43 protein-coding genes and 1 other RNA gene are annotated in these 43,635 nt (G+C 66.9%); 24 read left to right on the top strand and 20 right to left on the bottom strand.

Annotation, left to right across the window (positions count from 1 at the left end; all coding sequences use genetic code 11):
• Positions 1–1,113: asparagine synthetase B family protein (locus QOC76_RS27880; protein ID WP_526362608.1), on the top strand; the 1,113-nt coding region annotated here is incomplete at its 5' end.
• 48 nt (positions 1,114–1,161) lie between these two features.
• Here QOC76_RS27880 and QOC76_RS27875 read toward each other — a convergent pair.
• The gene (locus QOC76_RS27875; protein ID WP_526362606.1) at positions 1,162–2,136 is read right to left on the bottom strand and encodes a carbohydrate kinase family protein; all 975 of its coding nucleotides are present in this window, start codon (positions 2,134–2,136) and stop codon (positions 1,162–1,164) included.
• A 95-nt stretch (positions 2,137–2,231) separates the two neighbouring features.
• Between QOC76_RS27875 and QOC76_RS27870 the strand changes: the two genes are divergently transcribed.
• Complete coding sequence (locus tag QOC76_RS27870) at positions 2,232–2,873, top strand: Rv0361 family membrane protein (protein ID WP_526362604.1); 642 nt, start codon at positions 2,232–2,234, stop codon at positions 2,871–2,873.
• 1 nt (position 2,874) lies between these two features.
• Here the strand turns inward: QOC76_RS27870 and QOC76_RS27865 are convergent, their stop codons facing one another.
• Positions 2,875–3,237 carry a HesB/IscA family protein gene (locus QOC76_RS27865; RefSeq protein WP_526362602.1) on the bottom strand — a complete coding sequence of 121 codons (363 nt, stop codon included), beginning with the start codon at positions 3,235–3,237 and terminating at the stop codon, positions 2,875–2,877.
• A 50-nt stretch (positions 3,238–3,287) separates the two neighbouring features.
• Entirely contained in the window at positions 3,288–4,433 is a 1,146-nt protein-coding gene (locus QOC76_RS27860) for a glycerate kinase (RefSeq protein WP_526362600.1), read from the bottom strand.
• Positions 4,434–4,456: 23 nt separating this feature from the next.
• Here QOC76_RS27860 and QOC76_RS27855 point away from each other — a divergent pair, with 23 nt between their 5' ends.
• From QOC76_RS27855 to QOC76_RS27840, 4 genes are read left to right on the top strand one after another with little or no spacing between them, the layout of a single operon-like run.
• Positions 4,457–5,137, top strand: coding sequence for a DUF3043 domain-containing protein (locus QOC76_RS27855; RefSeq protein ID WP_526362598.1), 681 nt, complete (start codon positions 4,457–4,459; stop codon positions 5,135–5,137).
• Positions 5,138–5,142: 5 nt separating this feature from the next.
• The gene (locus QOC76_RS27850; RefSeq protein WP_526362596.1) at positions 5,143–5,673 is read left to right on the top strand and encodes a bifunctional adenosylcobinamide kinase/adenosylcobinamide-phosphate guanylyltransferase; all 531 of its coding nucleotides are present in this window, start codon (positions 5,143–5,145) and stop codon (positions 5,671–5,673) included.
• Positions 5,670–6,710: a nicotinate-nucleotide--dimethylbenzimidazole phosphoribosyltransferase gene (cobT, locus tag QOC76_RS27845; protein ID WP_526362594.1), complete on the top strand. Its 1,041-nt coding sequence runs from the start codon at positions 5,670–5,672 to the stop codon at positions 6,708–6,710. Before QOC76_RS27850 ends, cobT begins: the two co-directional genes overlap by 4 nt.
• Entirely contained in the window at positions 6,707–7,432 is a 726-nt protein-coding gene (locus QOC76_RS27840; protein ID WP_526362592.1) for an adenosylcobinamide-GDP ribazoletransferase, read from the top strand. The genes cobT and QOC76_RS27840 overlap by 4 nt, the downstream gene beginning before the upstream one ends.
• A 15-nt stretch (positions 7,433–7,447) precedes the next feature.
• Here the strand turns inward: QOC76_RS27840 and QOC76_RS27835 are convergent, their stop codons facing one another.
• From QOC76_RS27835 to gcvT, 3 genes are all read right to left on the bottom strand, one after another.
• Positions 7,448–9,208 carry an autotransporter outer membrane beta-barrel domain-containing protein gene (locus QOC76_RS27835; RefSeq protein WP_526362590.1) on the bottom strand — a complete coding sequence of 587 codons (1,761 nt, stop codon included), beginning with the start codon at positions 9,206–9,208 and terminating at the stop codon, positions 7,448–7,450.
• 89 nt (positions 9,209–9,297) lie between these two features.
• Positions 9,298–10,401, bottom strand: coding sequence for a branched-chain amino acid aminotransferase (locus tag QOC76_RS27830; RefSeq protein WP_526362588.1), 1,104 nt, complete (start codon positions 10,399–10,401; stop codon positions 9,298–9,300).
• Between the two features lie 22 nt (positions 10,402–10,423).
• Positions 10,424–11,518: a glycine cleavage system aminomethyltransferase GcvT gene (gene gcvT, locus QOC76_RS27825; protein WP_526362586.1), complete on the bottom strand. Its 1,095-nt coding sequence runs from the start codon at positions 11,516–11,518 to the stop codon at positions 10,424–10,426.
• A 60-nt stretch (positions 11,519–11,578) separates the two neighbouring features.
• Between gcvT and QOC76_RS27820 the strand changes: the two genes are divergently transcribed.
• Together QOC76_RS27820 and QOC76_RS27815 are read left to right on the top strand one after the other, a co-directional pair.
• Entirely contained in the window at positions 11,579–12,664 is a 1,086-nt protein-coding gene (locus QOC76_RS27820) for an adenylate/guanylate cyclase domain-containing protein (protein WP_526362584.1), read from the top strand.
• 18 nt (positions 12,665–12,682) lie between these two features.
• On the top strand, positions 12,683–14,206 hold the full coding sequence (locus QOC76_RS27815; RefSeq protein WP_526362582.1) for a leucyl aminopeptidase: 1,524 nt from the start codon (positions 12,683–12,685) through the stop codon (positions 14,204–14,206).
• Between the two features lies 1 nt (position 14,207).
• Here the strand turns inward: QOC76_RS27815 and QOC76_RS27810 are convergent, their stop codons facing one another.
• Complete coding sequence (locus QOC76_RS27810; RefSeq protein ID WP_526362580.1) at positions 14,208–15,971, bottom strand: SDR family oxidoreductase; 1,764 nt, start codon at positions 15,969–15,971, stop codon at positions 14,208–14,210.
• A 10-nt stretch (positions 15,972–15,981) separates the two neighbouring features.
• On the bottom strand, positions 15,982–16,338 hold the full coding sequence (locus tag QOC76_RS27805) for an oxidoreductase (RefSeq protein WP_526362578.1): 357 nt from the start codon (positions 16,336–16,338) through the stop codon (positions 15,982–15,984).
• Between the two features lie 158 nt (positions 16,339–16,496).
• Between QOC76_RS27805 and sucB the strand changes: the two genes are divergently transcribed.
• The 5 genes from sucB to QOC76_RS27780 are packed head-to-tail and all read left to right on the top strand — an operon-like array spanning position 16,497 to position 21,568.
• Complete coding sequence (sucB, locus tag QOC76_RS27800; protein ID WP_526362576.1) at positions 16,497–18,266, top strand: 2-oxoglutarate dehydrogenase, E2 component, dihydrolipoamide succinyltransferase; 1,770 nt, start codon at positions 16,497–16,499, stop codon at positions 18,264–18,266.
• Positions 18,267–18,272: 6 nt separating this feature from the next.
• Positions 18,273–19,175, top strand: a complete 903-nt coding sequence (locus QOC76_RS27795) for a TIGR01777 family oxidoreductase (RefSeq protein ID WP_526362574.1) — start codon at positions 18,273–18,275, stop codon at positions 19,173–19,175.
• Entirely contained in the window at positions 19,169–19,843 is a 675-nt protein-coding gene (gene lipB, locus QOC76_RS27790; protein WP_526362612.1) for a lipoyl(octanoyl) transferase LipB, read from the top strand. The genes QOC76_RS27795 and lipB overlap by 7 nt, the downstream gene beginning before the upstream one ends.
• On the top strand, positions 19,840–20,811 hold the full coding sequence (gene lipA / locus QOC76_RS27785; protein ID WP_526362572.1) for a lipoyl synthase: 972 nt from the start codon (positions 19,840–19,842) through the stop codon (positions 20,809–20,811). Before lipB ends, lipA begins: the two co-directional genes overlap by 4 nt.
• A 4-nt stretch (positions 20,812–20,815) precedes the next feature.
• Positions 20,816–21,568: a DUF4191 family protein gene (locus QOC76_RS27780; RefSeq protein ID WP_526362570.1), complete on the top strand. Its 753-nt coding sequence runs from the start codon at positions 20,816–20,818 to the stop codon at positions 21,566–21,568.
• Positions 21,569–21,640: 72 nt separating this feature from the next.
• Here the strand turns inward: QOC76_RS27780 and QOC76_RS27775 are convergent, their stop codons facing one another.
• The gene (locus QOC76_RS27775) at positions 21,641–22,117 is read right to left on the bottom strand and encodes an RDD family protein (RefSeq protein ID WP_526362568.1); all 477 of its coding nucleotides are present in this window, start codon (positions 22,115–22,117) and stop codon (positions 21,641–21,643) included.
• 118 nt (positions 22,118–22,235) lie between these two features.
• Here QOC76_RS27775 and glnA (QOC76_RS27770) point away from each other — a divergent pair, with 118 nt between their 5' ends.
• Positions 22,236–23,672 (top strand): type I glutamate--ammonia ligase, encoded by a 1,437-nt coding sequence (gene glnA, locus QOC76_RS27770; RefSeq protein ID WP_526362566.1) that lies wholly within the window; start codon positions 22,236–22,238, stop codon positions 23,670–23,672.
• 63 nt (positions 23,673–23,735) lie between these two features.
• Positions 23,736–24,257: a DoxX family protein gene (locus tag QOC76_RS27765; RefSeq protein WP_526362564.1), complete on the top strand. Its 522-nt coding sequence runs from the start codon at positions 23,736–23,738 to the stop codon at positions 24,255–24,257.
• A 28-nt stretch (positions 24,258–24,285) separates the two neighbouring features.
• On the opposite strand, the gene QOC76_RS27760 is transcribed toward QOC76_RS27765, so the two are convergent.
• The 7 genes from QOC76_RS27760 to QOC76_RS27730 all read right to left on the bottom strand — a co-directional run bounded on the left by QOC76_RS27760 (position 24,286) and on the right by QOC76_RS27730 (position 34,830).
• Positions 24,286–25,146 carry a TIGR03619 family F420-dependent LLM class oxidoreductase gene (locus tag QOC76_RS27760; RefSeq protein WP_526362610.1) on the bottom strand — a complete coding sequence of 287 codons (861 nt, stop codon included), beginning with the start codon at positions 25,144–25,146 and terminating at the stop codon, positions 24,286–24,288.
• A complete protein-coding gene (locus tag QOC76_RS27755; protein WP_526362562.1) occupies positions 25,143–25,778 on the bottom strand; it encodes a PaaI family thioesterase in 636 nt (211 codons plus the stop codon). Before QOC76_RS27755 ends, QOC76_RS27760 begins: the two co-directional genes overlap by 4 nt.
• Entirely contained in the window at positions 25,771–28,725 is a 2,955-nt protein-coding gene (locus tag QOC76_RS27750; protein WP_526362560.1) for a bifunctional [glutamine synthetase] adenylyltransferase/[glutamine synthetase]-adenylyl-L-tyrosine phosphorylase, read from the bottom strand. The genes QOC76_RS27755 and QOC76_RS27750 overlap by 8 nt, the downstream gene beginning before the upstream one ends.
• A 45-nt stretch (positions 28,726–28,770) precedes the next feature.
• On the bottom strand, positions 28,771–30,111 hold the full coding sequence (gene glnA / locus QOC76_RS27745) for a type I glutamate--ammonia ligase (protein WP_526362558.1): 1,341 nt from the start codon (positions 30,109–30,111) through the stop codon (positions 28,771–28,773).
• A 63-nt stretch (positions 30,112–30,174) separates the two neighbouring features.
• The gene (locus tag QOC76_RS27740; RefSeq protein WP_526362556.1) at positions 30,175–31,704 is read right to left on the bottom strand and encodes an alpha/beta fold hydrolase; all 1,530 of its coding nucleotides are present in this window, start codon (positions 31,702–31,704) and stop codon (positions 30,175–30,177) included.
• Between the two features lie 89 nt (positions 31,705–31,793).
• On the bottom strand, positions 31,794–33,380 hold the full coding sequence (locus tag QOC76_RS27735) for an alpha/beta fold hydrolase (RefSeq protein ID WP_526362554.1): 1,587 nt from the start codon (positions 33,378–33,380) through the stop codon (positions 31,794–31,796).
• Positions 33,381–33,438: 58 nt separating this feature from the next.
• The gene (locus tag QOC76_RS27730; RefSeq protein WP_526362552.1) at positions 33,439–34,830 is read right to left on the bottom strand and encodes a WS/DGAT/MGAT family O-acyltransferase; all 1,392 of its coding nucleotides are present in this window, start codon (positions 34,828–34,830) and stop codon (positions 33,439–33,441) included.
• 141 nt (positions 34,831–34,971) lie between these two features.
• Here QOC76_RS27730 and panB point away from each other — a divergent pair, with 141 nt between their 5' ends.
• The gene (panB, locus tag QOC76_RS27725) at positions 34,972–35,808 is read left to right on the top strand and encodes a 3-methyl-2-oxobutanoate hydroxymethyltransferase (protein WP_526362550.1); all 837 of its coding nucleotides are present in this window, start codon (positions 34,972–34,974) and stop codon (positions 35,806–35,808) included.
• 3 nt (positions 35,809–35,811) lie between these two features.
• On the opposite strand, the gene QOC76_RS27720 is transcribed toward panB, so the two are convergent.
• The gene (locus QOC76_RS27720; RefSeq protein WP_526362548.1) at positions 35,812–36,591 is read right to left on the bottom strand and encodes an enoyl-CoA hydratase/isomerase family protein; all 780 of its coding nucleotides are present in this window, start codon (positions 36,589–36,591) and stop codon (positions 35,812–35,814) included.
• Positions 36,592–36,678: 87 nt separating this feature from the next.
• Between QOC76_RS27720 and QOC76_RS27715 the strand changes: the two genes are divergently transcribed.
• Entirely contained in the window at positions 36,679–38,169 is a 1,491-nt protein-coding gene (locus QOC76_RS27715) for a CYTH and CHAD domain-containing protein (protein WP_526362546.1), read from the top strand.
• A gap of 6 nt (positions 38,170–38,175) precedes the next feature.
• Here QOC76_RS27715 and rnpB read toward each other — a convergent pair.
• Positions 38,176–38,572, bottom strand: an RNA gene (gene rnpB, locus QOC76_RS27710) — RNase P RNA component class A.
• A gap of 22 nt (positions 38,573–38,594) precedes the next feature.
• Between rnpB and QOC76_RS27705 the strand changes: the two genes are divergently transcribed.
• From QOC76_RS27705 to QOC76_RS27680, 6 genes are all read left to right on the top strand, one after another.
• Positions 38,595–39,047 carry a helix-turn-helix domain-containing protein gene (locus QOC76_RS27705; protein ID WP_526362544.1) on the top strand — a complete coding sequence of 151 codons (453 nt, stop codon included), beginning with the start codon at positions 38,595–38,597 and terminating at the stop codon, positions 39,045–39,047.
• Positions 39,048–39,057: 10 nt separating this feature from the next.
• Positions 39,058–39,492 (top strand): VOC family protein, encoded by a 435-nt coding sequence (locus tag QOC76_RS27700; RefSeq protein ID WP_526362542.1) that lies wholly within the window; start codon positions 39,058–39,060, stop codon positions 39,490–39,492.
• Between the two features lie 3 nt (positions 39,493–39,495).
• Positions 39,496–39,999, top strand: coding sequence for a methyltransferase family protein (locus tag QOC76_RS27695; RefSeq protein ID WP_526362540.1), 504 nt, complete (start codon positions 39,496–39,498; stop codon positions 39,997–39,999).
• Between the two features lie 111 nt (positions 40,000–40,110).
• The gene (locus QOC76_RS27690) at positions 40,111–40,623 is read left to right on the top strand and encodes a methylated-DNA--[protein]-cysteine S-methyltransferase (protein ID WP_526362538.1); all 513 of its coding nucleotides are present in this window, start codon (positions 40,111–40,113) and stop codon (positions 40,621–40,623) included.
• Positions 40,623–41,345, top strand: a complete 723-nt coding sequence (locus QOC76_RS27685) for a 2OG-Fe(II) oxygenase (protein WP_526362536.1) — start codon at positions 40,623–40,625, stop codon at positions 41,343–41,345. Before QOC76_RS27690 ends, QOC76_RS27685 begins: the two co-directional genes overlap by 1 nt.
• Positions 41,342–41,584 (top strand): Ada metal-binding domain-containing protein, encoded by a 243-nt coding sequence (locus QOC76_RS27680; protein ID WP_526362534.1) that lies wholly within the window; start codon positions 41,342–41,344, stop codon positions 41,582–41,584. Before QOC76_RS27685 ends, QOC76_RS27680 begins: the two co-directional genes overlap by 4 nt.
• Here QOC76_RS27680 and QOC76_RS27675 read toward each other — a convergent pair.
• Positions 41,559–42,179, bottom strand: a complete 621-nt coding sequence (locus QOC76_RS27675) for an SAM-dependent methyltransferase (protein ID WP_526362532.1) — start codon at positions 42,177–42,179, stop codon at positions 41,559–41,561. The genes QOC76_RS27680 and QOC76_RS27675 overlap by 26 nt on opposite strands.
• Before the next feature lie 46 nt (positions 42,180–42,225).
• On the opposite strand from QOC76_RS27675, the gene relB reads away from it, so the two are divergent.
• Complete coding sequence (gene relB / locus QOC76_RS27670) at positions 42,226–42,807, top strand: type II toxin-antitoxin system RelB family anti-toxin (RefSeq protein WP_526362530.1); 582 nt, start codon at positions 42,226–42,228, stop codon at positions 42,805–42,807.
• Here relB and QOC76_RS27665 read toward each other — a convergent pair.
• A partial coding sequence (locus tag QOC76_RS27665) for a bifunctional RNase H/acid phosphatase (protein WP_526362528.1) occupies positions 42,808–43,635 on the bottom strand: 828 nt, incomplete at its 5' end.

Genomic DNA, 43,635 nt, shown 5'->3' with positions numbered 1-43,635 from the left:
TTCCTGTCCGGCGGCATCGACTCCACCGCCATCGCGGCGCTGGCGATGCGCCACAACCCTCGCCTGATCACCTTCACCACCGGCTTCGAACGGGAAGGTTTCTCGGAGGTCGACGTCGCGGTCGCGTCGGCCGAGGCGATCGGCGCGCGGCATGTGACGAAGGTGGTCAGCCAGGCCGAGTTCGTGTCCGCGCTGCCCGAAATCGTTTGGTATCTCGACGAACCCGTCGCCGACCCCGCGCTGGTGCCGCTTTTCTTCATCGCCCGCGAGGCACGCAAGCACGTCAAGGTGGTGCTGTCGGGCGAGGGCGCCGACGAGCTGTTCGGTGGATACACGATCTATCGGGAACCGTTGTCGCTGAAGCCCTTCAACTACCTCCCCCCGCCGCTGCGCCGGTCGATGGCCAAGGTTTCGGCGCCGCTGCCCGAGGGCATGCGTGGAAAAAGCCTGCTGCACAGGGGCAGCCAGACGCTCGAAGAGCGGTATTACGGCAACGCGCGCAGCTTCTCCGACGCGCAGTTGCAGGCCGTGCTGCCGGGATTCCGCTCTGATTGGACCCATACCGATGTGACGGCGCCGGTGTATGCCGAGTCGTTGGGCTGGGATCCGGTCGCGCGCATGCAGCACATCGACCTGTTCACCTGGCTGCGCGGCGACATCCTCGTCAAGGCGGACAAAATGACGATGGCCAACTCGCTCGAACTGCGGGTGCCGTTCCTCGACCCCGAGGTCTTCGCGGTGGCCTCCCGGCTGCCGTTGGACCAGAAGATCACCAGGGCCACCACGAAGTACGCGCTACGCCGAGCCCTCCAACCGGTGATCCCGTCGCACGTGCTGAACAGGCCCAAGCTGGGCTTCCCTGTGCCGATCCGGCATTGGTTGCGGGCCGGTGAGCTGCTGGACTGGGCTTACGCGATGGTGTCCTCGTCGGGCGCGGGCGAGCTGGTCGACCTCGCGGCGGTCCGGGCGATGCTCGACGAACATCGCAGCGGCGCAAGCGATCACAGCAGACGGCTGTGGACCGTGCTGATCTTCATGCTGTGGCACGCGATCTTCGTCGAGGGCAGCGTCACCCCGCAGATCAGCGAGCCGGCGTACCCGGTACAGCTTTAGGCCACCACGGCCGAGCCGTGAATCAGGGCACCACGGCCGAGCCGTGAATTAGGCGAGGGCCTTCGCGATCTCGTCGCCTGCGTCGGTGCCGTAGGCGTCGGAAAGCCGCTGCAGCGCCTCCGCCCGGTCCCAGGTCCACTCCTGCGGGCCAGGTGCCTCGAACACGAGGACGGCGACCAGGGACGCCAGTTGAGCCGACCGCTCCAGGCTCAAACCTGCGCTGCGACCGGTGAGGAAGCCGGCACGGAAGGCGTCGCCGATACCGGTGGGGTCGGCTTGGTGCTTCTCCGGGACGACGTCGACGTGTATGAACGTCCCCTCGGAGCTGACGAGGTCGACACCCTTGGGGCCGAGCGTGGTGACGCGCAACCCGATCTGGCTCATGACCTGCGCCTCGCTCCAGCCGGACTTCTGCAGAAGCAGATCCCACTCGTAGTCATTGGTGAACAGGTAGGTGGCCCCGTCGATCAGCTTGCGGATCTCATCTCCCGACAGTCGGGCGAGCTGCTGCGACGGGTCGGCCGCGAATGCGAGGCCGAGCTCGCGGCACTCCTCGGTGTGCAAGAACATCGCCTCGGGGTCGTTGGCCCCGACGATAACCAAATCCGGTGTGCCGACGCGCTTTACCACATCGGCGAGGGAGATGCCGCAGGCCTCCGACATGGCGCCTGGATAGAACGACGCCAGTTGCGCCATGTCCTGGTCGGTGGTGCAGACGAACCGCGCGGTGTACGCACTATCGGAGACGAGCACACTCTCGGTGTCGACGCCGACGGCTTCGAGCCAGCTGCGGTAGTCGTCGAAATCCTTTCCGACGGCCCCGACGAGCGCCACGTCCCCGCCCAGCACGCCGATCGCGAAGGCCATGTTGCCCGCGACCCCGCCCCGGTGGATCACCAGATCGTCGACCAGAAAGCTCAAAGACACCTTCTGCAGGTGGTCGGGCAGAAGCTGTTCGGAGAACTTGCCGGGGAACCGCATGAGATGGTCGGTCGCGATCGATCCGGTTACCGCGATGGTCACGAAGCGTCACCCTTCAATTCATTAACCTGTCTAGATAATTCTACCGAGCGCAACGATCGCGTCGCCAACCGGCCGCTTGCGCTAACCTGCCTACCATGGCTGGTCCGTATCCGCCCCAATACGGCCCTGGACCGGTCGGCGCTCCCGCCCCACATCCGGGGCCGCCGCAGCAGTATCCCGACAATCCCCTTGCGCCGCCAATCTATCCGAGCATGCTGCCGCCGCCGATTCCGTATCCGAAGCGCAGCCGCTGGCGCCCGATCCTCGCGATGCTGGTTGCGCTCGTTGCGGTGGCCGCCGCCGTCGCCGCAACCGTTCTCGTGATGCGCGCCGACGAGAACTCGACGCCTGAGAGGCTGACGACGGAATCGGCGCAAACAGCGATTCAGGATTACCTCAACGCACTGCAACGCGGCGACGTCGAGACGATCGCCCGGCACACGCTGTGCGGGTTGTTCGACGCCGTCAAGGAGAAGAAATCGGACCTCGCCCTGGCCGACCTGAGCAGTGACGCGTTCCGCAGGCAGTTCAGCGCCGCGGACGTGACGTCGGTCGACAAGATGGTGTTCTCGTCGCCCTATCAGGCGCAGGTGCTGTTCACCATGCGGGTGACGCCGGCGGGCAGCCGCACCCAGCCCCCACCGAAGGTGCAGGAACAGGCGGTTGCTCAGCTACTCGCCCAGGACGACCAGGTCCTGGTGTGCTCGTATCTGCTGCGCGCGGGCGCTCAGTACTAGATCAGTTGAACGAGTCCCCGCACGCGCACGAACCCGTCGCGTTGGGGTTGTCGATCGTGAAGCCCTGCTTCTCGATGGTGTCGACGAAGTCGATCGTCGCGCCCTGGATGTAGGGGGCGCTCATCCGGTCAACGGTCAAGTTGACGCCGCCGAACTCGGTGGTCAGATCGCCGTCAAGGGTTCGATCATCGAAGAAGAGGTTGTAGCGCAGGCCGGCGCATCCGCCCGGCTGAACGGCGATCCGCAGCGCAAGGTCGTCACGGCCCTCTTGGTCCAGCAGCGCCTTGGCCTTGCTGGCGGCGGCGTCAGTCAGGACCGCGCCGTGGGTGGCGGTGCTGGTCGCCGACTCGTCCTGAACAGTCATTGCGTCTCCTGTAATGGCTATTGTTGCGGGCCTACTTACAGCCCACTTGCTCAACGGTACCTTGTTGTGCCGCTATTCCCGAGTTCGTCGGCCGTGACCTCCGCCAACCCGGCGAGCTGGTTTGCGGCATCCGCCATCGCCAGCTGGACGGATCCGGCGTGGTCGGCGATGGAGTAGGCGCCGGCGATGCCCGCATCCCGCAGGGCGGCCTCATCCAGGGTGACCTGGCCGGCCAGCACCAGCACGGGTGTGCCGCGCGCCGCGCCCGCCAGTGCGCTGACGACTTTGCCGTGCAGGGACTGGTCGTCGAATCGGCCTTCACCGGTGATCACGAGTTCGGCCGCGGCGACATCGTCCAAGAGGTGGGTGTGCTCGGCGATCACCGTGGCCCCGGATTCGCGGCGGCCGCCGAGTGCCAGCAGCCCGGCGCCGAGGCCGCCGGCGGCGCCTGCGCCCGGCTGGTCGCGCACGGGTCGCCCCGCCGCGGCGTCGAGTACGACGGCCCACTCGGTCAACCGGCGCTCCAGCGCCTGCACGGCGTCCGGGTCCGCGCCCTTCTGCGGGCCGAACACCCGCGCGGCGCCCATCGGCCCGAGCAGCGGGTGCTCGACGTCTGTGGCGGCAATCAACTCGACGTCGGCCAGTAGCTCGCGCGCAGCGCCGACGCTGTTCTGGGTCGTGCTCCTCGCGTGCGCGGTGTTCGTTGTGCTCCTCGCGTGCGGGGCGAGAGCCTCGATCATCCCCCGACCGCCGTCGGTGCAGGAGCTGCCGCCCAGCCCGACGACGATGCGGCCTGCCCCGGCGGCCACCGCGGCCGCCATCAGCTGTCCCACGCCTCTGCTATGCGCCGCCAGCGCCGTCTCGACGGTCGGCGGACCGCCGAGCAGGGATAGGCCACACGCCCGCGCGCACTCGATGTAGGCCGTGCGCGGCTCGTCGCCGTCGAACACCCAGTCGGCGTCCACCTCGGCGGTGAGCGGGCCACTCACCCGCAGGCTGCGACGCTCGCCGACACGTCCCGCCAGCACGTCGACGAATCCCGGTCCGCCGTCGGACTGCGGGGCAAGCGTCAGCTCGTCGTGCGGACGGGCCCGGCGCCAGCCGTCGGCGATGGCCTGCGCGGCCTGCACCGCGGTGAGGCTGTCGCCGTAGCAGTCGGGAGCGATGAGCACGCGGAGGCCGTCCGAGCCGGTCATGCCAGCAGATTATGCTGGCGGGCGTGAAGCTGCTGGGCCGCAAGAAGGACAACCCGCCTCCCCAAGACGCCGGAGCCACTGAGTCCGTCGAGGCGACCGCGGACAGCGAAGCCGACGCCAAGGCGTCGAGTGCCACCGCCCCGAAGGGCAGGCCTACGCCGAAGCGGGACTCGTCTCGCCGACGCGGCCCCATCGCACCCGCCCCGATGACCACCGCGGAAGCCAGACGCAGGCGCAAGGAATTGCGGGGCCCGAAGCTGTCACGCGAGGAACGGCGCGAGGACAAGGTGGCACGGCGCGCGGCGCAGTCCGATCGCCGCGAACACATGATGGCAGGCGACGACGACTACCTGCTGCCCCGCGACAAGGGCCCGGTGCGCCGGTTCGCCCGTGACATCGTGGATTCGCGCCGCGTCAGCGTCCTCGGCCTCTTCATGCCCGCGGCGCTGGGGTTGATCTTCATCATGCTGGCGGTTCCGCAGGTGCAGTACTACATCTCACCGGCGATGCTGGTCCTGATGGCCATCATGATCGTCGACGGGCTATTGCTGGGCCGCAAGGTGAATCGGCTCGCCGACCAGAAGTACCCCGATCACACCGAAAGCGGTTGGAAGCTCGGGTTCTACGCAGCCAGCCGCGCCTCGCAACTGCGTCGGATGCGTGCGCCACGGCCGCAGGTCAACCGCGGCGACAAAATCGCCTGAGTCGGGTGCGCATTCTGGTGCTCGGCGGTATCCGGTCGGGCAAATCCGAGTTCGCCGAGTCCGTCATCGCCGATTGCGCGGGCGCCGAGGCCTCGGTCCGGTATATCGCCACCGGGCCCGTCGCCGCCGACGACGACTGGGCGGCGCGCGTGTCCGCTCACCGTGAGCGCCGCCCCCGACACTGGTCGACCGTCGAAAGTACCGATTTGGCAAAGCAATTACAGACAGACGATTCCTCGCCCACGCTCGTCGACGACGTCGCCGGCTGGTTGACCGCGGCGATGGACCGCGCGCAGTCGTGGACCGTCGGGTCGGTGCGCGTCGACACCGACGACCTCATCGGCGCCGTCGAAGCCCACGGCGCGGACCTGGTTCTCGTCAGCCCCGAGGTGGGCCTGACGGTCGTGCCGGAAACCGTTGCCGGACGGCGGTTCGCCGACGAACTCGGCGTGCTCAACCAACGGCTCGCGGCGCTGTGCGACCGGGTGGTGCTGGTCGTAGCCGGACAGCCGGTCATGCTGAAGGGGCCGTCATGATGGATGTCCCGCCGATCACGGCACCCGACGAAGGCATCGCGGCGCAGGCACGGGCCCGGCAGAACACGCTGACCAAACCGCCTGGCTCGCTGGGACGGCTCGAGGAGTTGTCGGTCTGGGTGGCGGCGTGCCAGGGCGTGTGCCCACCCAATCAGTTCGAGCGCGCGCGGGTGGTGGTGTTCGCAGGTGACCACGGCGTCACCGCGGCAGGGGTTTCTGCGTTCCCCGCAGAAGTCACCGCGCAGATGGTCGCGAACTTCGAAGCCGGTGGCGCCGCGATCAACGTGCTCGCCGAGGCCGCAGGCGCGACGGTGCGCGTGGCCGATATCGCGGTGGACACCGACGAACCACATACGGCGTCGATCGGCGCACACAAGGTCCGCAGGGGCAGCGGCAACATCGCCGTCGAGGACGCACTGTCGGCCGACGAGGCGCAGGCCGCGGTCGACGCAGGCCGCCGGATCGCCGACGAGGAAGTCGATGCGGGCGCCGACCTGCTGATCGCAGGCGACATGGGAATCGGTAACACGACTGCCGCAACGACTTTGATCGCCGCGCTGACCGGTGCGGAACCGGTCGTCGTTGTCGGCCGCGGCACCGGGATCGACGACGCGGGTTGGTCGCGCAAGGTCGCGGCGGTCCGCGACGCGCTGTACCGGGCCCGCGGCCTCGCGGCCGACCCGCTCGGGCTGCTGCGGGTGTGCGGCGGCGCGGACCTGGCGGCGATGGCCGGGTTCTGCGCGCAGGCGGCGGCACGCCGGACTCCGCTGTTGCTCGACGGGGTGGTGGTGACGGCTGCCGCGATGGTCGCCGACGTGCTGGCGCCGGGCGCCCGTGAGTGGTGGCGGGCGGGCCATCGGTCGACCGAGCCGGCGCACTCACTGGCGCTGGAGAGGCTGGAACTCGAACCGATCGTCGATCTGTCGATGCGACTCGGCGAGGGCACCGGAGCGGCGGTCGCTTTGCCGGTGCTGCGCGCTGCGATCGCCACACTGAGGTCGATGGCTACCTTCGACGAGGCCAGCGTCTCGTCGTGATCCGTTCGGTCGCAGGCGCGTTCGCGTTCGGCACGGTACTGCCATTGCGTGCGGGTTGCGGCGTCAGCCGCGGGGTGTTGACGGCGCTGCCGGTGGTCGGTGTGGCTCTGGGGGCGCTGGCCGCCGCGGTGTTGTGGGCGGCATCGCAGGCGTTCGGGGCGGGTAACCCGCTGGCCGGCGTGCTGGCGGTGGCGGCGCTGCTGATCGCGACAAGGGGCCTGCACATCGACGGACTGGCCGACACCGTCGACGGCCTCGGCTGTTACGGCCCCCCGCAGCGGGCCCTGCAGGTGATGCGGGACGGCTCTGCGGGCCCGTTCGGGGTGGCCGCTGTCGTGATCGTCATCGTGGTGCAGGGGCTGGCCTTCGCCGAACTGAGCGCCGTCGCGGTGATCGCCGCGGTGACGGCGGGCCGGGTCGCCGCCGTCGCGGCATGCCGCCGCTCGGTGACCGCGGCCGAGGGCAGCACCCTGGGCGCGATGGTGGCGGGCAGCCAGCCGGTCTGGGTGGTCGGCGCCTGGGTGGTCGTCGTCGCGGCGGCAGCAGCGCCTGCCTGCCCGCGGCCATGGCAGGGACCGGTGGCCGTGCTTGTGGCGCTGGCATGTAGCGCCGTGCTGGTGGCGCACTGTGTCCGCCGGTTCGGCGGGATCACGGGTGATGTGCTCGGCGCTGCGATCGAGGTGACGACGACGATCGCCGCGGTCGGCCTGGCCATCCGCTAACCGACGGAGCAAGCGCTATCGCTTGGGGCGCATGCCCTCCACCATCCGCTCGACCTCCCGCCACTGCTCCTCGAGTCCCGCTAGTCCGGACGACGAACGTTCCCGCAGCCTATTTCTGGCAGCCTCCGCCTGCCGGCCCCCGCGTTCCTCGAACTGCACGCGACTGGCCTCGGCCCGGTCACGCAGCAGTCGCCGGGCCTTGTCCAGGCTTCTGGCCAATCCCGCGCCCGCTCGGTCCAAGTCGTCACCCAATCCGTCCGCCCACTCACGCAGCTCCTCGGGAACGACCTCCGCCCACCGGACCGGCGGGGCAGGGTGCAGGCCAACCGCTTTCGCGCCGAACAGCTCGGGATGCAGATACTTGCCGCGCTCTTGCCTGGGCTTCTTCTGTTCGGCTTGTATGCGGTTGGCCTGGGCCCACGCATCCTGCCGGACCCCCGTCACCTGCCAGCTGACCTTCACGCGGCCTCTGTCGGTGCGGATGGTGAAAGCGCCCTCGCTGACCTCCTCGGCGATAACGGCCTGGGCGAAGTCGCCGATCACGGTCAACTGGTAGCGAAAGTCAGAGTTAATTGTCTCGAAGTACGCTGGAAGCCGGACTCGCGCGGTGCCGTCCCTGTTGGTGGTGACGGTGCCGCTGTAGACATTGAGCATGTCCGGCGATTCGACGAATGAGTGCGAAAGGTATTGGTTCTCCGGGTCATTGGGGTGGTCGATGGTGAATCCACCACCGGCCTTGCTCAAGCTCCCGGTGACTCTCACCGGGCCGACGAACAACCCCGCGAAGCCGTTGGAACTCTGCCCGCGAACTGCTGCCGCATCGGGATTCTGGCGCTTGTTGGCGAACGTCAGACCTTCGACGCCATTGCCGAGCACGCTGATCCCGGACACCCCGGCGCCGGGTGTCGTCGAAAACTGCACTCCTGATACACCACTTGCGCCACCGGTGGTCAGGCCGGCGGTGCCGTTGTTATCAATGCTCACCCCACGCACTCCGACGTTGGCATTGCTGCTGCCGTAGACCCCTGCCTCGGCGCCATTGCCAAGTGTTTCGCCGAACACGCCAGGCCCCGCTCCGGCTCCTTGGCTCTGGCCATGAACCCCGGTGCCCCAGTAGGTGAACCCCAACACTCCGCCGCTGGGCTTACCGCCGCCGCCGTACGCGTAGGCCGCGTAGGTGTCACCGTAGGTGTGGCCGCCGATGGCGTAATGCTCGTTGCTGCTGCCATATACGCCGACGGTGTGGTCGCTGTGCCCGTAGACGCCGGGACTGAAGCCGCCGTCCGAACCGTCGCTGTAGTTTTCGCCTACGACTCCGGCTTGACCGTTGCCCGTGGTGCCGCGCACGCCGGCACCACGGATGCTGCTGCCGACCACGCCGTCTGCATCACCCACGAAACCGGTGACCCCGTTGCCACCGGTGGTGCTCGAGCCGAACACGCCGTGTGAACTGTCGTCCGGGGCGAAAGTCACCCCGAGCAACCCGTATGACGCCACACTGCGCGCCAGAACCCCTGTCCCATCCTGGCTTTCACCGACGACACCGTTATCGGTGAGACTGCGGCCGACAACGCCCGGGCCCGCAGCGCCGTGTCCCTCCACCCCGGCGGGCGGATCGATGGGAATGGAGGCGCCTGATGGCAACGCCCCGCTGCTGCCGAAAACCCCGCCACCGGTGTCGGAATCACCCCACACTCCGACGGGAACCGGATTTCCGTCGACATCCTCGGGTTGTTGTCCGCTGGCCGCCGGGTCGAATCCGATTACTTGCGCCATGATCCCTCTCCCCACGCTCGAAAATGCTGGCGCTTCAAGATTGCGCCCGTTCGAACGCGTTGCGGAGAGAACGACAAAGAAAGCGGCAACTACGCCAGCCGCGCCATCCAGCCGTGGGTGTCGGCGAAGGTGCCGCGCTGAATGCCGGTCAGCGTGTCGCGAAGGGCCATGGTGATTTCGCCGGGCTCGCCGTCGGCGATGGTGAACTCGCCGTCGGTGTGTTTCACATGCGACACCGGGGTGATCACAGCGGCGGTGCCGCACGCGAACACCTCCGTGATCTCTCCTGCGGCCGCCTTCTTCTGCCACTCGTCGACGTCGATCTTGCGCTCCTCGACGGCGAAGCCGGCATCGGTGGCCAACTGCAGCAACGAATCTCGCGTGATACCTGGAAGCAGCGAACCGCTCAGCTCCGGCGTGACGAGGCGGGCCGAGCCCCCGCTGCCGAACACGAAGAACAGGTTCATGCCGCCCATCTCCTCGACGTAGCGGCGTTCGATGGCATCCAGCCACACCACTTGGTCGCACCCGTTGTCGGCGGCTTGGGCCTGCGCCAGCAGCGAGGCCGCGTAGTTGCCGCCGAACTTCGCCGCCCCTGTGCCGCCCGGCGAGGCGCGCACATACTCGTGCGACAACCACACGCTGACGGGTTTGATGCCGCGAGGGAAGTACGCCCCCGCCGGTGAGGCGATCACCATGTAGCGGTATTCGGAGGCGGGGCGCACCCCGAGTCCTGGTTCGGAGGCGAAGATGTAGGGCCGCAGATACAGCGACTCCTCGCCGCCAGCGGGTGGCACCCACTGCTCGTCGACCGCGATGAGCTGTCGCAGCGATTCGATGAACACCTCATCCGGCAGCTCGGGGATGGCCAGCCTGCGGGCCGACGAGCGCAGCCGTGCGGCGTTGGCATCGGCCCGGAACGACACGACGGAGCCGTCGGCCCATCGGTAGGCCTTCAGCCCCTCGAACACCTCCTGCGCGTAGTGCAGGACGATGGCCGACGGGTCGAGCTCGATGGGGCCGTACGGGATGACTCGCGCGTTGTGCCAACCCTTGCCCTCGACGTAATCGATGGACACCATGTGGTCGGTGTGAAACCGCCCGAACCCCGGATTCGACAAGATCTCGGCGCGTACCTCGTCGCTCGCCGGATTCGCATTGCGATCGACGGTGAACTCGAGGTGGTCAGTCATGGGGCGATTGTATAACTGCGCGCTACCGGGTTTTTGCGTCGACGAACGGCGGTTTGACGACCTCGCATTCGACAGCCCTGCCGCGCACGTCGACCGCGACGCGCTGGCCGTCGGTGATCTCGTTATCGGTATCGAGCAATGCGAGTGCGATGCCCACTTTCAAAGTGGGAGAGAAGGTTCCCGATGTCGTCACACCGATTGGGGTGGTGCCGTCGAGCACCGTCAGCTCCGGCCGCAGCACTCCCCTGCCCACGGCGCGAAGTCCGCGCAGCAATCGCGCCGGGCCCGCCTCCTTTTCGGCCAGCAGCGCTTCGCGGCCCCAGAATGCTTTCTTCTTCCAGCCGATCGCCCAGCCGCACCGGGCCTGAAGAGGCGAAATGTCGGTGTTCAGCTCGTGTCCGTGCAGCGGATAGCCCATTTCGGTGCGCAGAGTGTCGCGGGCGCCCAGCCCGGCCAGCTGACCGCCTGCCGCGGTGACCTCCTGCACGAGCGCATCGAACACCCGTGTGGCGTCGTCCCAGGCAGGCAGCAGTTCGTAGCCGTGTTCGCCGGTGTAGCCGGTGCGGCACACCCGCACCTCGACGCCGTTGAAGTCGGCGTCGGCGTAGCCCATGTAGTCCATATCGGTCGGCAACCCCAGCGAGCCGACCACCTCGCTTGATTTCGGGCCCTGTACGGCCAGCACAGCCCGCGACCGGTGGTCGTCGGTGATCGTCAGCCCGTCGGGCGCGTTCTCTTCAAGCGCGGCGACTACGGCGGCGGTGTTGGCGGCGTTGGGAACGAGGAAGATCTCTTCATCGGACACGTAGTAGGCGATGAGATCGTCGATGACGCCGCCGGATTGGTTGCAGCACAACGTGTATTGCGCCTTGCCGGGACCGATGCGGGCCAGGTCGTTGGTGAGCGCGGAGTTGACGTATTCGGCCGCGCCGGAACCTCGGACCGATGCCTTGCCGAGGTGGCTGACATCGAAGAGGCCGACGGCGCTACGCGTCGCGGTGTGCTCGCCGACGGTGCCCGCGTAGCTCACCGGCATCAGCCAACCGGAGAATTCGGCGAAGCTGGCGCCGAGCTCACGGTGCCGGTCTTCGAGGGGGCCATGCTGGATTTCGCTCACTTCATCGTCCTCACGGGATTCAACCCTAATCGGGCAACAGCTACTGGCAGACTCCGGTGGGTGGTCGATTTCGAGGCACTGGAGGCCGCAGGAATCGCCAATGCGCGCGAGCGTGCGCCGCTGATCGAATACCTGGACGGTCTCGGCTTCACCGCCAAGGAAATGGTGCAGGCCGAGCGCCGCGGCCGGCTGTTCGGGCTCGCCGGCGACGCTTTGCAGCGGTCCGGCCGGCCGATCTACAGCTTGCGGACGGCCGCCGATTTACTGGGCGCGCCTCCGGACGACATCGCATCGGCGTGGGCGGTGCTCGGCCTCACCGTCGCGAGCCCCGACGAGGTCGCCTTGAGCCAAGCCGATGTCGATGGCCTGGCGACCTGGGTGGCGATGAAGAACGTAATGACCGATGATGGCGCGTTCGGCTTTCTACGTGTCCTCGGCGCGGCGATGGCGCGCCTGGCGGAAGCCGAGTCGGCCGTTGTCCGCGCCCGCGCGCCGGATCTGGTAATGACACACAGTCACGACGAACTCGTCACCGCGCAGGCGTACCGACAGGTGGCGGGGTTCGTTCCCCGCATCGGAGCACTCATCGATGCTGTTCACCGCCACCACTTGATCAGCGCCAGGACTCACTTCGAGGGCGTCATCCGCGACACGTCCGAGACTGTTGTATGCGGTATCGGTTTCGCGGATCTGTCGGGCTTCACCGCCTTGACACAGCAGCTCACACCCGCGGAGTTGTCGAACTTGCTCAACGAATTCAGCGCCACCGTTAGCGATGTGGTCCACGCCGACGGCGGTCGAGTGGTGAAGTTCATCGGCGACGAGGTGATGTGGGTGAGTTCCACACCCGAACGATTGGCCAAGGCCGCGGCGGATCTAGTCGATCACCCGAAGGCGCGCGAGGCGCAGATGCAGGTCCGCGCCGGTCTTGACTACGGCACGGTCCTCGCCGTCGGGGGCGACTACTTCGGCAACTCGGTCAACCTGGCCGCCCGGCTCGTCGCGGCTGCCGAGCCAGGGCAGATCCTTGCCACGTCGGCCCTCCGTGACGAGCTGCCCAACTGGCCCGCCATTCCTCAGGAACCGTTGACGCTCAAAGGCTTCGATACCCCTGTCGCGGCCTTCGATCTGCACGTGCCGGGCTGACCGATAGGCTCAATACCCGTGAGCCCCGCAAATGCCGGTTACCTGGCCCCAGCCGTCACCCTCAGCTCGTCGCTGCCCAAACGCAAGGCCGGCAAGACGGTGCTGATCGTGCCGGTGGTCAGCGGCGGAGACGACGACGCGAAAGCGACCGTCGTCGCCAACCCGTTCCTCGACGCCGAGGCCGTCGGCGAGATCGAGGCCGCGCTCGAGTCACTCGGCGCCAAAGGCGGCAGCGACCAGGTCACGCGGGTGGTCGCGCCGTCGCTGCCGGTGGCTAGCGTGCTCGCGGTCGGCCTCGGCAAGGCCCGCGACGCCTGGCCGTCAGACCTGATCCGGCGCGCGGCGGGCGTGGCGGCCCGGTCACTGAACGGCACCGAGGCCGTGATCACCACGCTGTCGGATATCGACCTGGAGGCGGCCGTCGAGGGCCTGATCCTCGGCGCCTACCGGTTCAGCGACTTCCGCAGCGACAAAACCGCGCCGAAGGACAAGGGCCTGCGCGACATCACCGCGCTGACGGCCGACACGAAGGCGAAAACCAAGGCCGCGGCCGACCGAGCCACCGCCGTCGCCACCGCGGTCGCCACCGCGCGCGACCTGGTCAACACACCACCGTCGCACCTATACCCCGACGAATTCGCCAAGCGCGCACAGGCTTTGGGCGAAGCCGCCGGTCTCGAGGTCGAGGTACTCGACGACAAGGCACTCGCCAAGGCGGGTTACGGCGGCATCATCGGCGTCGGCAAGGGTTCCTCGCGGCCGCCGCGCCTGGTCCGGCTGGCACACCGAGGCGCGAAACGAAAAGGCAAGAAGGTCGCGCTGGTGGGCAAGGGCATCACGTTCGACACCGGAGGCATCTCGATCAAGCCCGCCGCCAACATGCACCATATGACGTCCGACATGGGTGGTGCCGCGGCCGTGATAGCGACGGTGGTACTCGCAGCCAAGCAGAACCTGCCCATCGACGTGATCGCCACCGTCCCGATGGCCGAGAACATGCCGTCGGCCACCGCGCAGCGGCCCGGCGACGTGCTTACCCAGTACGGCGGGACCACGGTGGAGGTGCTCAACACCGACGCCGAGGGACGACTGATCCTCGCCGATGCGATCGTGCGCGCGTGCAAGGACGATCCCGACTACCTCATCGAGACGTCGACGCTGACCGGTGCGCAGACCGTCGCGCTGGGTGCACGCACGCCGGGAGTGATGGGCTCCGACGAGTTCCGCGACCGCGTCGCGAAGCTGTCGCAGGAGGTCGGCGAGAACGGATGGCCGATGCCGCTTCCCGAAGAGCTCAAGGACGATTTGAAGTCGACGGTGGCGGACCTGGCGAACGTGAGCGGCTCGCGCTACGCGGGCATGCTGGTCGCAGGCACCTATCTCCGCGAGTTCGTCGCCGACGGGGTCGCCTGGGCGCACATCGACGTCGCAGCCCCGGCCTACAACACGGGCAGCCCTTGGGGTTACACCGGCAAGGGCGGAACCGGAGTGCCGACCCGCACGATGTTCGCGGTACTCGAAGACATCGCGGAAAACGGTTGAGCTAGACGATCTTCAACCGGGCCGTGTTGCGAAGCGCCTGCGGCGCGATTCGGGATGTGCCGTACAGCAGGTAGGCCTCTGGCGCGACGGGTCGCAGCGGCTTCTTCTTCTTCACCGAGGTCAGGATGGCCTTGGCGACCTTCTCAGGACCGTACCTGCGCTGCCGGAACATCTTCTCGAACTGCGCCCGCCGGCCCTCCACGTCCCCATCGGCGCGGCCGACTGTGTCGAACCTCGTCGATTGAATGATGTTGGTGGCGATCACGCCGGGGAAGATAGTGGTTAGCCCGACGTCTGCGGCGTCGAGCTCCGCGCGCAGACAATCGGAGAACATGTAGACCGCGGCCTTTGAGGTGCAGTAGGCGTTCAACGTTTTCAACGGCGCGAAGGCCGCCATCGACGAGACGTTGACGATGTGGCCGCCCGCGCCGCGCTCGACGAGTCGCTTGCCAAAAGACCTGCAGCCGTTGACGACACCGCCGAGATTGATGTCCAGCACGCGGTCCCACTGCTCTTGTGGCGTCGTCAGGAAATTTCCTGCCTGCCCGATGCCCGCGTTGTTCACCACGATGTCGGGTACACCATGGGCGGCGCACACCTCGTCGGCGAAACGCTCGACCGCCTCGGCGTCGGACACATCGAGCACGTACGGGTGCGCGAGGCCGCCGCGCTCGACGATTTGGGCGGCGGTGTCCTTCACGGTCGCCTCGTCGATGTCGCTGACGATCACCTCTGCGCCTTCGCGGGCGAAGGCCAGCGCGGTCTCCCGGCCGATGCCGCCGCCGGCGCCGGTTACCGACACCAGGGTGTCGCCGAACGCATCGCGCTGGCGGCCGACCCGGGCGCGCAACAACGACCGGCTGGCCGGCTTGCCCTCGAGGAAGTCGGCCAGTTCAGCGACGGCCGCGGCCAGGACCTGCGGATGTGACATCGGCGACCAGTGACCGGCCTTGATGTCACGGCGCCACAGCCGGGCCACCCAACGCGACAGGTCGTCGAAGCCGTGCGGGCGGACGACCGGGTCCTTGGTGCCGACGATCAACTGCACGGGAACGCTGACGTAGCGGTCGGCCGGAAACCGCCTAGGAGGCGAAATCGCCAGTGAGCGATAGATCTTCAGCGAGTTGACCAGGTCGGCGGCAGCAGTGTCGCTGCGATAGCGCTGCCCGGCGGGCAGGTGGTCGGTGAGCACCTTGTCACCTCGCGCCCGCATCAGGCCCTTGAACACCGCAGGCGCCGCCACCGGCACGGCGAACGGATACCAGTACGTGAGCCGGAGAAGCCGGTCGATGGCCCGCGCGAACTGGACGGGCCGGTACGGCCGCTTGAGGCTGTCGAAGATGTAGCCGCCGTAATGGCCGATGCCGGGCCCGGAAGCCGAGGTGAAGGAGGCGACGCGGTCGCTGGAACCCGGTCGGCTGAGGTACTCCCAGGCGGCCACCGATCCCCAGTCGTGGCCGAGCAGATGAACCGGCTCACCGGGGCTGACAGCGGCGATCACCGCGGCGAGGTCGTCGGCGAGCTTCGAGACGGTGTACGCCGAAACCGGCTTGGGCACAGACGATTTACCGACACCCCGGTTGTCGTAGCGGATGATCCGGAAGCGCTCGGCCAGGCGCGGAACAACGCCGTCCCAGAGCACGTGCGAGTCGGGCCAGCCGTGGGCCATCACCAGTGTCGGGCCGTCGGGGTTGCCCTGCTCGTAGGCCGCGATGCGAACACCGTCCGCGGCGTCGATGAACCGCTCGGCGATAGTGTCCCCCACGATCCGTACCTTAACGGTCTTCCAATTCCCGCCGGGCGGCGCGTTCGCGTTCGATGCGGCGGCGGGCGTCGTGGTCTCGCATGCGCTGCGGATAACCGACCTTCTGCACGTCGTAGACCGGAATCTGCAGGCGTTCGCTCAGCCGTCGTGCGCCTGCGTCGCCGCCCGCACGCCGCCGCGTCCATTCACCGTCACTCGCCACCAGCACCACGGTGACGTCGGTGACGGTGGTCTGCGGCTCGATGAACGCCTCGACACCGTTGTGTTCGGCGACCCATTGCCGCATGTATGCCAGATCGGCCGCGAGGTCAGCGCCGCCGCTCCTGCGCGCCGAGCGGCCGCTCCGAAACCTGTCCAACAGTCCCAACTGGACCGTACTCCTTCCGGAGCTCCCACGCTCCACCTCTATCGATAGTGCCAGAGCAGCAGCAGTGCAGGTCTGAGGCGAGCGACCGGGCCCGACATGACAGGATGGCAACCGGGATTCGATCCGTGACGAGCAACCGTTCGAGGGAGTCAACAGACATGGCAACTTCCGTCCAGATGCCGGCACTCGGCGAGAGCGTCACCGAGGGGACTGTCACCCGGTGGCTCAAGCAAGAGGGTGACACGGTAGACGTGGACGAGCCACTGCTCGAGGTCTCCACGGACAAGGTTGACACCGAGATCCCGTCCCCCGCCGCGGGCGTGCTGAAGAAGATCGTCGCCCAGGAGGACGACACCGTCGAGGTCGGCGGTGAGCTGGCGGTGATCGGTGACGCGGACGAGGACGCCGGAGGCGGCGAGGAACCCAAGTCCGAGGAACCCAAGTCCGAGGAGCCCGCCGAAGAGCCGGCGGAGGAGGAGAAGCCGGCCGAGGAGCCCGCCGCGCAGTCCGAGCCGGCCGCCGAGGAACAGGAAGAGCCGGAGGGTGAACCCGAGCCCGAGAGGCCGGCGGCTTCATCGGGCGGCGGCGAGGCAACGCCGGTGCTGATGCCCGAGCTGGGCGAGTCGGTCACCGAGGGCACCGTCACGCGCTGGCTGAAGAAGGTCGGCGACAGCGTCGAGGTGGACGAACCGTTGGTTGAGGTGTCGACCGACAAGGTCGACACCGAGATCCCGTCACCAGTGGCGGGCACGCTGGTGAGCATCACGGCCGAGGAGGACGACACCGTCGCCGTCGGCGGCGAACTGGCCAAGATCGGCGATGCGGAGGCCGCGCCCGCCGAGAAGCCCGCGCCCGAACCCGAACCCAAGGAAGAGCCGAAAGAGGAAGCCAAGAAAGAGCCCGAACCGGAGCCGAAACCCGAGCCCAAGGAAGAGGCCAAGCCCGAACCCAAGCCCGAACCACAGGCCGCGGAGGAGCCGTCGGGTGATGGTGCACCGTATGTGACACCGCTGGTCCGAAAGCTGGCCGGCGACAACGGCATCGATCTTGCTTCCGTGAAGGGCACCGGGGTCGGCGGCCGCATCCGCAAGCAGGATGTGCTGGCCGCTGCAGAAGCCAAGAAGGCGCCCGCACAGGAGGCGCCCGCCGCCAAGGAGGCGCCCGCCGCCGCGGCGAAGGCCGAAACCGCTTCAGCGTTGGCGCATCTGCGCGGCACCACGCAGAAGGCCAATCGCATCCGCCAGATCACCGCGAAGAAGACGCGTGAATCTCTGCAGCAGACAGCGCAATTGACGCAGACCCACGAGGTCGACATGACCAAGATCGTGGCGCTGCGGGCCAGAGCCAAGGCCACCTTCGCCGGGCGAGAAGGCGTGAACCTGACGTTCCTGCCGTTCTTCGCCGTCGCCGTCGTCGACGCGCTCAAGGCGCACCCGAACGTCAACGCCAGCTACAACGAGGAGACCAAGGAGATCACCTACTACGACGCCGAGCATCTCGGCTTCGCGGTGGACACCGAACAAGGCCTGCTGTCGCCGGTGATTCACAACGCGGGCGACCTGTCGCTGGCCGGACTGGCGCGCGCCATCTCCGACATCGCGGCGCGGGCCCGTTCGGGGGACCTGAAACCGGACGAATTGTCCGGCGGCACCTTCACGATCACCAACATCGGCAGCCAAGGTGCGCTGTTCGACACCCCGATCCTGGTGCCGCCGCAGGCGGCGATGCTGGGCACGGGTGCGATCGTCAAGCGTCCCCGCGTCGTCGTCGACAGCACCGGCAACGAGTCGATCGGCGTGCGCTCGATCTGCTACCTGCCCTTGACGTACGACCACAGGCTGATCGACGGCGCGGACGCAGGTCGCTTCCTGACCACGATCAAGCGTCGGCTCGAAGAGGGTGCGTTCGAGGCGGACCTGGGGCTGTAGACACCAGTGGCCACCGTTGCGATTGCGGGGTCCTCCGGGCTGATCGGCGCGGCGCTGGTCTACGCGCTGCGGGCGACCGACCACCGGGTACTGCGCATTGTTCGCCGGGTGCCGGCGAATTCCGATGAGCTGTTCTGGAATCCGGACGCCGGCGAGTTCGACGCGAACGCGCTGCGCGGAGTGGACGCCGCGGTCAACATGTGCGGCGTCAACGTCGGCTCCAAGCGGTGGTCGGGCGCGTTCAAACAGAGCCTGCGCGACAGTCGAATCGACCCCACCGAGGTGCTGTCCGAAGCGGTGGCCGAGGCGGGCGTCGGGACGCTCATCAACGCCAGTGCCGTCGGCTACTACGGCGATACCGGAAACCGGATCGCCGACGAGACCGCGCCGCCCGGCCGCGGGTTCCTTGCCCAGTTGTGCACGGACTGGGAGGCCGCGACGGCCGCGGCGCAGCATGCGGGCGCCCGCGTCGTGCTGACGCGGACCGGGCTGGTGCTGTCGCCGCGCGGCGGGATGCTGAGCCGGCTGCGGCCGCTGTTCGCGCTTGGGCTGGGCGCCCGCCTCGGCCGCGGCCGCCAGTACATGCCCTGGATCAGCCTCGAAGACCAGGTCCGCGCGCTGCTGTTCGCGATCTTTCACGACGAGCTGTCCGGTCCCGTGAACTTCACCGGACCGGCCCCGGTGACGAACGCCGAGTTCACGACGGCCATGGGTCGCGCGGTGAACCGGCCGACGCCACTGATGGTTCCCGGGTTCGCGCTGCGGACACTGCTGGGCGAGTTCGCCGGGGAAGGCCTGCTCGGCGGACAGCGGGCCATCCCCGCAGCGCTGGAACGCGCGGGCTATCAGTTCCGCCACAACACCGTTGGCGAGGCGCTGGCGTACGCCACGAGTACCGTCGAATCGTGAGTGCCATCCGGTCGTCCAACACACCGATCGACGTCCGGCGGCTGGGCACGATGGGCTACGAAGACGCCTGGGCGGTGCAGCGGGAGCTGGCGAACTCACGCATCGACGGCGGCCCCGACACGCTGCTACTGCTCGAGCATCCCTCGGTCTATACGGCGGGCCGCCGCACGCTGCCCGAGGAGCGTCCGGTCGACGGCACAGCCGTCATCGACACCGACCGCGGAGGCAAGATCACCTGGCACGGACCCGGCCAGCTGGTCGGCTATCCGATCATCGGGCTGGCCGAACCGCTCGACGTGGTGAACTTCGTTCGGCGCCTTGAAGAGTCGCTGATCCGCGTGTGCCGCGAACTCGGGCTCGAGACCGGGCGGGTGCAGGGCCGCTCGGGTGTCTGGGTGCCCGCGGACGCGCAGGGTCCTGCGCGCAAGGTCGGCGCGATCGGGGTGAGGGTGTCGCGGGCGACGACACTGCACGGGTTCGCGCTGAACTGCGACTGCGACCTGGGCGCGTTCTCCTCGATCGTGCCGTGCGGCATCGCCGATGCGGGAGTCACTTCGCTGACGGCCGAACTCGGCCGTCACGTGGGCGTCGACGACGTCATCGACCGTGTCTCGGCCGCCGTGTGCGACGCGCTCGACGGCCGGCTCCGAGTAGCGTTGACGTCGTGACCGCCGCTTCTGGATCCAATGTCGCCGGCCATGCGACTCCGGATGGCCGCAAGCTGTTGCGCCTGGAAGTCCGCAATGCGCAAACTCCGATCGAGCGCAAACCGTCGTGGATCAAGACCCGAATGCGGACAGGCCCGGAGTACACGCAGCTGAAGAACCTGGTGCGCCGCGAGGGGCTGCACACCGTCTGCGAGGAAGCCGGTTGCCCCAACATCTACGAGTGCTGGGAGGACCGGGAGGCGACGTTCCTGATCGGCGGCGAGCAGTGCACGCGCCGGTGCGACTTCTGCCAGATCGACACCGGAAAGCCCGCCGACCTGGACCGCGACGAGCCGCGCAGGGTCGCCGAGAGCGTCGCAGCCATGGGGCTGCGGTATGCCACGGTCACAGGTGTGGCGCGCGACGATCTCCCCGACGGTGGCGCATGGCTGTACGCCGAGACGGTGCGCTACATCAAGAAGCTCAACCCCGACACCGGTGTGGAGCTGCTGATCCCCGACTTCAACGGCGCCCCGGCATTGCTCGAGCAGGTCTTCGAGTCACGCCCAGAAGTGTTGGCACACAACGTCGAAACGGTGCCGCGGATCTTCAAGCGGATTCGTCCCGCGTTCCGTTATGACCGCAGCCTTGCGGTGCTGACGGCGGCGCGCGATTACGGGCTGGTGACCAAGAGCAATCTCATTCTCGGCATGGGCGAGACGCCCGACGAGGTGCGCACGGCGCTGAAGGATCTGCTCGACGCTGGCTGCGACGTCGTCACGATCACGCAGTACCTGCGGCCGTCGGTACGTCACCACCCCGTCGAGCGCTGGGTCCATCCCGACGAGTTCGTCGAACACGCGACCTTCGCCGAGGAGCTCGGCTTCGCCGGCGTGCTTGCCGGACCGCTGGTGCGATCCTCGTACCGGGCCGGCCGACTCTATGCGCAGGCAGCGGAGTCGAGGGTCGCGCGTCCACCCGTATCCTGATCTGATGGCGAAGACCCGCGACAAAGCCGAACTCAAGGCCGCCAAGGCCGAGGCGAAAGCCACCCGGAAAGAGGCCTCCAAGCAGCGCCGAAGTCAGCTGTGGCAGGCGTTCCAGATCCAGCGCAAGGAGGACAAGCGCCTGCTGCCGTACATGATCGGCGCATTCGTGCTGATCGTGGTGGCCTCGGTGGTGGCAGGCGTGTTCGCGGGCGGGTTCACGATGTTCACGCTTATCCCGCTCGGCGTGGTGCTGGGCGCGCTGGTCGCGTTCATCATCTTCGCCCGCAGGGCGCAGAAGTCGGTCTATCGCAAGGCGGAGGGTCAGGCCGGTGCGGCGGCGTGGGCGCTGGAGAACTTACGCGGCAAGTGGCGGGTGACCGCGGGCGTCGCGGCCACCGGCCATCTCGACGCGGTGCACCGGGTCATCGGCAGGCCGGGCGTGATCTTCGTCGGCGAAGGTTCGGCGGCACGGGTGAAACCGCTTCTGGCCCAGGAGAAGAAGCGCACGGCGCGGATCGTCGGCGAGATTCCGATCTACGACTTCGTGATCGGCAACGGCGAGGGGGAAGTGCCGCTGGCCAAGCTGGAACGTCACCTGAGCAAGCTGCCTGCGAACATCACCGTCAAGCAGATGGACGCGCTGGAGTCGCGGCTGGCGGCGCTGGGCTCCAAGGTCGGACCTGCGGCGATGCCGAAGGGCCCGATGCCGAACGCGGCGAAGATGCGGGGTATGCAGCGGACGGTGCGCCGACGCTAGCCAGCCGCACGCCCAAACCAACGTTTGGGCGAGAAAGCGCGAGAAGATCGCGCCATTTTGTCGATCTCGACGTCAGCGCCGCACTACCGCGGTGTTCGTCAGCCGATCGTGCAGCCCGCGCAGGTCGGTATCGGTGAACAGGGGCGGCACCACCAAGGCGATCATCAGGCCGCGCACGAGAGCGCGGCCGATTCCGACCTGGAGTCGGTTGTCGACGGGTATGACGACGAGGCCGAGGGCGTATTGGCCGGGAGTGAAGCCGAAGAGCCGAACCGAGACCGCTCCGATGACGAACCAGATGACGAGGACGGCGGTGGACAGCGCGGCGATGCTGATCCACCCGAACGTCATGGCCAGCGCGGCCAGACCGTAGGCGATCAGCCAGTCGATGAACAGCGCACCGATCCGCCTGCCCATCCGCGCCAGCGACTGCGGTCCGCTCTGGGGTAGACCCAGGCGCTGACCTGGATAATCATTAGGTCTCTGGTCCGTGGCTCGCGGCCCGACGGGCGGCGGACCGGACAGCCAGGAGCCGAAGCTGGAAGGCATGGGTTCAGCATAGGTCTGGCCGAATTGCGTAACGTCGGCGCAACATGCGGTTGACTGCCGTGCAACATCGTGTCCATAGCGTCATCCCGCGGGTTAATAAGACATAAGGAGAGTCTCAGTGGCAGAAAAGACCGCCGACGACATCATGAAGCAGATCAAGGACGAGGAAGTCGCCTACGTCGACATCCGATTCTGCGACCTGCCGGGTGTTGTCCAGCACTTCTCGATCCCGGCGTCGGCGTTCGACGAGAGCGTTTTCGAGGACGGGTTGGCGTTCGACGGCTCGTCGGTGCGCGGCTTCCAGTCCATCCACGAGTCGGACATGATGCTGCTGCCCGATCCCGCGACGGCGCGCATCGATCCGTTCCGCCAGGCGAAGACGCTGAACCTGAACTTCTTCGTGCATGACCCGTTCACCCGCGAGGCGTACTCCCGCGATCCGCGAAACGTGGCCCGCAAGGCGGAGAACTACCTCGCCAGCACCGGCATCGCCGACACCTGCTTCTTCGGCGCCGAGGCCGAGTTCTACATCTTCGACTCGGTGGCGTTCGACTCGAAGATGAACGGCACGTTCTACGAGATCGACTCCGAGGCGGGCTGGTGGAACACCGGTGAGCCGTTCGAGCCCGACGGCACCCCGAACCGCGGCTACAAGGTCCGCCCGAAGGGCGGCTATTTCCCCGTCGCGCCGTACGACCACTACGTCGACCTGCGCGACAAGATGTGCACGAACCTGCAGAACGCGGGCTTCGTGCTGGAACGCGGGCACCACGAGGTGGGCACCGCTGGCCAGGCGGAAATCAACTACAAATTCAATACGCTGCTGCACGCGGCCGATGACTTGCTGCTGTTCAAATACATCATCAAGAACACCGCTTGGCAGGCCGGCAAGACCGTCACCTTCATGCCCAAGCCGCTGTTCGGTGACAACGGCTCGGGCATGCACGCCCACCAGTCGCTGTGGAAAGACGGCAGCCCGCTGTTCCACGACGAGTCCGGCTACGCCGGCCTGTCGGATATGGCTCGCCACTACATCGGCGGCATCCTGCACCACGCGCCGTCGCTGCTGGCGTTCACCAACCCGACGGTGAACTCCTACAAGCGCCTGGTGCCGGGATACGAGGCGCCGATCAACCTGGTGTACAGCCAGCGCAACCGCTCGGCGTGTGTGCGTATCCCGATCACGGGCAACAACCCGAAGGCCAAGCGCCTCGAGTTCCGCTGCCCGGACAGCTCGGGCAACCCGTACCTGGCGTTCGCGGCGATGATGATGGCCGGCCTGGACGGAATCAAGAAGAAGATCGAGCCGCAGGCCCCGGTCGACAAGGACCTCTACGAGCTGCCGCCGGACGAGGCCGCCAGCATTCCGCAGGCCCCCACCTCGCTGTCGGCGGTGATCGACAAGCTCGAAGAGGACCACGAATACCTCACCGAAGGTGGAGTTTTCACCGAGGACCTGGTCGAGACCTGGATTTCCTACAAGCGTGAGAACGAGATCCTGCCGGTGCAGATTCGTCCGCACCCGTACGAAATCGCCTTGTACTACGACGTTTAAATCGAGTCGCATTAGGGCCGGGCGAGCAGTGTCGCCCGGCCCTGTTGCGCGTTAGGCTCAGCTATGACCAACCTGGACGCCCGCTTGGCGGGTTACCACTCCCCTGTCTTGAGCGCTTTCCGCATCATCTTTGGTCTCCTGTATACGATCCACGGCTCGCAGAAGCTGTTCGGCTGGCCGGTGGCGGCGCCCGGACCGATCGCGGTCGGCGATTGGCCGTATTGGTGGGCGGGCTTGATCGAGTTCGTTCTCGGCATCATGATCACGCTCGGCTTCATGACGCGCATCGCGGCGTTCATCGCGTCCGGCGAGATGGCGTTCGCGTACTTCTACCAACACTGGCCGCCGCTGAAAGGCGGCGGAACGGCGAGCTTCTGGCCGATCGAAAACGGCGGCGAGCTGGCCATCATGTTCTGCTTCGCGTTCCTGTTGATCGCGACGACTGGTGCGGGCGTCGCGGCCGTGGACTCGCGTCGGCGCGGGGGTGTCGGGCGGAGCATGGGGGCTCCGTCCCGACGGGTCGACCGCGTGGCCGATGATCCGCCGCGCCGACGGCCCGGCCTCCTCAGCCGCTTCCGCCGGTAGGGCTCGCCGCTCCGACCTGACGCCAAAGCTATCGGTCCAGCGCGAGGTCCTTGCGGAACCGCTTCAAGCCGTCGATCTTCTCGGCAAGGCTTGCGTCCGGACCGGCATAGAACATCCACGGCATCGTGATGACACCCGTGATGCCCGCCGCTTCAGCACGCTCGTAGTGCTCGGGCAGGAAAGCGTCCGTCAGCGGCGTCAACACCTCGAAGCCGACCATCGACAAACCGTTCTCGGCACGCAACTCCCGCACTCGCTCGACGCCCGCGATCGCCCGGTCCGTTGAAATCAGATCGCCGATCCACCCGTCATTGCGCGCCGCCCGGCGAAGCGCAATGTCACTCAGCCCCCCGACATAGATGGGAATGCGAGGCGGCGTCGGCTCCATCTCCAGCCGTGGCGTCTCGTAGAACTCACCCGAGAACTCGGTCCACCCCGGTTCCCACAGCGCCCGAAACAGCTCGAGCATCTCGTCCGTTCGCTTGCCCCGCCGCTCGAACTTCTGGCCCATCAACGCGAATTCTTCCTCACACCAGCCCACGCCGATGCCCAGCTCGACCCGCCCGTCCGAGATATATGCCGCCGTGCCAATCGCTTTCGCCGCTGCGTACGGGTCCCGCATCGCCGGGATGTACACCGTCGTCACGAACTTCAGCCGCGTCGTCACCTGCGCGATCGCCCCGACCAACACCCACGGATCCGGCCATTCCGTAAACGGTTCCCACCGCCGCTCGCCATCACGCGTATAGGGGTACGGCGTCGCAAGCGTCTCCAAATTCACAACATGATCGGGTATCCCGATACCGGCATAGCCCAGATCATCAGCAGCACGCGCGATTTCGATAGCTTCCTTGGTTTCCCGGAACGCAACGCTGACGTAGAACTTCATCCCGCGTCTCGCGCCCACGCCGGCTTGATGAAGATGCCCTCCGCCTCCACCGTCTTACCCGCTGCGTCGCTCATGTGACCGCTCACGAATGTCTTGTATCCGTCCGTCCGCTCGATCGCCGCTTCCGCCCTCAACCGACCCAGCGGCGTGCCCCTCAGATACCGCAGCGTGATCGTTCCCGTGAACAGCGGCTTGGTCAGCCCGTCGCTCGCCGCCTCACCCAGCAGCTGGTCCAACACCATCGCAAGCACCCCGCCGTGCACCCATCCCGGCGGACCCTGGTACTGCTCCCCCAACTCGAATTCGCTCCACCACAAGCCATCCGGATCCTCGCGCACGACGAGCGGGGGCGCGATCGCATTGCGGAACCCCGTCACCGGGTTGCCCGACACCACCGGGCGGTTACCCACCGCAAGCGGGACCTGGTCCGGCTGGCCAACGCCACCCAGCTTCTCGACGGCCGCGTCGACCAATGACTGTGCCTCGCGAATCGTCGCCTCGTCAGCTCCGCTCTGAATGGCCGCCTGCACCAGCCGACGAACCGAATCAGTCAGCGGCGAGTACAACACCTGCAATTTCTCGTGCTCGGCAACACTGATCTCCTCGAACGAGAACTCTATGCCCTCAGTCACCGAACACCTTTCGTACCACCGTTTTCGCACGACGGGTCACCCGCAGATAGTTGTCGAGGAATTCGCCGCCGTCGTCGGTGTCCCAGCCCGCGGCCACCGCGACCGCGTTGAGCTGCCGGCCCGGCCCGGGCAATTGGTCAGTTGGCTTGCCGCGCACCAACACCAACGCGTTGCGGGCCCGCGTCACGGTCAGCCACGCCTCGCGCAACAGCTCGACGTCACCCGCTGCAATCAACTCCGCCGCGCCGATCGTGTCCAGCGTCTGCAGCGTCGACGTGTTGTGCAACGCCGGAATCTTGTGCGCATGTCGCAGCTGCAGCAGCTGCACCGTCCACTCGACATCGGCCAGCCCGCCACGACCAAGCTTGGTGTGCGTGTTGGGATCTGCCCCCCGCGGCAGCCGCTCTGCATCGACCCGGGCTTTGATCCTTCGGATCTCCTGCACCGCCTCGGCCGATACGCCACCCGCCGGGTACCGCGTCTTGTCGGCCATCAGCAGGAACCGCTCGCCGAGATCCTCGTCGCCCGCAACCCGATGCGCCCGCAACAGCGCCTGAATCTCCCACGGCTGTGCCCACTTCTCGTAATACATCGCATATGACGACAACGTCCGCACCAGCGAGCCGTTGCGCCCCTCGGGCCGCAGACCGGCGTCGACCTCAAGCGGCGGATCCACACTGGGCGTCCCCAACAACGAACGCACCTGCTCGGCGGCCGTGATCGACCAACGCACCGCAGCGGATTCATCGACGCCAGGCACGGGTTCGCAGACGAACATCACGTCGGCATCGGAACCGTAGCCCAGCTCGGCGCCACCGAGCCGGCCCATACCGATCACCGCAATCCGCGCAGGCGCTTCACCATTCGGCGGCGTAGAGCCGCGAATCACCGCTTCCAACGCCGCCTGCAGCACCGCAACCCACACCGACGTCAACGCCTTGCAGACATCAACCACTTCGAGCATGCCCAGTAGGTCCGCCGACGCGACACGCGCCAGTTCCCGACGCCGCAACGTCCGCGCCGCCGCGATCGCACGCACCGGATCCGCATGTCGCCCCGCCGATGCGACCAGAGCCCGCGCCACCCCATCCGGCTCGACCTCCATCAGCTTCGGGCCACCAGGTCCGTCAGCGTACTGCCGAATCACCTCCGGCGCCCGCATCAACAGATCCGGCACATATGCCGATGTCCCCAAGACCTGCATCATCCGCTTGGCCACCGCGCCCTCGTCGCGCAGCGTCGACAGATACCACCGATGGTCGGACAGCTCGTCGCTGATCCGGCGATACGACAGCAGGCCGGCATCCGGGTCGGGCGTATCCGACAGCCAATCCAACAGCGTCGGCAGCAGCACCTGCTGGACCCGACCACGTCGTCCGCTCTGTCCGGTCAGCGCCGCGAGATGAGTCAGAGCACTGTGCGGTCCCTCGTATCCCAATGCGGCGAGCTGACGTTCGGCGGCATCGGGCGTCAGCATCGCCGGCTGGCCGACCCCCTCCAGCAACGGCTGGTAGAAGAGTTTGGCATGCAGGCGCGACACCCGGTGGCTCTGCCGCTTGAGCTCTTCCCGCAACACCCCGAGCGCGTCGTGCTGACCGTCGGGTCGCATGTGAGCCGCGCGTGCCAGCCACCGCATCGCCTCGTCGTCGTCCTCGTCGGGCAGCATGTGCGTGCGCTTGAGCCGTTGCAGCTGCAGCCTGTGCTCGAGAAGGCGCAGAAACTCATACGACGCGGTCAGGTTCGCCGCATCGTCGCGGCCGATGTACCCGCCCACACTCAGGGCCGTCAGCGCGTCGATCGTCGATGCCACGTGCAGCGACTCGTCGTTGCGTCCGTGCACCAACTGCAGCAGCTGCACCGCGAACTCCACATCGCGCAGCCCACCGGTGCCGAGCTTGAGCTCACGAGCCCGTTCGTCGGCGGGCACCAGCGACTCGACGCGGCGCCGCATCGCCTGCACCTCGGGCACGAAATCCTCGCGCTCGCAGGCCGCCCACACCATCGGCGTCAGCGCCGCGATGTACTCCCCGCCCAATTCCGCGTCACCGGCCGCGGGGCGCGCCTTCATCAGCGCCTGGAACTCCCAGGTCTTGGCCCAGCGCTGGTAGTAGGCGACGTGCGACTCCAGTGTCCGCACCAGCTGGCCGTGCTTGCCTTCCGGCCGCAGCCCCGCGTCGACCTCGAAGAACGCCTCCGACGCGAACCGCATCATCTCGCCTGCCACCCGGGTCGTGACGGCGTCGGCCTCCTCGGCGACGAAGATGACGTCGACGTCGCTGACGTAGTTCAGCTCACGGGCGCCGCACTTGCCCATCGCGATCACCGCCAGTCGCGGCGCCTCGCCGTCCACACCGCACACCGACCGCGTCGCCACCTTCAGCGCGGCGGCCAGCGCGGCGTCAGCCAGATCCGAAAGGTGCTCCCCGACTTCGGTGAACGGCAGCACCGGCTCGTTCTCGACCAGCGATGCGAGGTCAAAACCGGCGAGCACCAGTAGCCGGTCGCGGTACAGCGTCCGCAACACAGACAGCTCATCGCCTCTGCCACTTGCCGATTCAGCAGCTGCGGCCAACTCGACGCGCAGTTCTTCCCTCGACGGCAACGCCACGTTGCCGGCCAGCAGGTGCCATGACCGCGGGTTTGCAACCAGGTGGTCGCCCAATGCCAGTGATGAGCCCAGTACACCGAACAGCCTGCCGCGAAGCGCCTTGTCTTTGAGCACCGCCTGGTTGAGCTCGTCCCAGTCCCTGCCTGCCGCCTCGGCCAGCCGCACCATTGTCTTCAGCGCGACGTCGGCATCGGGCGCCCGGGACAGCGACCACAGCAGTTCGACGTGCGCGTCGGTGTTCCAGCCGAGCTGTTCCAGATCGGAGGAGGCCGACGGATCGACCAGCCCTAGCCGGCCAACGCTGGGCAGCTTCGGTCGCTGCGTCGCGGGTTTGGCCACACAAAACGTTATCGCAGACCGTAGCGCAGGCGCGTTCGCGGCCCGCTACAGCGACAGATAGGTCCTCAGCTCGAACGGTGTGACGTGGCTACGGTAGTTCTCCCACTCGGTGTGCTTGTTCCGTAGGAAGAAGTCAAAGACGTGCTCCCCCAACGCTTCGGCGACCAATTCCGAGTTCTCCATCTCCGACAGCGCGACGCCGAGGCTGCCCGGCAACTCCTTGTAGCCCATCGCGCGCCGTTCCTCAGGAGTGAGGGTCCAGACGTTGTCCTCGGCCTGGGGACCGAGCACGTAGCCCTTCTCCACACCGCGCAGGCCTGCTGCCAGCAGCACGGCGAACGTCAGGTACGGGTTGCATGCCGAGTCGGGACTGCGCACCTCGATGCGGCGCGACGACGCCTTCCGCGGCGTGTACATCGGCACCCTGACCAACGCCGAGCGGTTGGCGAAGCCCCACGACGCTGCCGTCGGCGCCTCGCCGCCGTGCACCAGCCGCTTGTACGAGTTCACCCACTGGTTCGTCACCGCACTGATCTCCGTGGCGTGCTCCAAAATGCCTGCGATGAACGACTTTCCGGTATCGGACAGCTGCAGCGGGTCATCCGGGCTGTAGAACGCGTTGTTTTCGCCCTCGAACAGGCTCATGTGGGTGTGCATCGCCGAGCCGGGAAATTCCGCGAACGGCTTGGGCATGAACGACGCCCTCACGCCCTCGCCCAGCGCGATCTCCTTCACGACATACCGGAACGTCATCACGTTGTCGGCCATGGACAGGGCATCGGCGTACCGCAGATCGATCTCCTGCTGACCGGGCGCACCCTCGTGGTGGCTGAACTCCACCGAGATGCCCATCTGCTCCAGCGCGTCGATGGCATGCCTGCGGAAGTTCGGCGCCGAATCGTGGACGGCCTGGTCGAAGTAACCGCCGTTGTCGGCAGGAACCGGCGAGGAGCCGTCGTCGGGCCCCGGCTGCAGCAGGAAGAACTCGATCTCCGGGTGGACATAGCAGGAGAAGCCCAAGTCACTGGCCTTGGCCAGCTGCCTACGCAGCACGTGCCGCGAGTCCGCCCATGACGGCGAGCCGTCGGGCATGGTGATATCGCAGAACATTCGCGCGGAGTGGTGCTGGCCGGCGCTCGAGGTCCACGGCAGCACCTGGAAAGTGGATGGATCCGGCCTGGCGACGGTGTCGGATTCCGACACACGGGCGAACCCCTCGATCGACGAGCCGTCGAAGCCGATGCCCTCCTCGAAGGCCCCCTCGAGCTCCGCGGGCGCGATTGCCACCGACTTGAGGTAACCGAGCACATCGGTGAACCACAACCGGACGAATCGGATGTCCCGTTCCTCCAGCGTGCGCAGCACGAATTCCTTCTGGCGGTCCATAATCGCAGCGTAGGCACCGGCTGTTAAATCCGTGTTACGGAGCCGATGCGACCTGACGCCGGCTCAACAGCGGAGCCCTTGGGGCGGCTGGACACCGTCGATGAGAAACGCCACAACGGCGGCGTCGACGCAAGCGTCGCCGTTGAACACCACGGTGTGCTGGGTGCCGTCGAAGGTGATCAGGCCGGCGTCGATCTGCCTTGCGAGGTCGACACCGGCCTGATACGGCGTGGCCGGATCGTGCGTCGTGGACACGACGACGACCTTGCCCGGACCCGGCGACACCGCGGTGTGCGGGCCCGCCGTCGCTGGCACGGGCCACGTCGCGCAGATGTCGCGGGGAGCAAGACCTGTGAAGGAGCCGTAACTGAGGAATGGGGCGGCCTGACGGGCTCGTTGGTCGGCGGCGGCCCACACGGCGGGGTCGGTCGGGAACTGCGAGTTCACGCAGCGGATGGCGTAGAAGGCGTCCTGCGAGTTCTGGTAGTGGCCGGACGGAAGGCGGTTGAGGTAGTCGTCGGCGAGCAGCAGCAGGTCGCCCGGGTCGCTTCCCCGCTGCAGCCCGAGCAGCCCACTCGTCAAAAACTTCCAGTACTGCCGGGAGTAGAGCGCGTTGACGGTTCCGGTGATCGCGTCTTGATAGCTCAGGCCGCGGGGATCCGACGTTGCGGCGGGCTGCGTGACAAGTGGGTCGATTAGTTGGTGGTACCGGTTGACGGCCTGCGCGGGGTCGTTGCCGAGCGGACATCCGGCCAGCTGCGCACAGTCGGCGGCATAATCCTCGAATGCCTGTTGAAAAGCCGCCATCTGGCGCAGGTTCTCCTCGATCGGGTCCAGGCTCGGGTCGACCGCGCCGTCGAGGACCATGGCCCGAATCCGGTCCGGGTGTGCCTCGGCGTATGCCGCTCCGATCTCCGTGCCGTACGAGAACCCGAGATAGCTGATCTGATTCTCGCCGAGCGCCGCTCGCACCACGTCCATGTCCCGCGCCGTCGTCGCGGTACCGACATTGGCCAGGAAGTCCTTGCCCACCCGATCGGCGCAGCTCTGCGCGAACTGGCGGTACAGATCTTCGATGTGCGCGACGCCCGCCGAGCTGAAGTCGGCGTTCGGTTCCGTTCGGTAAGTGTCGAATTCGGCGTCGGTGCGGCAACGCAGCTCAGGCGTGGAATGCCCGACGCCGCGGGGATCGACGCCGACGAGGTCGAACCGGCGACCGATCTCGGAGTCGGCGAGCGAGGCGCCCATGCCTGCGACGGTGTCGACCGCCGAGGCGCCGGGGCCCCCGGGGTTCACCATCAGCACCCCGATGCGGTCACCGCTCGCGGGTATCCGGATGACCGCCAATTGTGCTTGTGCGCCTTCGGGATTGGCGTAGTCGACGGGAACCGAGACGGTGCCGCACTGCGCCGTCGGAATGGCGCTGGTGTCGCCGATGACTTGTTCGCACCCGCCCCAGACCGGCGGCTGGCCGTACATCTGCGTCGACTGGCCTTCCGGGGTCGCCAACGCGGGAGCACACGTGAAGCCCGCCAGCAGGACGCATGCCAGCAGCGCCGCACCACACCTCCCCACCCGCCGCATGGCAGTCATCGTCGCATGCCGGTCACGACAACTGCGAAGCCGCGACCGGACGGTGACCTTTCAGAGACCTTGGCGTGCTCAGTTGTCGAGTTTCGTTGCTAGCAACGGGTGTCCGGCGGCGGGACCTTCACCTCGACGAGGTAGGTGGCGACGATGTCGTCGATACATTTGTTGCCCTGGAAGGCAACGGTGTGCTGGGTACCGTCGAAGGTGACCAGTGTGCCGCCGAGTTGCTTCGCCAGATCGACGCCGGCCTGGTAGGGCGTGGCGGGATCATTCGTGGTCGAGATCACCAGCGTGGGCGGCAGCCCCTTGGCGGATATTTCGTGCGGCTGCGTCGTCGGCGGGACCGGCCACAGCGCACAGGTGTCCATCGGCGCATAGCCGGTGAACTTCCCGTAGTTCAGGAACGGCGCCAACTCGCGGGACCGGCGATCCTTCTCGACGAGCTTGGCGCGGTCGGAGACGGCGGGCGAGTCGACGCAATTGACCGCGACGCGCACGTCGGTCGCGTTGTCGTAGTGCCCGTCTGCGTCGCGGTGCATATAGAGGTCGGCCAACCGCAGCAGCATGTCGCCGCGTCCCTCCCTCAGCTCGTTGAGACCGTCGGTGAGACGGGGCCAGATGCTCGGCGAGTACAGCGGCAGAATGGTGCCGACGATCGCGTCACTGTAGGCGAGGCCGCGCGGATCCCGCGTCTTGGCCGGCTTGTCGACGAGCGGTTCGACGAGGCTCTTGTAGACGTCGGTGGACTTGGCGGGGTCGGTGCCCAGTGGACAGTTCGGATCTTTGGCACAGTCGGCCGCATAGTCGTCGAACGCTTTCTGGAAGGCCGCCGTCTGGCGAAGGTCCTCCTCGATCGGATCGGCGTTGGGATCGATCGCGCCGTCGAGCACCATCGCCCGCACGTTCTGCGGGAACTCCTCGGCGTAGGCACCGCCGATCCGTGTGCCGTACGAGTAGCCGAGGTATGTCAGCTTGTCGTCGCCCACCGCGGCACGAATCGCGTCGAGATCCTTGACGACACTGGCCGTGCCCACGTTCTCGAGGAACTCCTTGCCCGTCTTGTCGACACATCGCTGCACGAATGCCTTGGTCTCGGTGTCGATGTGCGCGACCCCCTCAGGTGAATAGTCGACCTGGGGGTCGGCCCGCAGCCGGTCGTTGTCGGCGTCGGAGTTGCACCACACCGCGGGCGTTGACTCGCCGACTCCCCGCGGGTCGAACCCGATCAGATCGAATCGTTCGCGCACCGACTCCGGCATCGTGCCGATGAGGTTGGCGGCCGACTCGACGCCGGATTCGCCCGGCCCGCCAGGGTTGATCACCAGCGAGCCGATCTTGTCGCCGGTGGCCTTGAACCGGATCATTGCCAGCCGGGCGACGTCACCGTCGGGCTTGCTGTAGTTCACCGGCACCGAGAGCTTGCCGCACTCGGCGTCCGCCGGAATGGGCACCAGCGGATCGGCCGACTTGCAGGGGGCCCACCGAATAGGTGACCCGGGCGGAGGCACCGCTATGACGGCGCGGCCGTCGATCACGTTGCTGCAACCCGCTACCAGCAACACACCCAGCGCGGTCGCAAGGATCCCCCGCTTCAGGCTCTTGCCTCGACTCCCGATCGCTTCGGTCCTCGCTCGTACCTCGCCACGATCCTCACTCGCGATCGCCTTCGGGGGGTTCATGGCACCACATGCTGCCATGAACCGGCATCGCTGCTGGCAGAGCGCTACTCCGGCGGGTCTAGCCCGCGCTGGCCAGCAGTTCCTCGAGCGCGACCTCGAAGTCGTCGGCAAGATCCCACAGATCCGGCAAAAGTTCCGGGCACGATACGATGCCGACGTCCAGCTTGCCGTTCAGAGACATCACAGTGATGTTCAGCCCGGAGCCGTGGAAGATCGGCCCGAGCGGATACATCGCCTTGACCTCGGAACCCAGGAAGTACAACGGAACCTGCGGGCCGGGCACGTTGGAGACGACCAGGTTGTGCACCGGACGCGCCCCGGCCAGCTTCGTCGTGGCGTAGAGCCGCATCGCGACGCCGAACACCGCAGGCGCGGCGAACTGCGTCCAGTCCTGCAGCAGCGTCGCACCGATCGCCGAGCTGTGTTGCTTGGCAACGGAATTCGCCTCCGCGATGGACTTCAACCGTTCAGCAGGCGAATCGATAGTGGTCTCCAGGCTCGAGAACATGCCGGAAACCTGGTTGCGACCCGGCCGATCCGACTTGTCGTGCACCGAGACCGGAACCATCGCAACGAGCGGCGAGTCGGGGAGCTCGCCGCGGTCTTCCAGGAACTTCCTCAGCGTGCTCGACACCAGCGCCATCACCACGTCGTTCACCTTGACGCCGAAGTGCTCCTTCACCTTCTTCACGTCCTCGAGATTCAGCTGCGCGTAAGCGATGTTTCGATGGGCCGTCACGTTGGCGTTGAAGGCCGTCTTCGGCGCGGCGAACGGGGACTTCATGGCCAGCCCGCTGCGGGCCCGCTTCACCGTCTCGAGCACCGACGACAGCGTCGTCGGCACCACGTTGATCAGCTTCAGCGGCCGGGTCGCGAACTTGATCGCGCCACTGACCGCGATCTCCAGTCCACTGGCTCCGCCGACGCCGTCGACCGGATCAGGAGCGGGCGCGTCCGGTTCGGTGCTGCACAGCTGCGACATCAGGTTGGCCCCGGTCACGCCGTCCACGCCCGCATGATGCACCTTGGTCATGACCGCCAGCCGGCCGCCTTCGTGCGCGTCGGTACCCGCGATGTTCTCGATGACCCACATCTCCCACAGCGGCCTGGTGCGGTCCAACGGCAGTGACGCGATGTGGCCGCAGATCTCCGCCAACTCCTGACGGCCGCCGGGCGAGGGCAGGCCGATGCGATGAAGGTGGCGGTCGACGTCGAAATCCTCGTCGTCCACCCACACCGGGTGGTCCGGATTGAAGCGGTTGTCGGCGAGCTTCTCGCGGAATTGAGGCATCGCCTTGATGCGCAGCCCCAGCTCGTTGCGCATTCGGTCGAACGTGTAGCCGCCGGGCGTCGTGGACGTGTCCAGCTCCAGGATCGAGCACACGTGCAATGGCTGTGCGGCGGTTTCGAGGTAAAGGAAACTGGCGTCGAGTCCGCTTAGCCGTTGCATGAGGCCGATCGTAATGTGAGGAAATCCACTTAACTTGGAAGTTCATCTTCTTGCCAGGTGGTGGCACACTGAGGTGGTCAGACGAACCCGGGGACCCGCAACGGGCCACGAGGATCGACCGAACAGACACAAGGGACAACGATGTCTGAAGAGACTGTTTACGGTGCTGCCGAAACAAAGCCGCGGACCAAGGTCCGCACCCATCACCTCCATAAATGGAAGTCAGAGGGCCATAAATGGGCCATGCTGACCGCCTACGACTACTCCACCGCCCGCGTCTTCGATGACGCATGCATACCGGTGCTGCTGGTTGGCGACTCCGCGGCCAACGTGGTCTACGGCTACGACACCACCGTGCCGGTGACGATCGACGAATTGATTCCGCTGGTAAGGGGTGTGGTACGCGGCGCGCCGCACGCGCTGGTGGTCGCCGACCTGCCCTTCGGCAGCTACGAATCCGGCCCGCAGCAGGCGCTGGAAACCGCGACCCGCTTCCTGAAGGAGACCGGCGCACATGCGGTCAAACTCGAGGGCGGCGAGCGCGTGGCCGGCCAGATCGCGGCGCTGACGCAGGCGGGCATCCCGGTCATCGCCCACATCGGATTCACGCCGCAAAGCGTCAACGGCCTCGGCGGATTCCGGGTCCAGGGCCGCGGCGACGCCGCCGAGCAGACCATTCACGACGCGATCGCCGTCCAGGAAGCCGGCGCCATCGCCGTCGTGCTGGAAATGGTTCCCGCCGAACTGGCCACTCAGATCACCGGAAAGCTGACCATCGCGACGGTCGGCATCGGTGCGGGGCCGAACTGCGATGCGCAGGTACTGGTCTGGCAGGACATGGCAGGCATGACCAGCGGCAAGACCGCCAAGTTTGTGAAGCGCTTCGGTGACGTCGGCGCAGAACTGCGCAGCGCGGCAACGCAATACGCCGACCAGGTGGCCAGCGGGACGTTCCCCGCCGAGGAGCACAGCTTCTAGGCGTTAGGCAAACGCAGGCTTGCGCTTCTCCATGAAGGCGTCGACTCCTTCGCGCCCGTCGGCGGATTCGGCGCGCTGGGCGATGATGCGGCCCTCCAGTTCCATCTGTTCCTCCAGACCGCTGCAGAACGTCGCCAGCATCAACTGTTTGACCCCGCCGTTGGATCCGCTTGCGGTGGCCGCCATCTGGGCCGCCAGTTGATCGGCTCTGTCGACCAGTTCGTCATCCGGCACCACCTCGGTGACCAGCCCCCACTGGGACGCCTCCTGTGCTGACAGGGTGCGGTTGGTCAGCATCAGTTCCTTCGTCTTGACGATGCCGATCAGCCGGGGCAGGAAATATGACGAGCTGCCGTCGGGGCTGAGTCCGACCTTGGTGTAGGCCATCGTGAAGGATGCCGACTCGGCAGCCAGGACGAGGTCGCCGGTGACCGCGAGGGAAAAGCCGGCCCCGGCGGCGGTCCCGTTGACGGCCGTGATGAGCACGGCGTCCATCCGCGAGAACGTCGAGATGGCGCGATGCAGGGCGTCGGCGACGGCCTTGATGTGTCGTCCGCGGTCGGGCGCCGTCGCAAATGACTTCAGATCGCCCCCCGCGCAGAAGAATCGGCCGGAGCCCGTCAGTATCACGACCTTCGTCGCCGCGGTGTCGCAAAGGGCGGCGGCATCGGCCAACTCACGAGTCATGGTGTCGTTCATGCCGTTTGCGGCGTCGGGCCGGTTCAGGGTGAGCCGCGCGATCGGGCCGGACTGCTCGAGCGTGATGGTCTGGTATTCGGTCACACTTGGACTTTATCTGCGAGGCCGGATGGGCTATTCACCCGCATATGGCACGCTGGGCTGTCCGACGCATTCACAACTAAGGTGGAAATGGCTGCCAGCAGGCCGACGACGTCCCGGCACACCGAGGTCGAGCGGAAGTTCGACGTGGTCGAATCGACGGTTTTACCGTCGTTCGAAGGGCTTTCGGCGGTTGCGCGGGTCGAGCAATCGCCGTCGCAGCACCTCGAGGCCGTTTACTTCGACACCTCGGGCCACGACCTGGCGGCCCACCGCGTGACCCTGCGCAGGCGTACCGGCGGAACCGACGCCGGCTGGCATCTCAAGTTGCCTGCGGGCCCGGACACCCGCACGGAGGTTCGAACGCCACTGGACGACGGCGTCGGCGGCGCCGTGCCGGACGGTCTAAAGGACGTGGTGCTCGCCATCGTTCGCGACCGTCCGCTCGGACCCGTCGCCCGAATCTCGACCGACCGGACCGTCGACCTGCTCTACGGACCCGAGGGCTCCCCGATCGCCGAGTTCAGCGACGACAACGTGATCGCGTCGGCAGGTGAGGGCGACCAGCAGCAGTGGCGTGAGTGGGAGCTGGAACTGGTCGAGGGCGCATCGGCCTCGCCAGAGCTGTTGGACCGGCTGGCCAACCGCCTGTTGGATGCGGGTGCGGAGCCGGCCGGCCACGGGTCGAAACTCGCCCGGGTGCTGGCGGGCGCCGATGACGACGAGACACCGAAGAAGACGCAGGCGGATCCGATCCACCATGCGGTCGCCGAGCAGGTCGACCAGTTGGTCGAGTGGGACCGCGCGGTGCGGGCGGACACCTTCGATTCGGTGCACCAGATGCGGGTGACGACGCGCAAGATCCGCAGCCTGCTCCAGGCGTCCGAAGGCGCGTTCGGCATCTCCAGCGACGCATGGGTCCTTGACGAGCTGCGTCAGCTCGCCAGCGTGCTTGGCGTTGCGCGCGACGCCGAGGTGCTCGCCGAGCGGTACGAACGGGCCCTCGACGACCTACCCGATGACCTGATCCGCGGCCCGATCCGCAAGCGGTTGGTGGACGGTGCCAAGCGGCGCTACAGGTCCGGCCTGCGGCGGTCGTTGATCGCGATGCGATCGGAGCGGTATTTCCGTCTGCTCGACGCGCTCGACGGGCTGGTCGCCGCGGAGCCGACGCAACCAGCCGGGGGCGATGACGAGGTGACTGTCACCATCGACTCGGCATACAAGCGGGTACGCAAGGCCGCCAAGAGGGCCGCAGGGGCCGTCGACGAGGACCGCGATGAGGCTCTGCACCGAATTCGCAAAGGCGCCAAGCGCCTTCGTTACACCGCGGCCGCAACCGGTGCGGACAAGGTGTCCGATCGAGCCAAGACCATTCAGAGCCTGCTGGGTGACCATCAGGACAGCGTGGTGAGCCGCACGCACCTGAGCCAGCAGGCCGATGCCGCTCATGAGGCGGGCGAGGACACGTTCACCTACGGCCTGTTGTACGCACAGGAAGACGACCTGGCGCGCACCTCACGCCAGCAGCTCGACAGCGCGCTGAAGAAGTTGGACAAGTCGGTGCGCAAAGCCCGTTAGACGGGGCGAACGAGTTGGCCTTTAAGCCGGATTCTGTCCCTCGCCGCCGCGAATTACCACGGCGACGAGGCGGCGACCATCCATCTGGGCACACCGTCACCGGGTGCCTCGAGCGGCCTACCCGCAGGCTCGGGCGAGCAACCCTCGAGCGCCTGCGCAGCCGCACCAGGTGCGGCCTCTTGGCCTTGCTTCGGGTGGGGTTTGCCTAGCCGTCCCGATCACCCGGGACGCTGGTGCGCTCTTACCGCACCGTTTCACCCTTACCACCAGAAGGTGGCGGTCTGTTCTCTGTGGCACTTTCCCGCGAGTCACCTCGGATTGCCGTTAGCAATCACCCCGCTCTGTGAAGTCCGGACTTTCCTCGAGTCATCGTGTGATGACCCGCGGCCGCCCGGCCAACTCGTTCGCACGTACATAATATTCCGATGGCTCAGGTGCCTCCCGCCCGCTACCTGCAGCGGGCAAAGGATCTGGTCGATTCGCGCTATGCCGAACCGATCACGGTGGACGATCTGGCCACCGCCGCGGGTTTGTCGCGGGCCCATTTCAGCCGAATGTTCACCCGCACGTTCGGCGAGTCACCCCGGTCCTATCTCCAAACGCGGCGGTTGGAGCGGGCCGCGGCACTGCTCCGCTACACCGACCGGTCGGTGGCCGACATCTGCGTGATGGTCGGTCTGCAGAGTGTGGGGTCGTTTACGACGAGTTTCGCCCGGGTCTACGGTCTGCCGCCGGCCGCATACCGGGCCAGCATGCCGCCTGCAGTCATGTACGCACGCGTGCCGAGTTGCATTCTCGCCCGCGACACCCGGCCGCTCCCCGACAGCCGGATCAAGACAGCACACGGGGAGAAGACGGGCCGCGACCGCCGACCGTAGCGTCGGATCCATGATGAGAATCGGCAGCGCCCACCTGTGGGTCCATGATCAAGAAGTCGCACTGAAATTCTGGACCGAGAAGGTCGGCATGGAGGTGCGCGAGGATGTGTCGTTCCCTGAGGAGATGGGCGACTTCCGCTGGTTGACCGTCGGGCCGCCAGGACAGGACGGCGTCAATCTGGTGCTCATGGCCGTCCCGGGCGAACCGGTGATGGATGAGGCCACCCGCAAGCAGGTGCTTGAACTGACCGCGAAGGGGTTCGCCGGCACCGTGTTTCTGGTCACCGACGACATCGACAAGTCCTATGAGGAGATGACCGCCCGCGGTGTGGAATTCAACGAGCCGCCGAACCAGATGCCGTACGGCATCGACTCGGGGTTCCGTGACCCGTCGGGAAACAGCGTCCGCCTCACCCAACTCGCGCAGGGTTGGCCTAATACTTAGTCGGTGCGAGCCTCCACCGCCGCGGTCGGGTCAGCGGCCTTCTTCGTCGCCGCGCCGGGAACTTTCGTCGGGCTGGGCCCGTGGTTGATCACCCACTGGGAGGTCCCCGGGTCCAGCCCGCCGCTTCGGGTGGTCCTAGGGGTTGTGCTGATCGTCCTCGGCCTCATCCCGCCGGTGCACGCATTCATCCAGTTCGTCAGGGCGGGCGGAACGCCGATGCCCATCGCGCCGACCGAGCGTCTGGTCGTCACCGGCTTCAACCGATTCGTCCGCAACCCGATGTACGTCGGTCTGCTGACGGCGATCCTCGGGCAGGCATTGCTTTTCGACAGCATCTGGCTCGTCGTGTACGCGGTGATCGGGTGGCTAGTCACGGCATCATTCGTGCGGTGGTACGAGGAACCCACTCTCGTTCGCACTTATGGCGAGCAGTACGAGGAGTACCGCCGCAACGTGCGGGCGTGGACGCCGCGGCTCACACCGTGGGCGCCGAATCAGGTCCCCTAATCACATCGATCAACGTTGCGCAGAAGTCCTCTCGCAAAAGGGCTGCAAAACGTCGATCAGTGTGATCCTCCGACAACCTCACGAAGCGCCAGGCCCCGGCGTCTACAAGGTATGAACACACGACATGCGGTGATCGACAGTCCGCTTGGCGCGCTGACGTTGGTCGCCGACGGCGATGCACTAATCGGCCTCTACTTCCGCAATCACTGGTACCGGCCGTCCACCGACGCTTTCGGCCCACGCGTCGACGCAGAGAACGACCCCCTGCTTAGGGAGACCAGTGCGCAACTCGACGAGTTCCTCGCCGGCGACCGGGCGCAGTTCGACCTGCCCACCGAACTGCGCGGCGACGATCGTCAGCGCCGAGTCTGGAACCGGCTGGCGACGATCCCCCACGGCGGAACCGTCACTTATGGCGAGCTCGCCGCGGAGTTGGCCGACGGGACGACGGCTCAGGAAGTCGGAGCGACCGTCGGCCGCAACCCACTGTCGGTCGTCGTCCCGTGTCACCGGGTCGTCGGCAGTAACGGCAAGCTGACCGGCTACGCGGGCGGGCTCGCGCGCAAGAAGTTCCTACTCGACCTCGAGGAACCGCCCGAGGTCCGCGCGGCGCGGTTGTTCTGATGGCTGCGACGACGACGGTATGGCAGCGGCGGGTCGACACCGCCGACTGGGACGCCGTCACCACCGAGCTCAACGATCTCGGCGGTGCACTGCTCCCCCAGCTGGTCACCAAGGCCGAGGCGGCGCAATTGCGTCGTGTCTACACCGACGACCACCGGTTTCGCGCCACCATCGAGATGGGTCGATACCGGTTCGGAGAAGGCGAATACCGTTACTTCGAGCGGCCCTACCCGAGCCCGATCGACGAGCTCAAGCACGCGCTGTACCCGCGGCTGCTGCCGATCGCGAGAGACTGGTGGACCAAGCTGGGGCGTGACACACCGTGGCCGGACGACCTCGACGACTGGCTCGACATGTGCCACAGCGCCGGGCAGGCCAGATCGACAGCGATCATGCTCAAGTACGGGCCCGGCGATTGGAATGCGCTGCACCGAGACCTGTACGGGGAGTTGGTATTTCCGCTGCAGGTGGTGATCAACCTGTCCGAGCCCGGCGTCGACCACACCGGCGGTGAATTCCTGTTGCTCGAGCAGCGGCCGCGCGCACAGTCGCGCGGCACTGCCACGCTTGTACCCCACGGTCACGGCTTCGTTTTCACCACCCGCGAGCGACCGGTGAAGTCGGCCCGAGGCTGGTCGGCGGCGCCAGTCCGGCACGGCGTTTCGGCGGTTCGCTCCGGCGAGCGCTTCACGCTCGGCCTCGTCTTCCACGATGCCGCGTGACTGCTCGCGGCACCCTTGGCGGTCACCGCGGGACACGGATCTACGGTCGACTGGACTGTCCGTCGGCATTGCGTGCAATCGAGAAGGGTGGCTATGTCACGTACCGCGTCTTCTTCGCCGACGAGGCCGACGCCGTCGCGGTCGGCTACCGGCCCTGCGCCAGTTGCGTGCCCGAGAAGTACCGCGCCTGGAAGGACTTTCGACGTCTGAGGACTACGCCAGTCGACGCAAAACCATGACGTTGTCCATCCACGGGCGCTGCTGACCCTCCGGGCCCACCGCCTGCCGTTCGACGGCCTCGACACGGAGCCGTTCGAATTGGTCGGCACTGAGATCCAAGCCGGCGATCACCTCTTCGGCGCTGGGGAATTCGTGATGATGGTCAAGCTTGGAGACCCACGGCGGCGCCGAACCGTGATCGACGATCACGAGCAGTCCGCCCGACCGTAGCGTGGCGGCCGCGTTCGCGAGGATTTTCGTCCGGTCCAGCGGAACGGTCGAATGCAGGAACTGCGACGATACGAGGTCGAACGTGCCGTCGGGGAAACTGTCGGACAAATCGAGTTGCACGAACTCGATGCGGTCGGCGACGCCACGCGAGTCCGCCGCCTCCCTGGCGCGACCGAGGGCGGTGTCCGAGATATCGACCGCGACGACGTGCCAGCCTCGCTCGGCGAGCCAGACCGCGTCACCACCCTCGCCACAGCCGAGATCGAGCGCGCGGCCCGGCGCCAGATCGGCTACCACGTCGGCGAATTGGACGTTGACGCGTCCACTCCACACTCGTTCGCGTTCTCCGTAGTGCTCTTCCCATTGCGCCTTCGTTTGGTTCATGCGACCAGCTTGCACCCAGGGGCACAATCTGCCAATCTGATTTGCCATGCAGGCAAAGGGCACCTCCGAGAATGACGTCGACCTACGGGTTCGACGGCGGCTGCGGGAACTTCGCGTTGAGCGCGGCCTGACGCTGGAGGACGTGGCCCGCAGCGCCCGCATCGACGTGTCGACGCTCAGTCGGCTCGAGTCGGGCAAGCGTCGGCTGGCACTGGACCATCTCCCCCGCCTCGCCGAGGCGCTGTCGGTCAGCACCGATGAACTGCTGCGCGTACCCGAGGCGCCCGACCCCCGGGTGCGGGGCAGCTCGCACACCCATAACGACATCACTTACTGGCCGCTCACCCGCCAGGCAGCAGCGGCTGGCCTGCACGCCTTCAAGACCCGGATCGCCGCAAGACGCCGGAAACCGCCTGCTGAGCTACCCGTTCACGAAGGCCAGGAGTGGACATACGTGCTCTCCGGCCGGATGCGACTCATCCTCGGCGAGCGCGACTTCGTCATAGAACCGGGCGAAGCCGTCGAGTTCAGCACATGGACCCCGCACTGGTTCGGCGCCGTGGACGGACCGGTCGAATCCATCGTGATCTTCGGCCTGCACGGCGAACGCCTACACCTGCACGAGTGACTACAGATACGACGTCTCGTTCACCAACCGCACGGATGACGCACCGTCGGGGTAGAACTCGGCGATCGACAGCGATGCCAGATCCAGGTGCAACCGGTACAGGATGCCCGGCCCCGCATCCAATGCCAACCGCAGCAGCGTCTTGATCGGCGTGACGTGCGATACCACAAGCACTGTGTCGCCCGCATATTCAGAGATGATGCGACCTCGAGCCCGCTGCACCCGATCCGAGACACTGTCAAAGCTCTCGCCGTCCGGCGGAGTGATGCCGGTGTCGCGCAACCAACTCCGGTGCAAGTCCGGGTCGCGTTCGGAGGCCTCGTTGAAGGTCAGGCCTTCCCACTCGCCGAAGTCCGTCTCAGTCAAGTCGTCGTCGACGATGACGTCGAGACCAAGTGCCTTGGCGGCCGTCGCCGCGGTGTCGTAAGCGCGCTGTAGCGGCGACGTTATGACCGCCGCGATGCCGCCCCGCTGCCCGAGGTATTGCGCCGCCGCCTCGGCCTGTCGCAGGCCGACTTCGGTGAGTGCCGGATTTCCTCGGCCGGAATACCGTCGCTGCGCCGACAATTCGGTCTGCCCGTGCCGCAGCAACAGGAAACGTGTCGGAGTGCCGCGCGCGCCGGTCCAGCCTGCGGGCGAGGCCGGTGTCTGCGGCTGCTTACCGATCTCCTCGGCTTCGCCGGATCCAGTCTCCAGTTCAGCGGCCGCATCCATCGCCTCGTTGGCCAGCCGATCGGCATACGAGTTCTCGGCCCGGGGGATCCACGTGTAGCCGATGCGCTCGAACTTCGTCGCCACCGCCGCCGCCTGCTTGTTGAGTACCTTGAG

It is taken from the genome of Mycobacterium sp., from assembly GCF_032159565.1.
Classification (GTDB): Bacteria; Actinomycetota; Actinomycetes; order Mycobacteriales; family Mycobacteriaceae; genus Mycobacterium.
The sequence above is the reverse complement of the archived record's forward strand: the minus strand, read 5'-3'. Positions and strand labels throughout refer to the sequence as shown.

Bases quoted from the DNA above. Each gene is read 5' to 3' on its own strand.
- QOC76_RS27870 (WP_526362604.1), top strand. From the start codon at position 2,232: ATGGCTGGTCCGTATCCGCCCCAATACGGCCCTGGACCGGTCGGCGCT.
- QOC76_RS27865 (WP_526362602.1), bottom strand. From the start codon at position 3,237: ATGACTGTTCAGGACGAGTCGGCGACCAGCACCGCCACCCACGGCGCG.
- QOC76_RS27860 (WP_526362600.1), bottom strand. From the start codon at position 4,433: ATGACCGGCTCGGACGGCCTCCGCGTGCTCATCGCTCCCGACTGCTAC.
- cobT (WP_526362594.1), top strand. From the start codon at position 5,670: ATGATGGATGTCCCGCCGATCACGGCACCCGACGAAGGCATCGCGGCG.
- QOC76_RS27835 (WP_526362590.1), bottom strand. From the start codon at position 9,208: ATGGCGCAAGTAATCGGATTCGACCCGGCGGCCAGCGGACAACAACCC.
- QOC76_RS27830 (WP_526362588.1), bottom strand. From the start codon at position 10,401: ATGACTGACCACCTCGAGTTCACCGTCGATCGCAATGCGAATCCGGCG.
- sucB (WP_526362576.1), top strand. From the start codon at position 16,497: ATGGCAACTTCCGTCCAGATGCCGGCACTCGGCGAGAGCGTCACCGAG.
- QOC76_RS27780 (WP_526362570.1), top strand. From the start codon at position 20,816: ATGGCGAAGACCCGCGACAAAGCCGAACTCAAGGCCGCCAAGGCCGAG.
- QOC76_RS27775 (WP_526362568.1), bottom strand. From the start codon at position 22,117: ATGCCTTCCAGCTTCGGCTCCTGGCTGTCCGGTCCGCCGCCCGTCGGG.
- QOC76_RS27765 (WP_526362564.1), top strand. From the start codon at position 23,736: ATGACCAACCTGGACGCCCGCTTGGCGGGTTACCACTCCCCTGTCTTG.
- QOC76_RS27760 (WP_526362610.1), bottom strand. From the start codon at position 25,146: ATGAAGTTCTACGTCAGCGTTGCGTTCCGGGAAACCAAGGAAGCTATC.
- glnA (WP_526362558.1), bottom strand. From the start codon at position 30,111: ATGGACCGCCAGAAGGAATTCGTGCTGCGCACGCTGGAGGAACGGGAC.
- QOC76_RS27740 (WP_526362556.1), bottom strand. From the start codon at position 31,704: ATGACTGCCATGCGGCGGGTGGGGAGGTGTGGTGCGGCGCTGCTGGCA.
- QOC76_RS27735 (WP_526362554.1), bottom strand. From the start codon at position 33,380: ATGAACCCCCCGAAGGCGATCGCGAGTGAGGATCGTGGCGAGGTACGA.
- QOC76_RS27730 (WP_526362552.1), bottom strand. From the start codon at position 34,830: ATGCAACGGCTAAGCGGACTCGACGCCAGTTTCCTTTACCTCGAAACC.
- panB (WP_526362550.1), top strand. From the start codon at position 34,972: ATGTCTGAAGAGACTGTTTACGGTGCTGCCGAAACAAAGCCGCGGACC.
- QOC76_RS27715 (WP_526362546.1), top strand. From the start codon at position 36,679: ATGGCTGCCAGCAGGCCGACGACGTCCCGGCACACCGAGGTCGAGCGG.
- QOC76_RS27705 (WP_526362544.1), top strand. From the start codon at position 38,595: ATGGCTCAGGTGCCTCCCGCCCGCTACCTGCAGCGGGCAAAGGATCTG.
- QOC76_RS27700 (WP_526362542.1), top strand. From the start codon at position 39,058: ATGATGAGAATCGGCAGCGCCCACCTGTGGGTCCATGATCAAGAAGTC.
- QOC76_RS27690 (WP_526362538.1), top strand. From the start codon at position 40,111: ATGAACACACGACATGCGGTGATCGACAGTCCGCTTGGCGCGCTGACG.
- QOC76_RS27685 (WP_526362536.1), top strand. From the start codon at position 40,623: ATGGCTGCGACGACGACGGTATGGCAGCGGCGGGTCGACACCGCCGAC.
- QOC76_RS27675 (WP_526362532.1), bottom strand. From the start codon at position 42,179: ATGAACCAAACGAAGGCGCAATGGGAAGAGCACTACGGAGAACGCGAA.
- relB (WP_526362530.1), top strand. From the start codon at position 42,226: ATGCAGGCAAAGGGCACCTCCGAGAATGACGTCGACCTACGGGTTCGA.